Source organism: Methylocapsa sp. S129, assembly GCF_009765995.1.
Lineage (GTDB): Bacteria > Pseudomonadota > Alphaproteobacteria > Rhizobiales > Beijerinckiaceae > Roseiarcus.
In genome coordinates this window covers 1-45,008 of record NZ_LMUI01000027.1, presented here as the reverse complement: position 1 = coordinate 45,008, position 45,008 = coordinate 1, and the positions used below count along the sequence as shown (strand labels likewise).

Sequence of the window (45,008 nt, the reverse complement as noted above, 5' to 3'; positions counted from 1 at the left end):
TCTTGGTCATAAGTCGAAAATATATAGCGCTGGCCGGAGGCGCCCCGCCAGAAGCGGAAGCGGGTGCCAAGCGCATCGCCCGCAAGCGCCAGGAGCGACGCGTTGTCTCCCCCTCCGACGGCTGCCGATTGCGGGCTCCAGCCCTCGCGCCGAACCCTTGCCGCCGATTGATCGAAGCGATGGGCAGATTGTTTCCGTAGCGCCAACATCGGCCGAACTCCGCTTCGATTCGAAGGGAACAAAGGTAGAACAACAGCGACCTTGCGTCAAGCGCGATCGGAAGAGAGGCTGAAAGCGGCGGCTGCCAAATTCATCCCCGGGCGGTCGCCAAAGTCGAGGCAAGCGAAGGGTTTTTCGCTAAAGCGGCGGCGTTCAGGCGGCCGCATTCGGTTTCTATGGCCGATTGGAGCCGGCGGATAAAAACGTCCCTCTGGAGCCCCGGCGCGATTACGGGCAGGTATTCGATCACCGCCACGCCTGGGCGGCGCGAGAATCCTCGTCGGCCCCAGAACAATCCGGTATTGAGCGCGACGGGCAGGCATGGCGCGCCGGTGTCTTCATAAAGCTTGGCGACCCCTTGCTTATATTGCGCTGGCGCGCCTGGCGGGCGACGGGTTCCTTCGGGGAAGATGAAGATCTGCCGGCCGGCCCTCAGCACCGCGCCGGCGCGCTCGCTCACAATCGATACGGCGCTTCGGCCCGCTGACCGATCGATGGCGATTTGCTCGCTGCCGCTCAAATACCATCCAAAAAATGGAATGAGAGTAAGTTCGCGCTTGAGCACATAGGCGAAATCGGGCGCGTGCAGGAGAAGAGCGAAAGTCTCCAGAATGGATTGATGCTTGGCCGCGATGATGTAGCCGCCTTGCGGAATGTTTTCGAGCCCGCGGAACTCGACCCGCAGACCGCATATTTTTTCGAGCAGCCATAAGGAGGATTTGCCCCACACGCGCGCTAGCGCGAATACCCCGTGGCGTCCCGCCAGCAGCACCGGTAGGCCCAGAATCATCAGGACGATGAGATTGACGTAAAAGACGATATTGAAAAGGAGCGAGCGTAGGGTAAGCATGGCGCCATCATCGCCCAAGCGGACTTGCGAGAAAAGAGCGGGCGGGGCGAATCGCTCGTGGGCGGCGTCTGGCCGGGCCGCTCATTGCAGGCGTCGCAAGTGGCGAAAGACGATGATCCGCGACATCGCGCCGGTCAGGAAGGCGATGGCGATGGCGACGCAAAGGATCGCCGCATAACCCTTGCCGCCCAGCGAAAACGCGCCGAACAGAGCGCCGATTTCCTCGCCGCCGACGCTATTCGTCCACCAGGCTGACAAGGCTGAGGCGCCCGCGAAGAAAAGCGCCGCCAGCGCGCCGCCGAGCAGGCCGCCTCTTAGCCCGAGGCGCAGGAAATGAGTCTGGAATTGTCGGGAAATATAGCTGTCAGCGGCGCCGACGAAATGCAGCACCTCGATGATCTCGCGGTTTCCCGCCATGGCGCCGCGCGTGGCGAAGCCGACCGCCATGGTCATGGCCGAAATCATCAGAAGGAACAGCAGCGATGCGAAGATGACGATGGCGTCCGCCATTGTGTCGAGCCGCGATAGCCAGAGACGGTGATCGTCGAGGTTCGCGCCCGGCGCCTGCGCGGCGAGGGCCTCGCGCAGGGCGGCGATATCGGGCGTCTTGAGATCTTGCATGCGCACGACAATCAACCGCGGGATTGGTAGTTCGGTCAAGTCCAAGCCGTTGCCGAGCCAAGGTTCGAGTAATTGTTCGGACTCTTGCCGCGACAGGGCGCGCACGTCGCCGACGCCAGGCGCTTTACGCGCCGTTTCCACGGCCTTCGCGACTGCGGCGTCAATGTCCTGTCCGGGCGCAGGCTTGATCTGGATGGTGACCTCGCGCGAGACCTCGCCGCGCCAATCCTGCGATGCGCCTGCGACAAGGATGGCGCCGCCCGCCGTCAGGCACGCCAGAAACGTCATGATCGCGATGACAATGACGAGCGCGCGCCCCGCGATCGAGCTTGCGGGCACGAGCGGCATATCGCGCCTGAGCGCCTTGTCCGGCTGGATGTCTTGGCCTGCCTGGCGGCCGGTGAGGGACGGGACCGCGCTCATGGCGATTCTCCATCGAAGATTTGCAATCGCCCGTCGCCGACGACGAGACGTCGCGCCTCGCCGAATTGATCCATCAGGGCAAGATCATGCGTGGCGATGACGACCGCCGTGCCGGACTTATGTAACTCAACGAACAGACGCAGCAGGCGCCGCGCGAGGCCGGGGTCGACATTTCCCGTGGGTTCGTCAGCGAGCAGGAGTTCGGGCCGCGCGATCAGGGCGCGCGCGATCGCCGCGCGCTGCTTTTCGCCGCCCGAGAGCACGGCGGGCAATGCGTTCATCCGTTCGCCCAGGCCCACCCACCGGAGCAGTTCGACGACTTCGGCTCGATAATTGGCTTCGACGCGGCCCATCACTCTTAGCGGCAGCGCGACATTCTCATAGGTCGTCAAATGGTCGAGCAGGCGAAAATCCTGAAAAACGACGCCGATGCGCCGCCGCAGGCTGGTGATGGAATCCTTGTCCAGCGTCGAGGCGTCCTGGCCGAATATTTTGACGATGCCGCGGGTGGGCTTCAAGGACAGCAGCATCAGCCGCAACAGGGTCGTCTTGCCGGCCCCCGAAGGCCCCGTGAGAAACTGAAAGCTTTGAGGTTTGATGGAGAAGCTGAGATCGCGAACGATCTCGACCCCCATTCCATATCTCAAGCCGACATTTTCGAAGCGAAGCAAATGCAACCCTTGTATGGCGGTCGATCCGCTTTCCCAACCTGGAGGGCGCCGCCGCTTAACGCGCCCTTAACCATGAACGCGACCAAATGCCAAGACGCGCACGGAGACCGTCGGAGACAGTTTGATTCGCCATGCTGATCGTTTGCAAGACCTGCGCGAGTTCATACCACATTCCGCGCGAGATTCTCGGCGAAAACGGCTGCCGACTACGCTGCGTCGGCTGCGGCGAAGCATGGGAGGTGACGCCGGAAGCAATCGAAACGGGCGGCGCGCCGATCGTCGAGGGGCAGCGCGTCGCGTCCGAAGCGCCGGAAGTCACGCGGGGCGGACTTCACTTTCGTCCGCAGGACTTTTCAAGCCAGGCGCAAGTCGCCTGGCGTGGACAAGACACGCCAACGCGAAAGCTCCGAGGCGTGTTTTCTTCCATTCCGAATATAAAAGGAGCGGCTGGGGGCCTTGCCGCGCTGTTGATCCTGGGCTGCGCGATGGGCGCGCTCGCGGCGCGCGCCGCGATCGTCAAGGCGGCTCCCAATACGGCGCGCGTCTTTGCGGCGATCGGTTTGCCAGTCAATCTGCGCGGCCTGGCGCTTGACAATGTGCGCACGAATATCTTCGACTCCGGCGACAGAAAAGTTCTAATCGTCGAGGGCGCGGTTGTGAATTTGCGCGATTCCTCTATGGAGGCGCCTAATATGCGGATTGCCTTACGTGGCGTCGACAAACGAGAACTTTACGTATGGACGGCGCCTGCGCCAAAGGCTCAACTTGGCCCTAATGAACAGGTTGCGTTTCGCACGAGGCTGGCGGCGCCGCCCGACGGCGTCAGCGATGTCTTCGTCAGGTTCGCCGCCGTTGGAGACAAGCTTTCTCCGATGAAAGAGGGATTATGAGCGGCGCCAGGCAAGTCAAGGTTCTCTACGACGAACATGCGATCGCGGAGCGCAACAAGGCGCTGGCGATCGAGATCGCCGCCGCCAAACCGTTAGATCTGCTGGTTGTCGCGGTGCTGAAGGGCTCCTTCATGTTCGCCGCCGACCTGATCCGCGCCCTGCACCGTGTCGGGTTGGAGCCGCATGTCGAGTTTATTCATCTGTCGAGCTATCTGACGGGCACGGTCTCTTCGGGAGCGGTTCGCATTCTCAAGGATATTGAATCCTCGGTGCGGGACCGCGACGTTCTTCTGGTTGACGATATCCTGGAATCGGGACGCACGCTCGCCTTCGCCAAGGATTTGTTGGTTGCGCGTGGGGCAAGACGCGTCATGGTCTGCACGATGCTGGAAAAGCCGGGCAAACGCGCCGTGCAGATATCCGCCGATTTCGTCGGCTTCACGAGCCCTGACGTTTTTGTCGTGGGCTATGGGATGGATGTCGCGCATTCCTATCGGGAATTGCCGTTTATCGGCCATGTCGTGATGGATGGCGATTAGCGTGATGTTTGAAAGCCGGTTTCAATCCTTCGCCAGGATTGGCGATCCGAAGTTTGGCGGCGCGCGCGCCGCGGCGTTGCGCGAGGAGCTGAAGCGCCGCGGCGTCGACGGCTTCATCATTCCGCGCGCCGACGAGCACCAGAACGAATATGTGCCTGCCTCTGCCGAGCGGCTGCTTTGGCTTACGGGCTTTGCTGGCTCCGCTGGCATTGCTGTGGTTTTAATGGATCGCGCCGCGATTTTCGTCGACGGACGCTACACGCTGCAAGCGCCCGAACAGGTCGATGTGAAGGTTTTTACGCCGCTGCACTTGATTGAAGAACCGCCGACAGGCTGGATCGAGAAGCATCTGAGGCGCGGCGGCCGGCTAGGCTACGATCCATGGCTTCACACGCCAGATTCCGTCGAGCGCCTGGCGCACGCCTGCAAGAACGCGGGCGGCGAACTCGTGGCTATGGACAGCAACCCGGTCGACGCCGTCTGGGAGGATCGTCCGGCCTCGCCCTTGGGGGCGGTGAGCCGGCATAAGCCTCGCTTTTGCGGTGAAAATTCGCGCTCCAAGATCGCGCGCGTTCGCGCGGCGATTAAATCGGACGGGCTGGTTGTCAGCGACGCCCATGATGTGGCGTGGCTATTCAACATTCGGGGCGCCGATGTCGCTCATACACCCTTGCCGCTGGCCTTCGCCATCGTGCCGGTCAAGGGGCGCCCAACGCTGTATGTCGATGGGCGCAAGCTGTCGAACGCGGTGCGGGCCTATCTTTCTGGCCTCGCCGATGTGGAAGAGCCGGGTCGGCTGATCGGCGATCTCCAGACTTTGGGCGCGCAGGGAAAACGCCTCGCCTTTGATGCGGCCACTGCGCCCGCGCGCCTGACGCAAGCGCTGCAAGAGGCGGGCGGCAAAACGGAGGTCGGCGCAACGCCGCTGGCGCTGATGAAGGCTGCTAAGAACAGCGCCGAACTTGAGGGGGCGCGCGCGGCGCATTTGCGCGATGGCGCTGCCGTTGCGCGTTTTCTCGCCTGGTTCGATCGCGAGGCGCCCAAGGGCAAACTGTCCGAGATCGCCGCCGCACAGGCGCTTGAGACTTTTCGACGCGAGACTGGCAAGCTGAAGGAAATATCTTTCCCTTCCATCTCCGCCGCCGGGCCCAATTCCGCGATCCCGCATTATCGCGTCAGCGAGGAAAGCAGCCTGCCCATCGCGCGCGGTATTTTCCTAATCGACAGCGGCGGCCAATACGAAGACGGCACGACGGACATCACGCGCACTATTGCCGTTGGGCGTCCAAGCGCCGAAATGCGCGACCGGTTCACGCGCGTCCTCAAGGGCCATATCGCTATCGCCCGCGTAGTCTTCCCCAAGGGCGCCAGCGGCGCGCAGATCGATGCGCTGGCGCGCCAGGCCTTATGGGCGGCGGGGCTCGATTTCGATCATGGCACGGGGCACGGCGTCGGCTCCTATCTCTCGGTGCACGAAGGCCCCCAACGCATCGCCAAAACCGGCGCGACGGCGCTGGCGCCCGGCATGATCATTTCCAACGAGCCGGGTTATTACGCCGCGGGCAAGTTTGGCATTCGCATCGAAAACCTTGTCGTCGTCGAGGCGCGCAAAATCGTTGGCGCCGAGCGCGTCATGTACGGCTTCGAAACGATCACGCTCGCGCCGATCGATACGCGGCTGATCGAGAGCAAGCTGTTGACCGCCAGCGAGATCGCATGGCTCGACGCCTATCACGCGCGCGTGCGCAAGGCGCTCTCGCCGCTCGTCGACGCCGAGACGAGAGCTTGGCTCAAGAAGGCGACGCGGTCATTGGCGCAGGCCGCGAAATAACGCGGCGAAGAGACAATCGCGTATGGCCCGCTTTAGCTGCGCAGATTGCGCAAATGGCCAATCAGCCCGGCCGTCGACGCATCAAGCTTGCTGGTGTCGGCGTCCGCCTGCGCGACGATCGGCGCGAGGCGCGAGGCCAGCTCCTTACCAAGCTCCACGCCCCATTGGTCGAACGAGTTGATGTTCCAGATCGCCCCTTCGACGAACACTTTGTGCTCGTAGAGCGCGATCAATCGCCCAAGCATGCGCGGATCGAGTTTGGAATAAAGCAATGTGCTCGATGGCCGGCTTCCCGAAAAGGTCTTGTGCGGCGCCAATCGCGCCGCCTCTTCTGCGCTTTGTCCCTGCTTTTCCATGATCGCGATCGCCTCACCGGGGCTGCGTCCGCGCATCAGCGCTTCACCCTGGGCGAAGGCATTGGCGACCAGCAGGTCGTGATGGTGAGCGTCGGCGTTGGTCGGTTGCGCTGCGACGAGAAAGTCGACCGGCACCACTTCCGTTCCCTGATGCAGGAGCTGGAAGAACGCGTGCTGCCCGTTTGTCCCCGGCTCGCCCCAGATCACCGCGCCGGTTGATTCTTTGACGGGCGCCCCGTCAAGCTGAACGCTCTTGCCGTTGCTCTCCATCTGCAATTGCTGGAGATAGGCGGGAAAGCGCGACAGCCTTTGGTCATAGGGGATGACGGCCTGGCTCGCATGGCCCAGGATATTGCGGTTCCAGACACTGAGCAGGCCCATCAGCATCGGAATATTCTGCAGGATGGGCGCTTCGCGGAAATGCTGATCGATCTCGTAGCCGCCGCGCAGGAATTCCTCAAACCTTTCGGGGCCGATCGCAATGACGAGCGGCAGGCCGATGCTTGACCACAAGGAATAGCGCCCGCCCACCCAATCCCAGAAGCCGAAGACGCGGTCGGCCGCGATGCCGAATTGTGCGACTTTTTCGAGCTGCGTCGACACCGCTGCGAAATGATCGCCCACCGCGGCCTCGCCAAGCGCCGCGGCAATCCAAGCGCGCGCGCTTGCCGCATTGGTCATCGTCTCCTGGGTGGTGAAGGTTTTCGACGAGATGATGAAAAGCGTGCGTGCGGGATCGAGTCCTCTCAGCGTGTCGCCGATGTCGGCGCCGTCGACGTTGGACACGAAATGGCTGCGCAGATTGGCGGGGGCGAAGGGGCTGAGCGCCTTGGTCGCCATCGCCGGTCCGAGGTCGGAGCCGCCTATGCCGATATTGACGACGTCAGTCATCGGTTGGCCCAGGGCCCCGCGCAGGCGCCCCTCACGCACGTCATTGGCGAAAGCGGCGACCCTGGCGCGTTCCGCCTCTATTTCCGGCATCACGTCGCGGCCCTCGACCAGGACCGGCTCGCCAGAAAAATTGCGTAAAGCCGTATGCAGCACGGCGCGCTTTTCCGTCGAGTTGATCAGTTTTCCGGCGAACATCGCCGCTCGTTTGCCCTCAACGTCGGCCGCTTTGGCGAGCGCCTCCAATTGGGCGAGAGTCGCCGCGTCAATGCGCTGCTTCGAATAATCGAACAGGAGGTCGTCAAGCGCGACATGCATCGTGGCGAAGCGCTGGGGATCCGCCGCGAATTCCTCAGCGACGCTGCGCGCCGATATTTCGCCCGAATGGGCGCGAAGCGCCGATAGGGCCGCCGTAACCGCTGTCTCAGCCATGTGAGCCTTCCTTTTGACGTCTTTTATATCAATTCAAACCGCTCCAGCCGCCGTTCATTCAGATGTCGGCAAGTTAGGTAGAATTCAAGCTTTCCCTTTGTCCGACTTGCCTCTAAGCGTGTCGGCCACGTTACCGGATCGAGCCCTTTCATATGCCGCCTGTTCTACAATTGCGAGACGTTCGCCTTACGTTGGGCGGCCAGCCCCTGCTGGACGGCGCGGAACTTTCGGTTGCGCCGAGGGAGCGCATCGCGCTGGTCGGACGCAATGGATCGGGCAAATCGACGCTGCTCAAGATAGCTGCCGGCGATATCGAACCCGACGATGGCAGCCGCTTCGCCCAGCCTGGCGCCCATATGCGTTACCTCCAGCAGGAGCCCGATCTTTCCGCCTTCGCAACCGTTTCCGATTTCATTCTCAACGGCTTGAGCGAGGAGGACGATCCCTATCGCGCACGTGCGCTCATGGAGGAACTCGGGGTCCAGCCTGACGCTAAGCCCTCCTCGCTTTCGGGCGGCGAAGCGCGCCGCGCCGCGCTCGTGCGGACGCTGGCGCCCATGCCCGAAGTGCTGCTGCTCGATGAGCCGACCAATCATCTCGACCTTCTCGCTATCGAATGGCTGGAAAAAGAGCTCAGCGAGACGCGCTCCGCCTTTGTGCTCATCAGCCATGACAAGCGCCTGCTCGCCAATTTGACCCGCGCGACGGTCTGGCTCGATCGTGGCGCGACGCGCAGGCTCGAACAGGGTTTTGCGGCGTTCGAAGCTTGGCGCGATCAGCAGCTCGAAGAGGAAGAAATCGAGCGTCATAAGCTCGACCGGCGCATCGTCATGGAGGAGCATTGGCTGCGCTATGGCGTCACCGCGCGCCGTAAGCGCAATATGCGGCGCGTCGGCGAACTCGGCGAAATGCGCAAGGAGCGGCGCGAGGCCCGCCGCGTTCAGGGCGAGATCAAGATGGCGGTCTCGGAGGCGAGCGCCTCGGGCAAGCTGGTCATCGAGGCCGATCGGCTGGCGAAGTCTTATGGCGAGCGCCCGATCGTCAGGGATTTTTCGATCCGCGTCGCGCGCGGCGACCGGCTCGGCATTATTGGCGCCAACGGGGCGGGCAAGACGACGCTGGTGAATCTCATCACGGGCGTGCTTGCCCCAGATTCCGGTGCGATCCGACTCGGCGCCAGTCTGGAAATGGCGACGCTTGATCAACGCCGCGCGAGCCTTGAGCCGACGACGACGCTGGTTGACGCTCTGACCGGCGGCGGCAGCGATTTTGTCGCCGTCAACGGTCAGCGTAAGCATGTGTTTGGCTACATGAAGGACTTTCTGTTCGGGCCCGAGCAGGCGCGCACGCCGATCGGCAAATTGTCGGGGGGAGAGCGCGGTCGTCTGATGTTGGCCAGGGCCCTTGCGCAGCCTTCGAACCTGCTGGTGCTCGACGAGCCGACCAACGATCTCGATATCGAGACGCTCGATCTCTTGCAGGAATTGCTCGCCGATTACCCCGGCACGATCGTCCTCGTCAGTCACGATCGCGATTTTCTTGACCGCGTCGCGACCTCGGTCATTGTCAGCGAAGGCGACGGCCGCTGGATGGAATATGCCGGCGGCTATTCCGACATGATCGTCCAGCGCGGCTACGGCCTTGCGGGACCAGACGCGCTGGCTCCGCCGAAGGCGGCGAAGGAGCAGGGGCGCGAAGCGCCGCGGCCGGCCGCCAAGCGCCGCCTGTCGTTCAAAGAGAAACATGCGCTCGAGAAACTGCCGCAAAAAATAGCTGATTTGCGGGGCGTGCTCGCCCGGCTCGATTCACAGCTCGCCGACCCGCAACTCCATGCTCGCGACCCTAAGGCCTTCTCGCGCGCCACAAATGACTACGGCGCCAAGCAAAAGGATCTCACACGCGCCGAGGAAGAATGGTTGACGTTGGAAATGCTGCGAGAAGAGATCGAGGGTTGAGCGGTCGGCGGCAGCGCGGGCAAATTGAGAATAATTTTTAGGGCATCAGGGCGGTCAAGCCAAGAAATCGGGAGGATGCGCAATGCGGCAGGCGTGGCGTTGGTATGGGCCAAACGACAATGTGAGCCTCGACGATGTGCGCCAGGCCGGCGCGACCGACATCGTCACCGCGCTGCATCAAGCGCCTCCTGGCGCCGAATGGACCACGGCGGCGGTCGCCGAACGCAAACGGCTCATCGAAGAGACGCCGTTGGGTCGAAGCCCTTTGCGCTGGAGCGTCGTTGAAAGCATTCCTGCGCCCGATGACGTCAAGCGTCTGGGCGGGACCGCGTCGTCATCGATCGACGTTTGGATCGCCAGCATGGAGGCGGTCGCCGCCAATAATGTTAAAACGATCTGTTATAATTTCATGCCCGTGCTCGATTGGACCCGCACCGATCTCGCATGGCCCTTGCCGAATGGCGCGCGGGCGCTGCGCTTCGATCAGGCACGTCTCGCCGCTTTTGACGTGCACATCTTGAAGCGTAAAGGCGCAGAAGCCGACTATTCCGAGGATGTGCTGAAACGCGCCCGCGCGTTGTTCGAGGATCTGACCCAAGCGGGAGCCGATGAACTCACGCGGAATATCGCCGCCGGTCTGCCGGGCGCGACGTCGGATTCCCTTGATTTGCAAGGTATGCGCGACAAGCTTGCAGCCTATGCCGGCATCGGCGCCGAGATGTTGCGCCGAAATTTGATCGCATTTCTCGAACGGGTCGCGCCGGTCGCGGAGGGACTCAATGTCAAGCTGGCATTGCATCCGGACGATCCGCCCCGGCCCCTGTTCGGACTGCCGCGCATCGCCTCGACGATGCAGGACTATCAGGCTTTGTTCGACGCTGTGCCTTCTCTCGCCAACGGCATATGCTTTTGCACCGGCTCGCTCGGCGTCTCGCCGCTGAATGATTTACCTGTTATCGCCCGGCGCTTCGCGCCGCGCATTCATTTCGCCCACTTGCGCGCAACGCGGCGGGAGGCGGATAGTTCGTTTTATGAGAGCGACCATCTCGAGGGGGATGTCGACATGATCAGCGTGCTGCGCGAACTTCTGGCGGAGGATCGCAAACGTCCCGCGGGCGCGAAAATTCCCTTTCGCCCAGACCACGGTCATCAAATGCTCGACGATCTCAACAAGACGACCAATCCGGGCTATTCGGCGATCGGCCGACTCAAGGGGCTGGCGGAATTGCGCGGCGCCATCAAGGCGCTCGAGACGATCGCCTGATTTTAAGTGGCTCGCCCGCTTGTTTGTCAGACGGCGAGCGCGCTTTCCACCAGTTGCGCCCAATAGCTCATGCCATAGGGCAGGGCCGCATCGTTGAAGTCATAGCCAGGGTGATGCAGGCTGGCCGAGTCGCCATTGCCGACGAAAATGAAAGCGCCCGGCCGCGCCTCCAGCATATAAGAGAAATCTTCGGCGCCCATCTCGGGCGGCGCCTCTGTCACAACGCCGCTGTCGCCGCTGATCTTTCGCGCGATCGTCGCCGCAAAATCCGTTTCTTTGGGATGATTGATCGTCGGCGGATAGCCGCGCTTGTATTGCACGTCGACGTTCACGCCGAGGGCGGCGCCCACGCCTTTGGCGATCTCGGTAATTCTCCTTTCGGCGAAATCGCGCGTCTTGTTTAACAAGGTGCGCGTCGTGCCGCGAAGCTGGGCCGTTTGCGGGATGACATTGTCTGTGTCGCCGGCATGAAAGCAGGTGACTGAAACAACGCAGGAATCGAGAGGATCGACATTCCTGGCGACAATCGTCTGCAGCGCGCTGACGATCTGCGCGCCCGCGGCGATTGGGTCGACGCCAAAATGGGGTTGCGCGGCATGGCCGCCGCGTCCTTCGATATCGATCGTGAAACGATCGGCCGCTGCGAGAAATGGGCCCTTGCGAATTGCGAAAGTTCCAACGGGCAGCCTTGGCCAATTATGCATGCCGTAGACTTCCTGCACGCCGAAACGCTCCATCAGGCCATCGTCGAGCATCGCTTTGCCGCCGCCGCCGCCTTCTTCCGCGGGCTGGAATATCATCACGGCGGTTCCGGAAAAATTGCGGCTCTGCGCGAGATAGCGCGCGGCGCCGAGCAGCATCGCGGTGTGACCGTCGTGACCGCAGGCGTGCATCTTGCCGGGATTGGTCGATTGATAGGCTAAATTGGTTGTTTCATGGATCGGCAAGGCGTCCATATCGGCGCGCAGGCCGATGGTGCGTTGACTGGCCGGCCCGCGCCCCCGGATGATTCCAACGACGCCGCTGCGTCCGATTCCGGTCGCCACTTCGTCGCAGCCGAAAGCCTTGAGCCGCTCCGCGACGAAGGCGGCAGTGCGCGGCACGTCATAGAGGAGTTCGGGATGCTGGTGGATGTCGCGGCGCCAGGCCTGCGCGTCGGCGGCGAGATTCTGAATGGCGGGATTGATCGGCATGAGCGGGAACTCTAACGGATTCCCATGGAAGGTGCGGCCGGTTGGACGAACGAGTCAATCGATTTCCGGCGTCCTCGCGAACCGTTGAACGCCGGCGGCGCCCCAGGACGGCGCCTTGAATCGCGTCGGTCAGCGCTTGCGTCGCAATAAAAACACAGCCTGCTCTCCCAGCAGATTCCAAGCCCACCAGGGCAAGCTGACTTGCAGGGGATAGCCCTGGCTGTTGAGCGCGGCGCTGCTTTCGATGCGCGCGTCGATTTGCCGCGTCAAGGCGACGAAATCGCGAATCGTGCAAAAATGGATATTGGGCGTGTCGTACCAGGAATGACTGAGATTCTCGGTCACCGGCATGCGGCCCTTGAACGCGATTTGCGCCCTGATCCGCCAATGCCCGAAATTGGGAAACGAGACGATCGCCCGTCGCCCGATGCGCAGCATATGCTCCATGACCACGCGCGGTTGGCGAGTGGCCTGAAGCGTCTGCGACAGGATCACATAGTCGAAGGCGTCGTCAGGATAATCGGCGAGATCGGTGTCAGCGTCGCCCTGAATGACCGATAGCCCCTTGGCGACGCAGTCGTTGACGCCGCGTTGCGACAATTCCATGCCGCGCCCATCGACCTCGCGCGTCTCGGCGAGCAGGCGCAACAAGGCGCCGTCGCCGCAGCCGACGTCGAGGACCCTTGCGCGCGGCTCGACCATTTCGGCGACCCGTACAAGGTCGATGCGCGATTGCGGAGCGACGGAGGTTGTCGTCACATTCTTGCTTTCATAACCCCGAAGAGGCGGGCGCCGGCGCAATGCCGCGCGTGCGCGCCGCCGCGTCGATGAAACCCCTTGTCGTTGCGATGAGATCGGGAACATCGAGGAGGAAGGCGTCGTGGCCGCGGTCCGTCTCGATCTCGACGAAGGAGACCGAGGCGCCGCCGGCATTGAGGGCATGGACCAGGGCGCGGGAATCGCTGGTTGGAAAAAGCCAATCCGAGGTGAAGGAAACCACGCAGAATCGCGTCTTCGAGTCCTTGAATGCGCGCGCCAGCGAGCCGTCATAATCGGCGGCGAGATCGAAATAATCCATCGCCCGCGTCATGAACAAGTAGGAATTCGGATCGAACCTTTCGACGAAGATCGAGCCTTGGTGGCGAAGGTAGGATTCGATCTGAAAATCCGCGCCGAAGGAGAAGGTGCGCGCGGTGCGATCCTGTAATTTGCGCCCAAAACGCCGCTGCAGGGCGGAGTCGGAGAGGTACGTGATGTGGGCCGCCATACGTGCGACGGCGAGGCCCTTGGCGGGGTTCACGCCCTCGGCGAGATAGCGACCATTGCGCCAGTCGGGGTCGGCCATAATCGCTTGGCGGCCGACTTCGTGGAAAGCGATATTCTGCGAGGAATGTTTGGCTGACGTGGCGATCGGTAAAGCGCTATAGACGCGCTCGGGATAGGCGGCCGCCCATTGCAGCACCTGCATCCCGCCCATCGAGCCGCCGGCGACGCAGAACAGCGTATCGATGCCCAGATGATCGACTAGCATGGCCTGGGCGCGCACCATATCGGCGATGGTGACGAGCGGCAGATCAAGGCCATAGACGCCGCCGGTGGCCGGATTGGTCGAGGCGGGTCCCGTCGTTCCCATACAGCCGCCCACGACATTGGCGCAGATCACGAAGAAACGGTCGGTGTCGATGGGCTTGCCAGGGCCGACCATTGTCTCCCACCAGCCGTTTTTACCTGTCACCGGATTGCGGTTGGCGGCGTGCTGGTCGCCCGTTAGAGCGTGGCAAACGAGAATGGCATTGGTCTTGGTGTTGTTGAGGGCGCCGTAGGTTTGATAGGCGATGCTCAGGGGGGCTAGCGTAACGCCCGCGTCCATCGGCAATGGGCGATCGGCGCCGAGGCGCAGAACAAAACTATGAGGGGCGTCGGCTTCGTTCGCGCCGCTCGTCAAGTTGGGATTGTGCCCTCCCACGCGCCGGATCTCTCTCGTTTTCGTTCTATTTGCCGAACAGGTCGTTTGATATATAGAAACTAATGCAATCCCAAGTCAATGGCCGAAAGCCGAAAAGCGGAGAAGAGGGCTTCCAGCGTTCGCTGCCGCGCCGCGCGGTAACAAGCTGTTGACGCTCTTGCAATCTTTGCCGCGCCGGTAACCCGCCTCTGGCTGCGATCTGCTAATATCGAACCATCCGAAAAAGCGCCCGCCAAAGGGCCAGGGATGCGTCATGAGCTTTGATCAACAGATAAGCGACGCCTCGCCGGGCGGCGCTTTGGGCGGCTTTGTAGAAGATGGTCGCCAGGCCAGGACGAGTGCTGTCCGCCGTCGCCGATGGCGCCTTCGGAGTTCTGTCCTGCTGGCTGCCTGCCTGCTTGGCGGCGCGATTCTGGCCCGCAGCGGCGGCCAGGCCCCGCTCGCCACATCCGCGTCGCGTTCTTCTCAGGCTGGTTTCGTCGCGAACGACCGGTTGGCGCCGATGCTGTTGTTTAGCCCGCCCGAGGCCATCCGCGGGCAAGCGCATTATCAGGCGCGCGCTCGCGAGAACCCCGAAGAGCGATGGGACACGCTGACTTTCGGCGATGTCGGCGGCGACGAGATCTTGTTTCGCGTCACGCTTCACTCAGCCAAATCGGCTCGGACAAAGCCGACCCTTTTTGTCGAACTCGCCAAGCAATCGGCCGAGATCGGCGCGGCGGTCGTTCATGCGACAAATCCGCAATTCTATGTGACGCAACGCGGGCCTATCGAATGGGCCGATATCACGCTTTCTGGCCCGAAAGGAGAGCGCCCTTGCATCGGATTTCGCCTGGACCGGGCGCAGGACATTGACCTTTCCGGGCTCGCATGCGGCGCCCACGGATCCCTGCTTGACCGCGTCGCGCTTGGTCACTTAATCGACCGACTTTCCCCAACAAATTCGGGAATGGAAGCGGGACTTGGCGAAGTGTTCAAGAGCGGCGCGACGTGAGGAGCGGACTTATTCTTGCGCGGGCGACGAGGCCGCGGAGGCCGCTTCAGGCATAGGCGCGCCCCAGCGCCGCGACGATGGCGTCTCCCATCTGGGCCGTCGAGACCGGCGCGCCGCCCTCGTTGCTGATGTCGGCGGTCCGCAATCCCGCGTCGAGGACGCCAGCGATCGCAGCCTCTAGCTTGTCCGCCGCTTCGTTCAGCCCGAAGGAATAGCGCAAAGCCATACCGAACGAGCCGATCATTGCGATCGGGTTGGCGAGACCCTTGCCCGTGATGTCGGGCGCCGAACCGTGGACGGGTTCATAGAGCGCCTTGCGCTTGCGGGTCTTGGGATTGGTCTCGCCGAGCGAGGCCGAGGGCAGCATGCCCAGTGAACCCGTCAGCATCGCCGCCACGTCCGACAGCATGTCGCCAAAAAGATTATCGGTGACGATAACGTCGAATTGCTTGGGCCAGCGCACGAGCTGCATGCCGAGCGCGTCGGCGAGCTGATGTTCGAGCGTCACGTCGGGAAATTCGCGCTTGTGCAAAGCGGTGATCACTTCGTTCCACAGAACGCCCGACTTCATGACGTTGCGCTTCTCGGACGAAGTGACCTTGTTGCGGCGCTTGCGCGCAAGATCGAACGCCACACGACCGATGCGCTCGATTTCATAGGTGTCGTAGACTTGCGTGTCGATGCCGCGCTTCTGGCCGTTGCCCAGATCGATGATCTGCTTGGGCTCGCCGAAGTAAACGCCGCCCGTCAATTCCCGCACGATGACGATGTCGAGGCCTTCGACGATCTCGCGCTTGAGCGAGGAGGCGTCGGCGAGGGCGGGATAGCAGATGGCTGGGCGCAAATTGGCGAACAGAGCCAGGTCCTTGCGCAAGCGCAGCAGCCCAGCCTCGGGGCGGACATCATAGGCTACGCCGTCCCATTTGGGGCCGCCGACGGCCCCGAAAAGAACCGCGTCGGCGGCATCGGCGAGGGCCATGTCGGCGTTGCTGATCGCCTGCCCATGGGCGTCGTAGGCGCTGCCCCCGACAAGCCCTTTCTCGATTTCGAAATGGGCGAGGCCATTGGCGTTGAAGAACGCGGTGATTTTTTCGACCTCGGCCATAACTTCGGGACCGATGCCGTCGCCGGGCAGGAGAAAGAGTTTGAAGGATGCCATTGACCGCCACATGGAGTTTGGGAACGTGGCGTTTGCTAACTGATTTCACGTCAAGGGGAAAGGCCATTCCGCTCGGCGCTCGCCAGCCGTCGCCGGGGCGTTCAAGGCGTTTTGGGAGCGCGGGCGCCTATGTTATGGGTGCGGGGACGGACGGGCCGAAACGCGCTGACGACAGGAGAAACCAAGGCGTGACGATTGTAGCGAACAGCGGCGCGGATCAGTTCGTGAAGCGCCTGCCGCGCGACATGTTTTTTTTTCTGGTTCACGGCAATGACGAAGGATTGATCCGCGAACGCTCCAGAGGGATCGTTAATTCCCTGCTTGAAGGCGATTCCGACCCCTTGCGCCTGATCCGCTTCGATGGCGACGCTGTGGCGCGCGAGCCTGGAACGCTCGCCGAGGAGGCCGACGCCGTCTCGATGTTTGGCGGCTCGAGGGTGATCTGGATCGAATTGCAGGCGCGCGATATCGCGGCGGCCTTGGAACCGCTGTTCAAGGCGCCGCCGCGCGATTGCGCCATCGTCGTTGAGGCGGGCTCCCTGAAGAAGGGAACGGCGCTTCGCTCGGCGTTCGAAAAGATGGGCAATGGCGTGTCGATCGAATGCTATCCCGACGACCGTAGAAGCATAGCCGCTCTCATCGATGCGGAGGCGAGGCAGGTCGGTTTGAGCGTCCCACCCGACGTTCGCGACTATCTTGTTTCGCTTCTCGGCTCCGATCGCATGACGACGCGCGGCGAGATCGCCAAGCTGCTCCTCTATGCCGAAGGCAACGGCGCTATCACGATCGCCGACATTGAAGCGGTCGTTTCGGATGCGGCCCCTTCGGCGCTTGATGACGCCGTCGACCATGCATTTCTCGGCGACAATTCAGGGATCGAGGAGACCGCCAATCGCTATTTCGGGGATGGCGGCGATCCAGGCTCGCTACTGCGGGTGATTATTGCGCGCGCAATGCTGCTCCATCGTCTGCGGCTGGCGATGGAGGACGGACGCTCATTCGAGGCGGCGATGCAGGCGCAATATGTCAGGCTGTCGCCGCTTCGGCGCGGCGCGCTGGAAAAGCAGGCCGGTCGCTGGTCGGTCTTGAGGCTTGGCGGCTTGTTGCGGGCATTGCGGCCCGCATCAGCTAATGTGCGCCGCGACACCAATATGGCGCAAGCGATCGCGATGCGGGCGCTATGGGCGATCGCTTCAAGCGCTCGGGCCGGACTTTCTTAAGCTCGTGGCGTCCTGGCACAGGCGGCGGCAGAAATCGTCGAGCTGCTCGAAATTTTGGAACTTGATCCGTACCTCGCCACTTTCGCCACGATGGCGGATCGAGACATTGGTGCCCAACGCCACGCTGAGACTATGTTCCAGCGCATGGGTATCCGCATCGACCTCGACGGGCGCCTTGGCCGATGGACGGCTTGGGGGCGCATCTTCGGGTTCGCGGCCAAGCCTCTCAACGTCGCGAACCGTTAACCCTTCAGAAAGGATGTTTTTCGCTGTTGCGTCGGGATCGGCCACCGCCAGCAACGCGCGCCCATGTCCCGCCGAAATCTGCCCGGAAGCCAGTAGAGAGCGCGCGAAGTCCGGCAATTTCAGCAGTCGTAACGTATTGGCGATATGGCTCCGGCTCTTGCCAATGATGCGGGCGATGTCGGTATGCGAATAGCTGTAGTCCGCGCTCAATTGCGCATAGCCGTTCGCCTCTTCGAGCGCATTGAGGTCCGCGCGCTGGACATTTTCGACAATGGCGAGTTCGAGAGCCTCGCGATCTCCGGCCTCGATGACGAGGATCGGGATTTCGTGCAGGCCCGCGCGTTGCGCCGCGCGCCAGCGCCGTTCCCCGGCGACGATCTCATAAGCGTCGGCGATGCGGGGAATGGCGCGCACCAGTACTGGCTGAATGACGCCTCGCTCCTTGATCGAAGCGGCGAGTTCGTCGAGGTCGCTATCGTCGAAATTCTTACGTGGATTGCGCGGGTTCGGCCGAAGAAACTCGATTGGCGTCTTGCGCTGACCCCGCGCACGCTCGCCGCCCGGCGCCTCCTCGCCGACATCGCCGAGCAAAGCCGCTAATCCGCGGCCAAGACGCGGCCGGTTTTCGACGGGGCGGGCGGCTTCTTCTGCCATAGGGATCTCCATTTCCATATGTCGGCGCGGATTGGTCACGCGGCGCGCCAACGTGCTTCACGCTTGATGACTTCCGACGCGAGCTTCAGATAGGCTTGGCTGCCGGTGCATTTGAGGTCGTAGAGGAGCACGGGTTTACCGTAGGAAGGCGCCTCAGAGACGCGCACGTTGCGCGGAATGATCGTGTCATAGACCTTTTCGCCCATGAAGGCGCGCACATCCGCGACGACCTGGGTGGCGAGATTATTGCGCGGATCGAACATGGTCAGCACGATGCCGTGGATCGCAAGCGACGGGTTGAGCGATCGCCTGACTTGGTCGACGGTGGTTAGAAGCTGGGACAACCCTTCCAGCGCGAAGAATTCGCATTGCAGCGGTACGACCACGGCGTCGGCGGCGGCTAGACCGTTGAGCGTCAGGAGATTGAGCGACGGGGGGCAATCGATCAGCACATAGGTGATCGGCGCTTGCCCGGCTACCGCCTCTTCGTCAAAGAGCTTTCGCAACGCCTGTTTCAATTTGAACGAACGGTCGGAATGGCCCGATATTTCGAGTTCGACGCCGAGCAGATCCATCGTCGAAGGCGCAATGAACAGGCGCGGAACGGCGGTCGGCATGATCACCTGGGCCAGCGTCCGCTCGCCCACCAGAGCGTCATAGCTTGAGGATGTCGAGCGCGCTTTGCGATCGATGCCGAGGCCGGTCGATGCGTTGCCTTGCGGATCGAGGTCGATCAGCAGCACCTGTTCGCCGATAGCGGCAAGGGCGGTGCCCAGATTAATCGCTGTCGTGGTTTTGCCGACCCCGCCCTTCTGGTTGGCCATGACAAGAACGCGCGGATTGGGTCGGTTTTCCAAAAAATCCTCCGCAATGCCGGCCGCGGCGAAATTACTGCCGGTTGAAGTGCTGCGCCGATTCGGCGCCGCGCACAATCAAAATGGCGGCGCGCGCGTCGATTCTGCTGGAGACGGTCTCGAAGCGGAAACCCGTCGAATTGGGGGCGTCGCGGAGCTGCGCCTCGGTCGTTTTCCCGCGCGGAAAGACCCCGACGGCTCCTCCCGCCAGCCAGACCTTGGCGAAGTCGAGCAGAATGGGCAAGGGCGCGAAGGCGCGCGCCGTCACGGCGTCCACAGGCATCAGCGCTTCGGGAGCGATGGATTCGATTCGAGCGGCGTGGATTTGCGCGGTCGCGCCGGTCGCGCGCGCGACTTCGCGCAGGAAGGCGCATTTGCGCTGATCGCTTTCGATGAGATGAACCTGCGCGCCCGGTGTGTCTGCGAGCTGGATCGCGAGGACCATGCCGGGAAAGCCAGCGCCGGAACCCAGATCGACCCAACGTTTGGCCTGCGGCGCGAGAGCGAGGAGTTGGGCGCTGTCGGCGATATGACGCAGCCAGACTTCGGCAAAAGTCGCTTCGGAGATCAAATTGGTGACTTTTCGCCATCTGGCAAGGAGATCGACGAAAATGGCGAGGCGGTCGCCTGTTTCACGTGAAACAGGGACGAGCTTGAGTGCGGCTGCCCGGTCCGACTCCTGCTTCACCACATTGATTCCGTGTGGAGGCACGAAAGCCTCTTGAAGCTAACGAGAAATCGCGACGTCGCCGCGGTCGGACAAGGAAGCAATTGCAGGACTGCTTGATGGGATGGTGCGGCGCGTTGATCAAACGGCGAGAATCTCTCGAAAGCTGCGCGCCGCCCCTCATCCGACCTTCGCTGAGGCGAAGGCCACCTTCTCCCGCTTCGCGAGAGAAGGGGCGCGTATTTCCTTCTCTCGCGCAGCGGGAGAAGGTGGTCGGTGGAGCCGGCCGGATGAGGGCTGGCGCAATCCCGTCGGAGTCCGTCGCCACTTAGAAGCAACCGCTCGCTAATAGAATGCGTTATATTCGTGATTCCAAGAACAGACCAAGTAGCGCGTCGGCGTAATTCTAACATATTCTGTAATTTAATCATAATTATAACTTTCGTGTGTCTTCAGGAGTTCCCCATCCCATTCGGATCGGCTAATCTATGCAGCCGATCCGCGGCCGCTTGGGCGAAACGTAGCAAAACGGCGCGTCTGGTCGCCGGCGCGATGCGCTGCGGTTCGGGATCACGAAGGATCTCGGCGCCATAGGGGTCGGCGATAATGAGACCGGCGTCGATAGGCATGATTTCGGCTGGCATCTCAGCGGATATGGCGAAATACAGGCGGTCGCAATGGGCGGCATAGTCGCGCCATTTGCGATCAGCGCGAAAATCGGCGATCGAGGATTTGATTTCGACGATCAGCAACGAGCCATCGCCATGCAACGCGACCACATCGGCGCGGCGTCCGTCGAGCAGGGGCAATTCCGTCACCGTCGAAAAACCCCGCGCCCGAAGCATGCGCCGCACGCCGCGCGCGATCATCAGCGCCGTTTCGGACTGGCGGCCGTCAATGGGCGCTTGCGACGGTTCGAAGATCGTCATGCTCGCCTTCCCATTTTACTTACGATTGGCTCATTCCATTCATCATCGCGTTTAAGCCTTCGCGTCGGCCAAAATCATCGCCGCCGCTTTCTCGGCGATCATCAAGGTTGGCGAATTGGTGTTGCCCGAGGTGATGCGCGGCATCACGGAAGCATCGGCGATGCGCAGGTTTCGCAGGCCACGCACGCGCAGGCGCGCGTCAACGACGGCGCTTTTATCGTCGGCCGCACCCATTTTCGCGGTGCCGACGGGATGGAAAATGGTGGTGCCGATATCGCCCGCCGCTCTGGAGAGCTCCTCCTCGCTTTGGGCGGCGATTCCGGGTCGAAATTCATCGGGCGCGTAAGGCGCAAGCGCCGGGGCGGCGCAAATCCGCCGGGCAAGACGGATCGAATCAGCCGCGACGCGCCGATCCTCCTCTTTGGAGAGATAATTGGGCCGGATCGCCGGCGCCTGGAGCGGATCGGCGCTTTGGGCATGAACGCTGCCCCGGCTCGCCGGACGCAGATTTGAAGCGCTCAGAGTGATCGCCGGGAAAACATGCAAGGCCTCGCCGAAACGTTCGAGCGAGAGGGGTTGCACGTGAAACTCCAGATTGGCGGTCGCATAATCGGGCGAGGATTTCGCGAACAAGCCGAGCTGCGAGGGGGCCATGGTCATCGGTCCGCGCCGCGCCAGCGCATATTGGGCGCCCATCCAGGCGCGTTTCGCATAGGATTGGAAATCCACGTTCAACGTGCGCGCCTTGCTCACTTTGAAGATCGTGCGCAATTGTAGATGATCCTGCAGGTTTTCGCCCACGCCTGGTAATTCTGCGACCACCGGCTGGCCGATTGCCCCCAGAACCTCAGGATGGCCAACCCCCGACAGTTCGAGCAATTGCGGCGTGCCGATCGCGCCTGCCGAGAGGATGATTTCGCCATCCGCCCGCGCCTCGACGCTCGCTCCGCCGCTGATATAGCGCAAAGCAACGGCGCGCCCGTCCTCGACGACAAGGCGCTCGACATGAGCACCGGTGACAAGTTCAAGATTTTTCCGCGAAAGTATGGGCTTAAGGAACCCACGCGCCGCGCTCCAGCGCATGCCGCGCTTCTGGTTGACCTCGAAATAATCCGACCCCTCATTATCGCCATTATTGAAATCAGCGACCTTGGGGATGCCGACCTCGGCCGCCGCCTCGCGAACGGCGTCGAGAATGGGCCAGGAAATGCGCGGACGCTCGACCCGCCATTCGCCGCCCGCCCCATGCAGCGCATTGGCGCCGCCGTGGTGATCCTCGTGTTTCTTGAAATATGGCAGCACGTCGTCCCAGGCCCAGCCTTCGAGCCCAAGCTGGCGCCAGCCGTCATAATCGGCCGCTTGTCCGCGCATATAGATCATGCCGTTGATCGCCGAACTGCCGCCAATGACACGCCCGCGGGGATAGCCGATCGCACGGTCGTTGAGGCCGCTCTCGTTTTCGGTCTTGAACATCCAGTCGGCGCGTGGATTGCCAATCGCATAGAGATAGCCGACGGGAATATGCAGCCAGATCCAATTATCCCTGCCGCCCGCCTCGATCAGCAGCACCTTATTGCGCGGATCGGCGGAAAGCCGGTTAGCGAGAAGACATCCCGCCGAACCCGCGCCGACGATAATGTAATCGAAACACCGGGGCTCGCTCACGAGGCCACCGCCCAGCACGCGACCTGACGGTCTTGTTTCAGTTCCACCGGCGGGCGCTCTGTGCGGCAGCGATCGAAAACGAGCGGACAGCGGGGATTGAAGGGGCAGCCGGCCGGCGGATCGAAGGGCGAAGGCAATTCGCCCTTCAGGATGATCCGCTCCCGTTTGGCGCCGGGGTCCGCGATCGGCGTCGCGGACAGCAGCGCGCGGGTATAAGGATGTTGCGGGGCCGAGAAGATGGCCTCTCGCGCGCCCATTTCGACGACATGTCCGAGATAGATGACCATGACCTCATCCGCGATGTGCCGCACGACGGAAAGATCATGCGAAATGAAGACATAAGCCAGAGCGAATTCCTCCTGCAATCGGGCGAGAAGATTGAGGACTTGTGCGCGGATGGAGACATCCAGCGCCGACACTGGTTCGTCTAGGACCAAAATTTTCGGGCGCAACATTAGGGCCCTGGCGATCGCGATGCGCTGGCGCTGGCCGCCTGAAAACATATGGGGGTAGCGGTCATAATATTCGGGCCTTAGGCCGACCTTGGCCATCATATCGCGCGCGGCGGCCTCGCGTTCGGGCGCCTTCATGTCCGTATTGACCAGCAGCGGCTCTTCAAGCGCCTTGCCGACCTTCTGGCGCGGATTGAGCGAGCCATAGGGGTTTTGGAAGACGATCTGAATTTCGCGGCGCCGGCGCCGGCGGGTCGCCTCGTCGGCATCGGCAATGTCTTTGCCCTCGATCATCAAGGCGCCGCCGGTCGGCTTCTCGATTGATGTCAGAAGGCGGGCGAGCGTCGACTTGCCGCATCCCGATTCGCCCACCACCGCCAGCGTGCGGCCGGCCCGCAAGGTGAACGATATGTCGGCGAGCGCTTTCACCGTTGCTGGCGCGGCGAATAACCCGCGCGCCATGGTGTAATCGCGGGCCAATCCGCGCGCTTCGAGAAGAGGGATCATACGCGTGCCGCCTCTAATGACGAGGCGGCGACAGGAATTCCATGCGCCAACGGCGTATGACATAGCGCGCGACCGAGCGCTGCGGAGGCCCGCGCCGGCGCCGTGCGCCGGCACGCGTCGAACACGAAGGCGCAGCGCGGCGAAAATAGACAGCCGGACGGCCTGTTGTTCTGGCCCGGCACCATGCCGGGAATGGCGGGCAGGCGCCGCTCCGTCGCGCGCTCCGGCAGCGCGGCGAGCAAAGCGGCGGTGTAGGGATGATGAGGGTCGGCGAACAACGGGCCCGTGGCGTTCGTCTCGACCGGCTGTCCCGCATATTGCACGATGACGCGGTCCGCGGTCTCGGCGACAACGCCCATGTCATGGGTGATGAGCACTAGGCCCATGCCGTTCTGGCGGCGCAGGCTCACCAGCAAGTCCAGGATCTGCGCCTGGATTGTCACATCGAGCGCGGTGGTCGGCTCATCTGCGATCAGCAATTTGGGCCGGCACGCCAGCGCCATCGCGATCATGACGCGCTGGCTCATGCCGCCCGACAATTGGTGCGGGAAGGCGGCGGCGCGCCTGGCCGGATCGGGAATGCCGACTTCCTCCAGCAGTTCGACGACACGTTTCTTGCGTGCAGCGCGCGCCATGCCAAGATGCGTCTTCAGCGCTTCGCCGATCTGAAAGCCCACGGTGAAACAGGGGTTGAGCGAAGACATCGGCTCTTGAAAGATCATCGCGATATCTTTGCCGGCTATCTGTCTTCGCGCGGCCGCGCTCATGGTGAGCAGATCATGGCTGTCGAAGGCCATGCGATCAGCGCTCACGCTCGCGGTGAACGGCAACAAGCCCATAACCGCCAGCATGGCGACGGATTTGCCGGACCCCGATTCGCCGACGATGGCCAGCACTTCGTTGGGTTCGATCGTCAGATCGACGCCGTCGACAGCCCGGAATGCCCCGGAACGCGTGGCGAAAGACACCGAAAGATTGCGGATTTCGAGAAGAGGCATGGCGGTCAACTCCGCCGCATCTTCGGATCGAGCGCGTCGCGCAATCCGTCGCCGGTGAGATTGATCGCGACGACGGTGATGAGAATGGCGAGGCCCGGAAAAGTGACGATCCAGGGGTTTGAGCGAATGAATTCCCTGGAATCGGCGAGCATCGAGCCCCATTCGGGGGTCGGGGGCTGCGCGCCAAGGCCGAGGAAGCCGAGCGCGGCCGCCTCAAGGATCGCGTCGGAGACGCCGAGCGCGGCTTGGACGATCAGCGGCGCCAGGCAATTGGGCAGGATGGTGATCATCATCAGCCTAAGCCATCCGACGCCGACGACCCGCGCCGCCGTCACATAATCCTTGTTCAGCTCGCCGAGCGCGGAGGCGCGCATCAGGCGGACGTAGCGGGGAAGATAGGCGATCGTCACCGCGACGATCGTATTGGTAAGACTCGGGCCCAGAATGGCGACGACAAGAATGGCGAGAACGAGGCTCGGTACCGCCATGATGAGGTCCATCACGCGCGTGATCGCGACGTCCGCCACCGCGCCCGACATGGCGCTGATCAAGCCGAGCGCGCCGCCAATCACGAAGGAGACGCTCATCACTGAAAGACCGATGAACAGCGAGACGCGCGCGCCATAGATGATGCGCGAAAGCATGTCGCGGCCCGCGCCGTCAGTGCCTAGAATATAGCGCCAGGACCCGCCCGCCTCCCAAACGGGAGGGGCCTTGACGGCGTCCCGAAACTGCTCGATCGGGGAATGCGGGGCGATGAAGCCCGCCAATAGCGCCATCGCGACCACAAGCGCGAGAAGCCAAAGGCCGAACACCGCGCCTTTGTTCTCACGAAACGCCGCCCAGAACGCCAGGGATGGCGAAGGCGGGGAAAGGATGATGGCGGCTGCGTCGTCTGGCGCCAGTGCGACTGTCGTGAGGTCAGCGCCCATGAAGAATCCTTGGATTGATGGCGCCGTAAAGCAGATCAACCATCACATTGACGAGGATCACCACAGTGGACACCAGCATCACCCCGCCTTGCAGGGCGGGATAGTCGCGTCGACTGATCGAATCGATGAGCCACTTGCCGACGCCTGGCCATGAAAAAATCGTCTCGGTCAAAACGGCGCCGGCAAGCAAAGCGGATGTCTGCAGTCCAATCACCGTAACCACAGGCAGAAGCGCGTTGCGCAAAGCATGCAGGCCGATGACGCGCAGCGGCGACAGGCCCTTCGCGCGCGCGGTGCGCACATAATCTTCGCTCAGCACTTCGAGCATCGACGAACGCGTCATGCGCGCGATCACCGCCAGCGGCACGGTGCCGAGCACGACCGCCGGCAGAACGAGATGATGAAGCGCGTCAAGAAACGCGCCGGGCTGATCGGACAAGAGCGCGTCGATCGTCATGAAACCGGTCACCGGTTCGAAGTAATATTGGATGAGATCGATGCGGCCGGAGACCGGCGTCAGGCCGAGATTGACGGCTACAAACATGATGAGCAGCAGACCCCACCAGAAGATCGGCATGGAATAGCCGATCGTCGCCAGACTCATCAGCGCCTGATCGAAATAGCTGCCGCGCCTCACCGCGGCGATCACGCCGGTCGGCAGGCCAATCAACAAGGCGAACATCAGGGCGAAGAACGACAATTCGAGCGTGGCGGGAAACAGCGTGAGAAATTCCGTCAACACCTTCTGTTGGGTGGAGAGCGAAGTTCCAAAATCGCCATGCAGCAATTGCCAGACATAGGAGAGGAACTGTTTCCAGACCGGCAGGTCGAGCCCTAGCTCATGCCGGAACATAGCCAAACGCTCAGGCGACATGCCGTGCTCGCCGACCCGCACCTCGACGGGATCGCCAGGCACCAGACGGATCGCGACGAAGGTCGCGAACATCAGCGCGACGAAGGTCGGGATCGTCAGAAGGATGCGGCGAAAGAAATACGCGAGCATGGGCGATTTCGAGAGCGCCGGTCTGTTCTCCTGTTCGGAGAACAGACCGGCGCAACGCCTTTACTGGATGTCGACGCCCTCGAAAGTATGTGTGCCGAGCGGGCTCTGCTTATAGCCCGTGACATTGGCGCGCATGGTCTCGAACACGGTCGAATGCGCGATCAGGAATTCGGGCGCTTCGTCATGCTCGATTTCCTGCATCCGCTCATAAAGCTTGGCGCGCCCAGCCTGGTCCGGAATCACGCGCGCCTTAACGAGGAGGTCATTGAACTCGGCATTGCACCATTTGGGGATGTTGTTGGAGGCTGGCTTGCCATCGGTGCAGCCGTCGAGGAAGAAGAAATTGTCGGGATCGCCGTTGTCGCCAGTCCAGCCGAGTTGCGCAGTAATATCTTCGCCGTTCTGCGCGCGCTTGCGATATTCGCCCCATTCATAAGTGACGAGCTTGGCGTTGACGCCGATCTTGGCCAGATCCGCCTGCATCATCTCACCGATGCGCTTGCCGTTAGGATTATAGGGGCGCTGCACCGGCATATACCAGAGATCGATGTCGAGCGGCGTCGTCACGCCCGCCGCCTTCAGCGCCGCCTTGGCCTTTTCGGGATCGTAGGGATAGTCGACGATCTTGTCGTTATAGGACCACATGGTGGAGGGGATCAGCGTCTTCGCTGGCTGGCCCGCGCCGAGATAGACGTCTTTGATAATCGCGTCTTTGTCGATCGCCATGGTCAGCGCCTGCCGGACTTCCTTCTTGTCGAAGGGCGGCTTGGTCGTATTGAAGGCCCAGAAGGCGATGTTGAGGCCCGAAGCGCTGATCACTTTCAGCGACGAATCCTTCTGCATTTCCGGAAGGTCGGCAGGTCGCGGATAGGCGTTAATGTGGCATTCGCCGGCCTTCAGCTTGGCGTAGCGCGCCGTGGCGTCGGGCGTGATCGCATAGACCAGATCGTCAACCAGCGGTTTCTCGCCCCAATAATCCTTGTTGGCTTTGAAGCGGATGACCGCGTCCTTCTGATAGGCGACGAAAGAGAAGGGGCCGGTGCCGACGGGCACCTGATCGAATTGTTCGGGCGTGCCTTTCTTCAGCAGGAAATCGGCATATTCCGCCGAGGCGATCGAGGCGAAATCCATCGCGAGATTGGCGAGGATCGCGACATTCGCCGTCTTCAGTTTCATGACGATCGTGTAATCGTCTTTCTTCTCGATCGTGTCGAGGAGCGAGGGCATATCCATGTCGTTAAAATAGTCATATTTGCCGCCCGAAATTTTGAAATAGGGGCTGTCCGGCTTCCACTGGCGGTTGAAGGAGAACAGCACGTCATCGGCGTTGAAGTCGCGCGTCGGTTTGAAATCCTTCACCGAATGAAATTTGACGCCTTTGCGTAGGTGAAAAACGATGGTCTTGCCGCCATCGCTGATATCCCAGCTTTCTGCGAGGCCGGGGCCGACGATCGTGGTGCCGCGTTTGAACTCGGTCAATCGGTTGTAAACCGGGCGGGCTGCGTCGAAGCTGGTGCCGGTGGTGTTGATCGCCGGCGTGAAATTCTCAGGACTTCCTTCCGAGCAATAGACCAAGGTCTTGGCCTCCACGGCCGTGGAGCCGAACAACAATGCGGCAAGGCCAAGGCCCGCGAACGTGATGGCTTTCATGCAACTCCCCTTTGATCGCGTAGCGCCGGAGCAAAGCCAAAGCCGCCGCCAAGGCGTTTGGCGATCAGGCGACAAGGGCTCGGTTGGCTTTCGCCATCGAAGCGCGTTTTTCTGATCTGCGCAATGCCTTTGAGAAGCGCGCGCGTTTGCCGAAGGGTCAGAGGCGGGTGATGAAGCCGCGCGCCTCAAGTTCGCCGATGACCTGGCTGGCGAGCGCATCCGGCGTCTCAAGCGCCGATTTGAGAACGATATCGGCGTTTTCAGGGGATTCGTAGGGCTGGTCGACGCCGGTAAAGTTTTTGATCTCTCCCGCCAGGGCGCGCTTGTAGAGCCCTTTAGGGTCGCGGGCGATCACGGTCGCCAGCGGCGCGTCGACGAATATTTCCAGGAATTCGCTTGGCGCCGCCAGGTCGCGCACCAAAGCGCGCTCCGCCCGAAACGGCGAGATAAACGAGCAGAGGACGATGAGGCCCGCGTCGGTCATGAGGCGCGCCACCTCTCCAACGCGGCGAATGTTCTCGACGCGGTCGACCGCTGTAAATCCCAGATCCTTGTTAAGCCCGTGGCGCACATTATCGCCATCGAGCATCAGCGTATGCGCGCCACGCGCGTGCAATTGCGCTTCGACCAGATTGGCGATGACGGACTTGCCCGCGCCGGAAAGCCCCGTGAACCAAAGAACCGCAGGGCGCTGATGTTTGAGCCGCGCGCGCGCCTCCCGGCTGACGCTCAAATCCTGGCGGTGGACATTGGTCGCGCGGCGTAGGCCATGGGCGATCATGCCCGCCGCCGCCGTTTCATTGGTGGAGCGGTCGATGAGAATGAACGCTCCGGTTTCGCGATTGTCCGCATAGGGATCGAAAGCGATCGGCATCGTCGTCGCCAGATTGCAAAAGCCCACTTCATTGAGCGACAGCGTTTTGCCCGCCAGTTTGTCGAGCGTGTTGACGTCGATCCTATGCCGCAGTTCGGTGACTGCCGCCGGCGTCGTCTTGGCGCCGATCTTCATGAGATAGGAGCGGCCCGGCAGCAGCGGCTCCTCGCTCATCCAGATGACATGGGCGGCGAATTGATCGGCGACTTCGGGTCTGTTGTCAGGGTGCGTCAGGACATCGCCGCGCGCGATATCGATCTCATCGGCGATCGCCAGCGTCACGGCTTCGCCCGCGCCCGCTTCTTCAGCGTCGCCATCGGCGGAAATGACGCGCGTGACTTTGCTGAGACGGCCGGAGGAAGCGACGACAATGTCATCGCCCGCTTTAACCTGACCGCTGGCGATCGTGCCGGCAAAGCCGCGAAAGTCTAGATGCGGCCGATTGACCCATTGCACGGGAAAACGGAACGGCGCGAGACGGCGGTCCTCGTCGACCTGGATCCGCTCGAGATGATGGAGCAAATGGGGGCCCTCGAACCAGGGCGTCCTTTCGCTGCGCGCCGAGACATTGTCGCCGAACCGCGCCGAGATCGGAATCGGCGCGATCGAACGGAATCCGAGGGGCTTGGCGAATTCCATAAAGCTCGCGGCGATAGCGCGAAACGTCGATTCATCGAAATCGACGAGGTCGATCTTGTTGATCGCCAGCACGACATGGCGAATGCCGAGCAGGGACACGATATAGGAATGGCGGAAGGTCTGCGTCAGCAGGCCCTTGCGCGCATCGACCAGGATGACGGCGAGATCGGCGTTGGACGCGCCCGTCGCCATATTGCGCGTGTATTGTTCGTGGCCGGGCGTGTCGGCGACAACGAAGGACCGCGCCGGGGTCGCGAAATAACGATAAGCGACATCGATGGTGATTCCCTGCTCGCGCTCGGCCTCGAGACCGTCGACGAGCAAGGCGAAATCGATGTCCTCGCCGGTCGTGCCATGCTTCTTCGAATCGCGTTTCAAGGCGGAAAGCTGATCGTCGAAGATCAATTGCTGCTCGAAGAGCAGGCGGCCAATCAGCGTCGATTTGCCGTCGTCGACCGAACCGCAGGTGAGCAGACGAAGGGTCGGTAACGCCGCCGGGCGCAAATCTTCGGCCATCAGAAATATCCCTCGCGCTTTTTCTTCTCCATCGAGCCCGTTTCGTCCTGGTCGATGAGGCGCCCCTGGCGCTCGGAGGTCGTCGAAGCGCGCATTTCATCAATCACTTCGTCGAGGGTCTCGGCATCCGACTCTATAGCGCCGGTCAGGGGATAGCAGCCGAGCGTGCGGAAGCGGACGCGGCGCATTTGTGGCTTTTCGCCCGGTAAGAGAGGAAAGCGGTCGTCATCGACCATGATCAGCGTCCCGTCGCGCTCGACGACGGGGCGCTCCTTGGCGAAATAGAGCGGCACCACGGGAATCTGCTCCGCCCGCACATATTCCCAAACGTCGAGCTCGGTCCAGTTGGAGAGCGGAAAGACGCGCATCGATTCTCCAGCGCGGATGCGCGTATTGAACAGGCGCCAAAGCTCGGGCCGCTGGTTGCGCGGGTCCCAGGCGTGAGCGGCCGAACGGTGCGAGAAAATCCGCTCCTTGGCGCGGCTCTTTTCCTCGTCGCGCCTGGCGCCGCCGAACGCCGCGTCGAATTTCCCCGTATCGAGCGCCTGGCGCAGTCCTTCGGTCTTCATGACCTGGGTATGCAGGGCGGACCCCGACGCGACAGGCGAAATGCCCCGCGCGACGCCGTCCTGATTGACGTGAACGATCAGGTTCAAGCCAAGGCGTTTGGCTGTCGCGTCGCGAAACCCGATCATTTCGCGAAACTTCCAGGTCGTGTCGACATGCAGGAACGGGAACGGTGGCGGGGCGGGATGGAAGGCTTTGAGCGCGACATGCAGCATCGCGCTGGAATCCTTGCCGATCGAATATAGCATAACTGGAGCGCTAAATTCGGCAACTACCTCACGCATGATGTGAATTGCCTCCGATTCGAGGCGACGCAGGTGAGGCGGCAAACTTGCGGACATGAGGGATGAGCTCGATGATGGAGAGCGCGCTACATATAGTCGACAGGAAGACTATGCAACAACGCGTAAACTCCAGCGCGGCGGCGCCCGCCGATTGCATGGCGCCCTAAGCCCGTCCTAGAACTCGGCCGACCATCTTTTCGTCAGCAGCGCCGGGGACATTTTGGCAGCGCGATCCGCGATACCGGGTTTTCGGGACACCATCTTTGCGCCTGCCAGCGGCGTTGGGCGCGCGGCGATCAGCGTCATTCGTCTCTCTGGATCGGCCTGCGATAATGCCCTCCGGGCGCTGATCCGGGGGCCATTGCCCGCCGAACGTGTCGTCTCTTTGAAAACCTTGCGCCATCCCGTGACCGACGAAGAACTGGACCGCGCCCTTGTCATCCGCTTTGCAGCGCCGCGCTCCTATACTGGCGAGGACATGGCCGAACTCCATGTCACGGGCGGCCGCGCTGTTCTGGCCGGGGTGATCGAAGCCCTCGCGCTTCTTGCGGACATGCGCCCCGCCGATCCCGGCGAATTCGCGCTGCGCGCCTTTGAAAACGGCAAGCTTGACCTCTCCCAGGTCGAAGGACTGGCCGATCTCGTCGACGCCCAGACGCAAGCGCAACGGCGTCAAGCGTTGCGGATCGCCGGGGGCGCCTTGACCCGCGAATCGGAGGCGATACGTGCGCTGATCGTCGAGGCGACGGCGCAAATCGAAGCGCAGATCGACTTTTCCGACCAGGAAGATGTCGACGTCTTGGGGATCCATCATGTCCGCGATCTTGTCGACGAGGCTGCCGCAAGGATCGGGCGGACGCTCGCCTCGGCGCAATCGGGCGAACGTCTGCGCGACGGGTTCAATGTCGTTATCGCCGGACCGCCCAATGTAGGGAAATCGACGCTGATGAACGCGATCGCGCGTCGCGATGTGTCGATTGTATCGGCAACGCCCGGGACGACACGCGACCCGATCGAGATCCAGCTCGATTTGCGCGGATTTCCGGTCAATCTGGTCGATACTGCAGGGATCAGGGACACTGAGGATCCGATCGAGAAAGAGGGCGTTTTACGGGCGCGCCGTCGCGCCGATGAGGCCGACCTGACGCTCTGGTTGACCGAAGGCGGGCGCGCTGAGGCCCCCTTTCCCAAGGAGGATGGACGTCCGGTTCTGCAGGTTCGAACAAAAATCGACCTCGGCGAGGCCGAATCTCCATCCGGTTCGATCGCTGTTTCCGCTAAAACGGGGCAGGGGATCGATCGGCTGCTTGACGCGGTCGCCGATGTCGCGGAAGAGCTTCTGTCGGGACAAGGCCCGGCGCTGATCGCTTTGACTCGGCATCGGCTGGCGTTCGAAGAGGCGCTGGCCCATCTTGAGCGCTTACGCGCTCCGCAAAACGCGGCGCTCGAATTCATCGCCGAAGACCTGCGCCTGGCCGCGCGCGCGCTAGAGCGGATCGCCGGGCGCATTGATGTCGAAGAAGTGCTAGGCGCTATTTTTTCGCGGCTTTGTATTGGCAAGTGACGACGACGGGCCTATTTGGCGCGTTCGCGACAGTTGATGCGCGACCTGCCCGCGGGTAATGCGGGCCGGAAGAGGAACATGACCGGTTTCGATGTGATTGTCATTGGCGGAGGGCACGCGGGCTGCGAAGCAGCGGCGGCCGCCGCACGCATGGGCGCCGCGACCGCGCTCGTGACGCAGCGTTTCGAGACGGTCGGCGCGATGTCGTGCAATCCAGCCATCGGCGGCCTTGGCAAGGGCCATCTTGTGCGCGAGATCGACGCGCTCGACGGTCTGATGGGCGTGGCGGCCGACTCGGCAGGCATACAGTTTCGCGTGCTCAATCGGCGGAAGGGTCCCGCCGTACAGGGGCCGCGCGCCCAGATCGATCGCAAGCTTTATCGGCAGGCGATGCAGGGGCTGATCCAGAAAACGCCGAGCCTGACGGTGATCGAAGCCGAAGCCAAGCGCTTTTTCGCACCGGGCGGTAGGATTTCTTCGCTTGAACTGGCCGACGGACGCGTCCTCGAATGCCGCGCGCTCGTGATAACGACCGGCACCTTTCTGCGCGGGATCATCCATCTCGGCGACCAGAGGACGCCGGCCGGGCGCGTCGGCGATGCGCCTTCCGTCGATCTGGCCCTCTGCATGGATCAGGCGGGCTTCACGCTGGGCCGCCTCAAGACCGGGACGCCGCCGCGCCTCGACGGGACGAGCATCGACTGGTCGGCGCTCGAAGTGCAGCCGGGCGACGATCCGCCCGAGCCCTTTTCCATGCTGACCGCCGCGATTGCGACCCCGCAAGTCCCCTGCCATATCACGCGAACGACGGAATCCGGGCACGCCATCGTGCGCGACAATGCGCATCGGACCGCCGTCTATTCCGGCGCCATTTCCGGGCGCGGCCCACGCTATTGTCCCTCGATCGAAGATAAGGTCATCCGCTTTCCCGACCGCGACAGCCATCAGATTTTTCTGGAGCCGGAGGGGCTCGACGATCCCACCATTTACCCCAACGGCATTTCGACCTCCCTGCCCGCCGACGTCCAATTGGCGTTCCTGCAGACGATTCCAGGCCTCGAAAAGGCGCGCATCCTGCGGCCGGGCTACGCCATCGAATATGACTACGTCGATCCCCGAGAGCTCGAATTGACGCTGGAGACGCGGCGCGTCCGGGGGCTATTCCTGGCGGGGCAGATCAACGGCACAACCGGCTACGAAGAAGCCGGCGCGCAAGGCCTTGTCGCCGGGCTGAACGCGGCAAAATCGGCCGGGGGCGGGGAGGCCTGCGTATTCGACCGCGCTGAATCCTATCTCGGCGTGATGATCGACGATCTGACGACCAAGGGCGTCACCGAGCCTTATCGCATCTTCACCTCGCGCGCCGAATACCGCTTGTCGCTGCGCGCCGATAATGCGGATGAGCGGCTGACGAACAAGGGCGTCGATCTTGGTTGCGTCGGCGCCGATCGCGCCGCCCGTTATCAGGCCAAGGCCAAGAGCTTGCGCGAGGCGCGCGCGCGCATGACCGCTTGCGTCGCGACGCCATCCAAGCTGCGCGAATATGGATTGATTGTGAATCAGGACGGCGCGCGCCGCAGCGCCTTCGAGCTTGCGGCGCAGCCGGAATTCACGCTTGTCGAACTGGCCAAGGTTTGGCCGGAACTTGGGTTGTTCGAGCCTCATATCGCCGCCCGGCTGGAGGCCGACGCCAAATATTCCGTCTATCTCGACCGGCAGGACGAAGACGTCGCGCGCTTCCGCCGCAGCGAGTCGGTCGCGATCCCCGCCGATCTCGATTATGCCGGCATATCAGGCCTTTCCAACGAGTTGCGGCAGAAATTCCTGACGGTAAAGCCGAGCAATATCGGCCAGGCCGGGCGCATCGAGGGCATGACGCCGGCCGCGCTCGCCTTGGTGACGGCGCATGCGCGCCGAACCCGTCCGTTTAAGGCAGGTGGGGCGCGAAACTAAACCGGCCCGCAAATCTCTGATAACGTTCGATTCGCGGGAGTAAACTGGACGCTGGCGGGGCAATCCATCTCCTACCGGATCAGTCCCAGCACATCCTTCACCGCGTCCATATTCGGCCGTGCGATCGCCCGCGCCTTCTCTGCGCCCTCGGCCAGCACGCTGTCTACATAGGCATCGTCGCCGTTCAGCCGAATGATTTCAGCGCGGATCGGTCCGAGCTTGGCGACGGTCAGGTCGGCGAGCGCGTTCTTGAAACCTGAGAACTGGCTTCCCGCGAAACGGCTCAGAACATCGGCTTTGGTCTCGTCGCCAAGCGCGGCGAATATGCCCACGAGATTGTCCGCTTCGGGGCGTCCGGCAAGACCGCCGACCTCGCCCGGCAGTGGCTCGGCGTCGGTCTTGGCCTTGCGGATTTTCTGGACGATCGTGTCGGCATCGTCGGTCAAGGCGATATGGGCGTATTCCGACGGGTCCGACTTCGACATTTTCTTTGTGCCGTCGCGCAGACTCATAACGCGCGTCGCCGGGCCCTGGATCAACGGTTCGGGCAGTGGAAAGAAAGCGTCGCCATGGCCATGGGCGGCAATCGAAGCGTCGAAATCGTTGTTGAATTTTTGCGCGATGTCGCGGGCGAGCTCCAGATGCTGCTTCTGGTCGTCGCCAACAGGCACATGGGTCGCGCGATAGACGAGAATGTCGGCCGCCATCAGGACGGGGTAATTGTAGAGCCCGACCGAAGCGTTCTCGCGATCCTTGCCCGCCTTTTCCTTGAACTGGGTCATGCGGTTGAGCCAGCCGAGGCGCGCGACGCAATCCAGCGCCCAAGCGAGTTCCGCATGTTCGGAAACCCGGCTCTGATTGAAGACGATGTTCTTTTTGGCGTCGATGCCGCAGGCCAGAAAGGCCGCAGTCACGGCGCGGGTGTTTTGGCGCAATTGCTCAGGATCATGCGGCATCGTCATCGCGTGCAGATCGACGACGCAATAGAGACAAGAATGAGTCGCCTGCATCTCGACGAAACGCTTGAGCGCGCCGAGATAATTGCCAAGGTGCAGGTTGCCGGTCGGCTGCACGCCAGAAAAAACCAGCTCCGGGAATTGCGCCATATCGCCTCTGAATCCTCTATAAAGCGGAGCCGCCTTATCGCAACGCGCGCTTTATGACGCAAGCTTGGCGTTCGCGCCCGGTCTTTGAAATCTCCACCCGTTAAAGAATGAACCGGCTAAGATCGGCGTTCTTGGCGAGGTCGCCGACATTTTTCTCGATGAACGCGGCGTCGATCGCGATCGTTTCGCCCGCCCGGTCGGGTGCCGAAAAACTCACTTCGTCGAGCACGCGCTCCATCACGGTTTGCAGGCGCCGCGCGCCGATATTTTCGACCGTCCCATTCACCAACGCCGCGACGCGCGCCAGAGCGCTGATCGCATCGTCGGTGAAGGCGAGTTCGACGCCCTCGGTGCGCATCAACGCGACATATTGCTTGATCAGGCTCGCTTCCGTCTCCGTCAGAATGCGCTTGAAATCGTCCTCGGTAAGCGACGCCAATTCGACCCTGATCGGCAGTCGCCCTTGCAATTCCGGCAGCAGGTCGGACGGCCTTGAGACGTGGAAAGCGCCAGAGGCGATGAACAAAATATGATCCGTCTTGACCGAGCCGTGCTTGGTCGAGACGGTCGTCCCCTCGATCAGCGGCAAGAGGTCGCGCTGAACGCCCTCGCGCGACACATCGGCGCCGCCGCGTCCCTCGCGCGAGCAGATCTTGTCGATCTCGTCGAGAAACACGATGCCGTTATTTTCGACCTCCAGGATCGCCTCGCGGACGATCTGATCCTGGTCGAGTAATTTATCGGCCTCGGCGAGGAGCAATGGTTCATGCGCGTCCCGCACGCTGGTGCGGCGAAGCTTGGGTTTTTGCCCGAAACCCTTGCCGAAAATGTCACCGATCGATATCGCGCCGACTGAGGCGCCAGGCATGTTGGGCAGTTCGAACATCGGCATGTTCGGGCTGGCCTGCGTGAGCTCGATTTCGATCTCCTTGTCGTCGAGCTCCCCGGCGCGCAGCTTTTTGCGAAAGGCGTCGCGCGTCGTGGCGGACGCATTGACGCCGACCAAAGCGTCGACGACGCGTTCCTCGGCCGCAAGCTGCGCCTTCGCCTCAATGTCCTTGCGTTTCTTATCCTTGACCAGCGCGATGCCGATCTCGAGGAGATCGCGAATGATCTGTTCGACATCACGTCCGACATAGCCGACTTCGGTGAATTTGGTCGCCTCGACCTTCAGAAACGGCGCGCCGGCGAGTTTGGCGAGGCGGCGCGATATTTCGGTCTTGCCGCAGCCGGTCGGGCCGATCATCAGAATATTTTTCGGCATGACTTCTTCGCGCATCGGCGGTTGCAATTTGAGACGTCGCCAGCGGTTCCGCAGGGCTATCGCGACGGCGCGCTTGGCGTCGTGCTGCCCGACGATAAAACGGTCAAGTTCGGAAACGATCTCGCGCGGCGAGAATTCAGTCATGGGACGCTTAACTTTCGGATCAAAGGCTTTCGATGACGAGATTGGTGTTGGTGTAGACGCAGATTTCGGCGGCGATCTTCATCGACCGGCGCACGATCGTTTCGGCGTCGAGGTCGGTCGCCAAAAGCGCCCGCGCCGCCGCCAGCGCGTAATTGCCGCCAGAACCGATGCCCATCACCGACCCGTTCTCGTCGCCCTCGGGCTCGAGCACATCGCCGGTCCCCGTCAGGATGAAGCCGGCCGATTTGTCGGCGACCAGCATCATCGCCTCCAGGCGCCGGAGATAGCGGTCGGTCCGCCAATCCTTGGCGAGCTCGACGCAGGCTCTGGCCAATTGCCCCTGATATTGCTCAAGCTTGGCCTCCAACCGCTCGAAAAGGGTGAAAGCGTCGGCCGTGGCCCCCGCGAATCCGGCGATGACGTCGCCCTTGGCGAGCCGGCGCACCTTGCGGGCGTTGCCCTTGACGATCGTTTGGCCGAGGCTGACCTGACCGTCGCCGCCGATAACAGTTTTGCCGCCTTTACGGACCATCAGAATGGTCGTCGCGTGCCAGCCGGGGCCGCGCTCGGCCGCTTGATCGTTCATATCGCTTCCTGAACCATAGGCTTCTCGCGCGCGCTGCCCTCTTGGCGCGGCGACCCGATCTATGGGGCGCGGCGCGACAAAGCAAGGGCGGCGCGCGCCTCGTCCGGTTAACCCCATTGCCCGCTTTGGCCGGCGCGGGTGGTCAATTGGCGCGCATATTGCTATCAACCGGCGCGATCCGGGCCGGACCGACCCTTTTTAAGAGACAAAACGATGCGCAGCGCCACGATCACGCGCAAGACCAAAGAGACCGAAATTTCGGTGAGCGTGCGCCTCGACGGCGCCGGAATCGCTGATGTCGAGACGGGCGTCGGCTTTTTCGACCATATGCTCGACCAGATCGCGCGTCATTCTCTCATTGATCTGACCGTCCGCGCCAAGGGCGATTTGCACATCGACGACCACCATACGGTCGAAGATGTCGGCATCGCTTTGGGTCAGGCGCTGGCCAAGGCGCTCGGCGACAAGCGCGGCATCGTTCGCTACGCCGATTGTTTGCTGCCGATGGACGAGGCGCTGACGCGCGTCGCGCTGGACATATCGGCGCGCCCTTTTCTGGTGTTCAATGTTGGTTTCCCAACCGAGAAGATTGGCGCCTTCGATACGCAACTCGTTCGCGAATTCTTTCAGGCGGTCGCGATCCATGCGGGCCTGACCCTCCATATCGAGACGCTTTATGGCGCCAACAGCCATCACATCGCCGAATCCTGCTTCAAGGGCGTCGCCAGGGCGCTCGGCGCCGCGGTCGCGATCGATGCGCGCCAGGCCGAGCGCGTGCCCTCGACCAAGGGCGCGCTCTGACATTGCTCAATTTGCGTCTCTCTGACGCTGGCTTTTGGTGACAAATGGCGATCTACAGCGTGCATATTCCCGTCGGCGGCGCCGATCCGGCTGCCGTGGCCGAGCGCGCCGCATTCCTGCGCGAAGGCTTTTCGCGGCCGGCCTTTTTGTTCGGGCCTTTCTGGCTGCTTGCGCGCGGGCTATGGCGCCCGCTTGGCGTCTGGTGCCTTGCCGCCGTTCTTGTCGGTTTTGCGATTTCCTATGGCTTGCTGCGGGATTCGGCGGCAACCTGGCTATATCTTGTGAGCTGCGTCTTTCTTGGACTTGAGGGAAAAAGCTTCGTCGGCGCCGCGATGGAGCGCCGCGGCCTCGGGCTCGTCGATATTGTCGCTGGCCCCGATCTGATCGCCGCGGAGCGCGCGTTTTTCTCCCGCTGGCTCGCGATCGACGGCGCGCCGGTTGCGACGCCCGCGGCCGCCCGGGCGCACGCCCCTGTCGCCGACGCGGCGCATGTCATCGGACTCTTCCCGGAAGCGGGAGGCTGAGGTGAGGGTCGCCATTGTCGATTACGGGTCGGGCAATCTGCACTCGGCTCACAAGGCCTTTGAGCGCGCCGCGCGCGAAGCAGGGCTGGAGCGCGACGTCGCGGTCACCTCGCGTCCCGAGATCGTGGCCGCTGCCGATCACATCGTGCTGCCGGGCGTCGGCGCCTTCGCCGATTGCCGGCGCGGCCTCGACGGGGTCGCCGGCATGGTCGAGGCGCTTGAGGAATCGGTGCGCGGCCGCGGCCGGCCGTTCCTTGGCATCTGCGTCGGCATGCAATTGATGGCCGCGCGCGGTCTGGAATATGAGGTCACGAAAGGCTTGGGATGGATCCCGGGCGATGTCGCGGCGATCCAGAGCAATGATCCCGCGCTGAAAATACCCCATATGGGCTGGAATAATTTGCTGCAGCGCCGTCCGCACCCTGTGCTGGCGGGCATAGAGACCGGCGAGAGCGGCCTGCATGCCTATTTCGTGCATTCGTTCCAGCTTTTTCCCGCCGTCGCTGACGATGTCGTGGCGACCGCCGACTATGGTGGCCCGATAAGTGCAATCATCGGCCGCGACAACATGGTTGGCGTGCAATTCCACCCCGAGAAGAGCCAGAAACTGGGCCTGGCGCTGATCTCGAATTTTTTGAAATGGCGTCCGTGATTATTTTTCCGGCAATCGACCTCAAGAACGGCGAATGCGTGCGCCTGGTGCGCGGCGACATGGCGCAGGCGACCGTCTTCAATGACGATCCGGCCGCGCAGGCGCGTCTGTTCGAGAATCATGGCTTCGACCATCTGCATGTCGTCGATCTTGACGGCGCTTTCGCCGGCAAACCGATGAACGCGCAGGCGGTGGAGAAAATTCTCGGCGCCGTGAAAATGTCCGTTCAGCTCGGCGGCGGCATCCGCGATATGAAAACGGTGAGCGGCTGGCTCGACAAAGGCGTCGCGCGCGCCATCATTGGCACCGCCGCGGTGCGCGATCCCGAATTTGTGCGCGAGGCCGCGCGCCTCTACCCCGGGCGCATCGCGGTCGGCATTGACGCTCGCGATGGCCGCGTCGCCGTCGACGGCTGGGCCAAGACCTCGGATGTCTCGGCCTTGGAGTTGGGTCGCCGCTTTGAGGACGCCGGCGTCGCCGCGATCATTTATACCGATATCGCGCGCGACGGCGTTCTGAAGGGGCTCAATATCGAAGCGACATTGGCTCTGGCGGAGGCCGTTTCGATCCCCGTCATCGCCTCGGGCGGCCTTGCTTCGATCGACGATGTCCGGCGTCTGCTCGCTCCCGATTGTGCGCGCCTCGCCGGCGCCATCGCCGGCCGCGCGCTCTACGACGGAAGGCTCAACCCCGCAGAGGCCTTCGCGATGATCGAAGCGGCGAGAAGCGCCCATGCTTAAGGCGCGCGTCATTCCCTGCCTCGACGTCAAAGACGGGCGCGTCGTCAAGGGCGTCAATTTCGTCGATCTGCGCGACGCCGGCGATCCCGTGCAATGCGCGATCGCCTATGATGCGGCCGGGGCGGACGAACTCTGCTTTCTCGACATTACCGCTAGTCATGAAAACCGCTCGACCCTGCTCGATGTCGTGCAGCGCACGGCGGAAGCCTGTTTCATGCCGCTGACGGTCGGCGGCGGCGTGCGCGCGACGGAAGACATCCGCAAGCTGCTGCTGGCCGGCGCCGATAAGGTGGCGATCAATACGGCGGCGGTGAATGACCGGGCCTTCGTTAAAGCCGCTGCCGAAAAATTCGGCAGCCAGTGCATCGTCGTCGCGATCGACGCCAAGAAGGTCGGCGAGGCGCGCTGGGAAATCTTCACCCATGGCGGGCGCCGTGCGACCGGCATCGACGCCATCGCCTTCGCGCGCGAGGTCGTCGCTCTGGGCGCGGGCGAAATCCTGCTAACCTCGATGGACCGCGACGGCGCCAAGACCGGATTTGACCTCGCGCTCACCAGCGCCGTCGCCGGCGCCGTGAGCGTCCCCGTCATCGCTTCGGGCGGGGTCGGTAATCTCGACGATCTCGTCGATGGCGTGCGCATCGGCCACGCCAACGCCGTGCTGGCGGCCTCAATCTTCCATTTCGGCGAATATACGGTCCGGCAGGCCAAACAGCATATGGCGGCGGCGGGCCTGCCGATGCGCATGGATTGAGGCGGCGCCAATCCCGTAAGCTTTTGACTCCGGCAGGTTAATCGCGATGATGGCCGCGACTGTTAAATCTTTCGCGAGTTCTTAAACTATCCGTCTCAATCTGCTTGTAGTCCGCACGTTCGAACGATGAAAAGACCTTCGTGAATAAGCCCCTTTTGCAGCCCTTGTCTCCCTCGGCGCCCGATCCCGCCGCGCTCTTGCATGCGAAATTTGGCGCGATCAATGCGTGGGTGTTCGACCTCGACAATACACTTTATCCCTCCGACAGCGATCTGTGGCCCAAGATCGACGAGCGCATCACTCTCTTTCTGATGAACCGTTTCGGTCTCGACGGCTTGTCGGCGCGCGCGTTGCAGAAATATTATTACCAGCGCCACGGCACCACGCTGCGCGGCTTAATCGACGAAGACTTCGCCGATCCCACGGAGTTTCTCGCCTTCGTTCACGACATCGACCGTTCGAGCCTTGCCGCCAACCCCGCGCTGGCCAGGGAAATCGCCGCCTTGCCCGGCCGCAAGTTCATCTTCACCAATGGGTCGCGCGATCATGCCTTGCGGACGGCGGCGCGGCTCGGCCTTGAAGGCGCGTTCGAAGATGTGTTCGACATTGTCGCGGGCCATATGGTCCCCAAACCCGCCGCTGCCGCCTATCGCGCCTTTTTCGACCGATATGGGCTTGATTCCAGGCGCGCGGCGATGTTCGAGGACATCGCCAAGAACCTCGCCGTGCCGCGCGCGCTGGGCATGACGACGACCCTTGTCGTCGCCAGGGCTGGTCAGGCCGATTTTCGCGAAGCGCATGACCGCGCGATTGAAGACGCGCGCGCCATCGATTTTACGGCGAGCGATCTGGCGGGGTTTCTGGCCGAGGTGAATGCGGGGTTGCGCGCGGGGTGAAGGGCGGCTGCCCTTCGGGGACCACGCCGCCGAGACGCCGTCAAGCGCTGCGCGCTCCTCCGCTTACGCTTCGGTCCTTCGGGATGACTGCGTCTCGTCGACGCGGCGTTTTGCCTCCATGTCTCTTTGGTGACCAACGAGGCCATCGGCCGCTCTTGGTCACCAAAGAGACATGTTGGGCAACGAGCCAGCGCTGCGGTCGCCAAACAGGACGCCCTTCTACCGCGCTCCCTCGCGCTTATCCGCCAGCGCGACCGCCAGCGTGATCGCCAGACAAAATGTCGCCGCCAGCGAGCGGAACGAGCCAAAATCACTCTCGGCGATCTCGAAGCGCACATCGGCCAGTCCCGCCAGCGGGCTAAGCGGGCTGTCGGTGATCACGACGATCGGCGTCGCGCGCGCCCGCGCTTTCTGGGTGAGATCGATGGTGAAGGGCGTATAGGGTGCAAAGCTGATCGCGATCAGCGCGTCTTTCGGCGTCGCATTGGCCATCTGCTCGGCGCCGAGGCTGCCGACATTGTCGACGAGCACCGCGCGCACGCTGAGCTGAGCGAGCGCGTAGGACAGATAATGCGACACCGAAAACGCGCGCCGCTGGCCGACGAGATAAATCGTCTCGGCTCCGCTGAGCAGTTCGGTCGCCCGGTCGAGATCGGCCCGCGCGATGGTCTCGCGCAGGCGCGTCAGCGACGCCGAGGCCGAATCGGCAAAGCCGGCGAGCAAATGGGTCGGATCGCCGCTATCTCTGGCGCTCGCGTGCAGCGCCTTCATGCGTTCGGGGTAGTCGGGCCAGCGATCGCGCAGGTGTGAACGGAAAATCGCCTGCAGCTCCGAAAAACCGCCAAAGCCGATGGCCTGGGCGAAGCGCACCAGCGTCGAAGCTTGCACTTCCGCGCGCGCCGCGATGCTGGACGCCGTGCCCAGCGCCATCTCCTGCGGATTGTCGAGCGCGAATGCGGCGACCTGCTGCAGGCGCTTGGGCAGATCGGGCTTGATCTGAATGAGCCGGTTTTTCAGCGCGTCGAAATCGCTTGGGGCGTTCATCGGCGGCCTCTCGGTTCTTTCGAGCCGATATCGTCGACGTCATGGCCGGGCTTGTCCCGGCCATCTACGCGGCGCCCGAGCAAATAACTTTCGAGATTCGCGCGGGTGGCTCGGCGTGGATGGCCGGGACAAGCCCGGCCATGACGGGAGGACGCCTCTCTTTGTCTGCAGCATCCGCACATGATTGTCCCGCTTCCTTCCCGATGCCGCACTTGACTCCCGCCGCCATAAACAGAATGAAAGTTCCAAATCTGCGTGTCCAGAGAATATTTCGTTCAGAGAGGGTCTCATGGCTTCGATCGGCGTCGGCCTCATCGGCACCGGCTATATGGGCAAATGCCATGCTTTGGCCTGGACCGGCGTCAAGCCGGTGTTCGGCGACACGCCCGACGTCCGTCTCGCCTCGCTCTGCGAGGTGACGGACGGCCTCGCGCAAAAACGCGCCGGCGAATTCGGCTTCGCCAAAGCGACGAGCGATTGGCGCGCCTTGATCGCCGATCCCGCCGTCGATGTCGTCTCGATCACCACGCCAAACCAGTTTCACGCCGAAATGGCGATCGCCGCGCTGCAAGCCGGCAAACATGTCTGGTGCGAAAAGCCGATGGCGCCCAAACTCGCCGACGCCCAGCGCATGGCCGAGGCGGCGCGCCGCTCGGGCAAAGTCGCGATCCTTGGCTATAATTACGTCCAGAGCCCCGCCGTCCGTTATATCCGCAGCCTGCTCGACGAGGATGCGATCGGCGCGGTCAATCACATCCGCGTCGAAATGGACGAGGATTATCTCGCCGATTCCGACGCGCCCCATTCCTGGCGCAGCGAGGCTTCAGCCGGCTATGGCGCGCTCGATGATTTCGCCGTCCATCCGCTGAGCCTGATCGCGACCCTGCTCGGGCGCCCGACCAGCGTGTTCGGCGAAATGTCCAAGCCCTATGCCGACCGGCCGCATCAGGGCGGCCGCCGCGCGGTGGAAACCTCCGATATCGCGACCGCTTTGCTGCGCCTGCCCGGCGGAATCGCCGGCGCCATTCATGTCAACCGCTGCGCCTGGGGCCGCAAGGGGCGCCTGCTGATTCAGATTTTCGGCTCGCGCGGCATGATCGTGTTCGACCAGGAGCGCTTCAACGAAGTCCAGGTCTATGTCGCCGAAGGGCGCCCCGCCGACCAGGGTTTTCGCACCATCCTGATGGGGCCGGCGCATCAGCCTTATGGACGATTCATCGTCGCTCCCGGCCACCAGATGGGCTTCAACGACCTCAAGATCATCGAATGCCGCGCGCTGCTGGCCCGGATCGCGGGCGAGGCGGCGGTAGCGGTGGATTTCGACGAGGGGCTCGCGATCGAGCGGGCGGTGCATGCGATCGCGGAGGCGAGCCGCAAGGGGGCGTGGGTGGAGGTATAGCCCCGATTCTTCACTAACCGACCACGCCGCTGGTTAGGCTTGTCATCGCATGCGGATATACAATGTGTATTCGTTCCCGCAGGAGGGAAGGGAGTCGCGCGCAGTCAGACGAAAACGGCCAAAATGCGCCGACGCGCACCGTTCGGGCAACCCCTTGACTCAACCCGAAGAATGGCTCGAATTTGGCAGTGGTCAACCTGGGGGTGCACCATGATCCGTATCTTTTCGACACTCGCATTTCTCGTCTTCGCAACGGCGGCCACCGCCGATTCCCTGACGCTCGCCTCGAAATACAAGGCCGTGGGGACGAATCCTGACGGCTCGGAATATAGCGGCACGGCAACCGTTCAGATCATTTCCGACACGACATTCGCCATCCAATGGCAGATCGCCGGCGTCGCCTATAAAGGCTTCGGCATGCGCCGCGACGACGCGCTCGCGGCCACCTATACGATCGATGGCGAGCCGGGGCTTGTGATCTACAAGGTCGATGGCAATGGGCTGAACGGGCTCTGGGCGATCCGGGGACGCAGCGGCAACGGCACGGAGCGCCTGACGCCGAACGACTGAGGCCGCCGAGCGCAACGCCCCCTTCTCCCGATTCTCGCTACGGCATTCACACGAGTGATTCCCATTAGGGTCGATGTGTGATTCAAGCGCCTTTTGTTGCGGG

At 62.5% G+C, this 45,008-nt stretch carries 43 protein-coding genes; 17 read left to right on the top strand and 26 right to left on the bottom strand.

Going from position 1 to position 45,008, the window contains the following annotated elements; all coding sequences use genetic code 11:
* The 4 genes from GSQ90_RS32135 to ftsE all read right to left on the bottom strand — a co-directional run.
* Positions 1-209 (bottom strand): hypothetical protein (locus GSQ90_RS32135; RefSeq protein ID WP_210254913.1); only part of this gene is annotated, 209 nt, incomplete at its 3' end.
* A gap of 101 nt (positions 210-310) precedes the next feature.
* Positions 311-1,069: a 1-acyl-sn-glycerol-3-phosphate acyltransferase gene (locus tag GSQ90_RS16530; protein ID WP_158815959.1), complete on the bottom strand. Its 759-nt coding sequence runs from the start codon at positions 1,067-1,069 to the stop codon at positions 311-313.
* Between the two features lie 81 nt (positions 1,070-1,150).
* Positions 1,151-2,113, bottom strand: coding sequence for an ABC transporter permease (locus GSQ90_RS16525; RefSeq protein ID WP_158815958.1), 963 nt, complete (start codon positions 2,111-2,113; stop codon positions 1,151-1,153).
* Entirely contained in the window at positions 2,110-2,784 is a 675-nt protein-coding gene (ftsE, locus tag GSQ90_RS16520; RefSeq protein ID WP_158815957.1) for a cell division ATP-binding protein FtsE, read from the bottom strand. The genes GSQ90_RS16525 and ftsE overlap by 4 nt, the downstream gene beginning before the upstream one ends.
* A gap of 131 nt (positions 2,785-2,915) precedes the next feature.
* Between ftsE and GSQ90_RS16515 the strand changes: the two genes are divergently transcribed.
* The 3 genes from GSQ90_RS16515 to GSQ90_RS16505 are packed head-to-tail and all read left to right on the top strand — an operon-like array spanning position 2,916 to position 6,044.
* The gene (locus GSQ90_RS16515) at positions 2,916-3,674 is read left to right on the top strand and encodes an MJ0042-type zinc finger domain-containing protein (protein ID WP_158815956.1); all 759 of its coding nucleotides are present in this window, start codon (positions 2,916-2,918) and stop codon (positions 3,672-3,674) included.
* A complete protein-coding gene (gene hpt, locus GSQ90_RS16510) occupies positions 3,671-4,213 on the top strand; it encodes a hypoxanthine phosphoribosyltransferase (protein ID WP_158815955.1) in 543 nt (180 codons plus the stop codon). The genes GSQ90_RS16515 and hpt overlap by 4 nt, the downstream gene beginning before the upstream one ends.
* Before the next feature lie 4 nt (positions 4,214-4,217).
* Positions 4,218-6,044 carry an aminopeptidase P family protein gene (locus GSQ90_RS16505; RefSeq protein ID WP_158816016.1) on the top strand — a complete coding sequence of 609 codons (1,827 nt, stop codon included), beginning with the start codon at positions 4,218-4,220 and terminating at the stop codon, positions 6,042-6,044.
* 32 nt (positions 6,045-6,076) lie between these two features.
* Here GSQ90_RS16505 and pgi read toward each other — a convergent pair whose 3' ends face one another.
* Positions 6,077-7,720: a glucose-6-phosphate isomerase gene (gene pgi / locus GSQ90_RS16500; protein ID WP_158815954.1), complete on the bottom strand. Its 1,644-nt coding sequence runs from the start codon at positions 7,718-7,720 to the stop codon at positions 6,077-6,079.
* A 152-nt stretch (positions 7,721-7,872) separates the two neighbouring features.
* Between pgi and GSQ90_RS16495 the strand changes: the two genes are divergently transcribed.
* Both GSQ90_RS16495 and uxuA read left to right on the top strand, forming a co-directional pair.
* Positions 7,873-9,675, top strand: coding sequence for an ABC-F family ATP-binding cassette domain-containing protein (locus GSQ90_RS16495; protein ID WP_158815953.1), 1,803 nt, complete (start codon positions 7,873-7,875; stop codon positions 9,673-9,675).
* A gap of 82 nt (positions 9,676-9,757) precedes the next feature.
* Positions 9,758-10,939 (top strand): mannonate dehydratase, encoded by a 1,182-nt coding sequence (uxuA, locus tag GSQ90_RS16490; protein ID WP_158815952.1) that lies wholly within the window; start codon positions 9,758-9,760, stop codon positions 10,937-10,939.
* A gap of 26 nt (positions 10,940-10,965) precedes the next feature.
* Here uxuA and GSQ90_RS16485 read toward each other — a convergent pair whose 3' ends face one another.
* The 3 genes from GSQ90_RS16485 to GSQ90_RS16475 form a co-directional block, all read right to left on the bottom strand.
* Positions 10,966-12,132 carry a M20 aminoacylase family protein gene (locus GSQ90_RS16485; protein ID WP_158815951.1) on the bottom strand — a complete coding sequence of 389 codons (1,167 nt, stop codon included), beginning with the start codon at positions 12,130-12,132 and terminating at the stop codon, positions 10,966-10,968.
* 129 nt (positions 12,133-12,261) lie between these two features.
* Entirely contained in the window at positions 12,262-12,834 is a 573-nt protein-coding gene (gene metW, locus GSQ90_RS16480; RefSeq protein ID WP_246731644.1) for a methionine biosynthesis protein MetW, read from the bottom strand.
* A gap of 67 nt (positions 12,835-12,901) precedes the next feature.
* A complete protein-coding gene (locus GSQ90_RS16475; RefSeq protein WP_246731643.1) occupies positions 12,902-14,002 on the bottom strand; it encodes a homoserine O-acetyltransferase in 1,101 nt (366 codons plus the stop codon).
* Positions 14,003-14,351: 349 nt separating this feature from the next.
* Between GSQ90_RS16475 and GSQ90_RS16470 the strand changes: the two genes are divergently transcribed.
* Positions 14,352-15,092, top strand: coding sequence for a hypothetical protein (locus tag GSQ90_RS16470; RefSeq protein WP_158815948.1), 741 nt, complete (start codon positions 14,352-14,354; stop codon positions 15,090-15,092).
* A gap of 46 nt (positions 15,093-15,138) precedes the next feature.
* Here the strand turns inward: GSQ90_RS16470 and leuB are convergent, their stop codons facing one another.
* Positions 15,139-16,251: a 3-isopropylmalate dehydrogenase gene (leuB, locus tag GSQ90_RS16465; RefSeq protein ID WP_158815947.1), complete on the bottom strand. Its 1,113-nt coding sequence runs from the start codon at positions 16,249-16,251 to the stop codon at positions 15,139-15,141.
* A gap of 188 nt (positions 16,252-16,439) precedes the next feature.
* Here leuB and holA point away from each other — a divergent pair, with 188 nt between their 5' ends.
* Positions 16,440-17,471, top strand: a complete 1,032-nt coding sequence (gene holA, locus GSQ90_RS16460) for a DNA polymerase III subunit delta (RefSeq protein ID WP_158815946.1) — start codon at positions 16,440-16,442, stop codon at positions 17,469-17,471.
* Here holA and GSQ90_RS16455 read toward each other — a convergent pair.
* The 13 genes from GSQ90_RS16455 to GSQ90_RS32705 form a co-directional block, all read right to left on the bottom strand.
* Complete coding sequence (locus GSQ90_RS16455; protein ID WP_158815945.1) at positions 17,445-18,371, bottom strand: ParB/RepB/Spo0J family partition protein; 927 nt, start codon at positions 18,369-18,371, stop codon at positions 17,445-17,447. The two genes, holA and GSQ90_RS16455, sit on opposite strands and share 27 nt — an antisense overlap.
* 35 nt (positions 18,372-18,406) lie before the next feature.
* Positions 18,407-19,195, bottom strand: a complete 789-nt coding sequence (locus tag GSQ90_RS16450) for a ParA family protein (RefSeq protein ID WP_158816015.1) — start codon at positions 19,193-19,195, stop codon at positions 18,407-18,409.
* Positions 19,196-19,259: 64 nt separating this feature from the next.
* Positions 19,260-19,937 (bottom strand): 16S rRNA (guanine(527)-N(7))-methyltransferase RsmG, encoded by a 678-nt coding sequence (gene rsmG, locus GSQ90_RS16445; RefSeq protein WP_158815944.1) that lies wholly within the window; start codon positions 19,935-19,937, stop codon positions 19,260-19,262.
* Between the two features lie 407 nt (positions 19,938-20,344).
* A complete protein-coding gene (locus tag GSQ90_RS16440; RefSeq protein ID WP_158815943.1) occupies positions 20,345-20,821 on the bottom strand; it encodes an MmcB family DNA repair protein in 477 nt (158 codons plus the stop codon).
* A 51-nt stretch (positions 20,822-20,872) separates the two neighbouring features.
* Positions 20,873-22,486, bottom strand: coding sequence for a GMC family oxidoreductase (locus GSQ90_RS16435; protein ID WP_246731631.1), 1,614 nt, complete (start codon positions 22,484-22,486; stop codon positions 20,873-20,875).
* Positions 22,483-23,445, bottom strand: coding sequence for a dipeptide ABC transporter ATP-binding protein (locus tag GSQ90_RS16430; RefSeq protein ID WP_158815941.1), 963 nt, complete (start codon positions 23,443-23,445; stop codon positions 22,483-22,485). The genes GSQ90_RS16435 and GSQ90_RS16430 overlap by 4 nt, the downstream gene beginning before the upstream one ends.
* Positions 23,442-24,443 (bottom strand): ABC transporter ATP-binding protein, encoded by a 1,002-nt coding sequence (locus tag GSQ90_RS16425; protein ID WP_158815940.1) that lies wholly within the window; start codon positions 24,441-24,443, stop codon positions 23,442-23,444. The genes GSQ90_RS16430 and GSQ90_RS16425 overlap by 4 nt, the downstream gene beginning before the upstream one ends.
* A 5-nt stretch (positions 24,444-24,448) precedes the next feature.
* Positions 24,449-25,375 (bottom strand): ABC transporter permease subunit, encoded by a 927-nt coding sequence (locus GSQ90_RS16420; RefSeq protein ID WP_158815939.1) that lies wholly within the window; start codon positions 25,373-25,375, stop codon positions 24,449-24,451.
* On the bottom strand, positions 25,365-26,378 hold the full coding sequence (locus GSQ90_RS16415) for an ABC transporter permease subunit (protein ID WP_158815938.1): 1,014 nt from the start codon (positions 26,376-26,378) through the stop codon (positions 25,365-25,367). The genes GSQ90_RS16420 and GSQ90_RS16415 overlap by 11 nt, the downstream gene beginning before the upstream one ends.
* Before the next feature lie 60 nt (positions 26,379-26,438).
* Positions 26,439-28,028: an ABC transporter substrate-binding protein gene (locus tag GSQ90_RS16410; RefSeq protein WP_158815937.1), complete on the bottom strand. Its 1,590-nt coding sequence runs from the start codon at positions 28,026-28,028 to the stop codon at positions 26,439-26,441.
* 157 nt (positions 28,029-28,185) lie between these two features.
* Positions 28,186-30,057: a sulfate adenylyltransferase subunit CysN gene (gene cysN / locus GSQ90_RS16405; protein ID WP_158815936.1), complete on the bottom strand. Its 1,872-nt coding sequence runs from the start codon at positions 30,055-30,057 to the stop codon at positions 28,186-28,188.
* The gene (gene cysD, locus GSQ90_RS16400) at positions 30,057-30,965 is read right to left on the bottom strand and encodes a sulfate adenylyltransferase subunit CysD (RefSeq protein WP_158815935.1); all 909 of its coding nucleotides are present in this window, start codon (positions 30,963-30,965) and stop codon (positions 30,057-30,059) included. The genes cysN and cysD overlap by 1 nt, the downstream gene beginning before the upstream one ends.
* 117 nt (positions 30,966-31,082) lie before the next feature.
* A complete protein-coding gene (locus GSQ90_RS32705; protein WP_256366614.1) occupies positions 31,083-31,214 on the bottom strand; it encodes a hypothetical protein in 132 nt (43 codons plus the stop codon).
* Between GSQ90_RS32705 and mnmE the strand changes: the two genes are divergently transcribed.
* A complete protein-coding gene (gene mnmE, locus GSQ90_RS16395; RefSeq protein ID WP_246731642.1) occupies positions 31,168-32,472 on the top strand; it encodes a tRNA uridine-5-carboxymethylaminomethyl(34) synthesis GTPase MnmE in 1,305 nt (434 codons plus the stop codon). The two genes, GSQ90_RS32705 and mnmE, sit on opposite strands and share 47 nt — an antisense overlap.
* A 78-nt stretch (positions 32,473-32,550) precedes the next feature.
* On the top strand, positions 32,551-34,425 hold the full coding sequence (gene mnmG / locus GSQ90_RS16390) for a tRNA uridine-5-carboxymethylaminomethyl(34) synthesis enzyme MnmG (RefSeq protein ID WP_158815934.1): 1,875 nt from the start codon (positions 32,551-32,553) through the stop codon (positions 34,423-34,425).
* A 71-nt stretch (positions 34,426-34,496) separates the two neighbouring features.
* Here the strand turns inward: mnmG and trpS are convergent, their stop codons facing one another.
* From trpS to hslV, 3 genes are all read right to left on the bottom strand, one after another.
* Positions 34,497-35,531, bottom strand: a complete 1,035-nt coding sequence (trpS, locus tag GSQ90_RS16385) for a tryptophan--tRNA ligase (protein WP_158815933.1) — start codon at positions 35,529-35,531, stop codon at positions 34,497-34,499.
* 100 nt (positions 35,532-35,631) lie between these two features.
* Positions 35,632-36,939 carry an ATP-dependent protease ATPase subunit HslU gene (gene hslU, locus GSQ90_RS16380; RefSeq protein WP_158815932.1) on the bottom strand — a complete coding sequence of 436 codons (1,308 nt, stop codon included), beginning with the start codon at positions 36,937-36,939 and terminating at the stop codon, positions 35,632-35,634.
* A 19-nt stretch (positions 36,940-36,958) separates the two neighbouring features.
* Positions 36,959-37,525 carry an ATP-dependent protease subunit HslV gene (gene hslV, locus GSQ90_RS16375; protein WP_158815931.1) on the bottom strand — a complete coding sequence of 189 codons (567 nt, stop codon included), beginning with the start codon at positions 37,523-37,525 and terminating at the stop codon, positions 36,959-36,961.
* Between the two features lie 213 nt (positions 37,526-37,738).
* Between hslV and hisB the strand changes: the two genes are divergently transcribed.
* From hisB to GSQ90_RS16345, 6 genes are all read left to right on the top strand, one after another.
* Complete coding sequence (hisB, locus tag GSQ90_RS16370) at positions 37,739-38,326, top strand: imidazoleglycerol-phosphate dehydratase HisB (RefSeq protein WP_158815930.1); 588 nt, start codon at positions 37,739-37,741, stop codon at positions 38,324-38,326.
* Between the two features lie 44 nt (positions 38,327-38,370).
* On the top strand, positions 38,371-38,850 hold the full coding sequence (locus tag GSQ90_RS16365) for a DUF2628 domain-containing protein (RefSeq protein ID WP_158815929.1): 480 nt from the start codon (positions 38,371-38,373) through the stop codon (positions 38,848-38,850).
* Complete coding sequence (gene hisH / locus GSQ90_RS16360; RefSeq protein ID WP_158815928.1) at positions 38,816-39,502, top strand: imidazole glycerol phosphate synthase subunit HisH; 687 nt, start codon at positions 38,816-38,818, stop codon at positions 39,500-39,502. The genes GSQ90_RS16365 and hisH overlap by 35 nt, the downstream gene beginning before the upstream one ends.
* On the top strand, positions 39,490-40,242 hold the full coding sequence (gene hisA / locus GSQ90_RS16355; RefSeq protein WP_158815927.1) for a 1-(5-phosphoribosyl)-5-[(5-phosphoribosylamino)methylideneamino]imidazole-4-carboxamide isomerase: 753 nt from the start codon (positions 39,490-39,492) through the stop codon (positions 40,240-40,242). Before hisH ends, hisA begins: the two co-directional genes overlap by 13 nt.
* Entirely contained in the window at positions 40,235-40,996 is a 762-nt protein-coding gene (hisF, locus tag GSQ90_RS16350; protein ID WP_158815926.1) for an imidazole glycerol phosphate synthase subunit HisF, read from the top strand. Before hisA ends, hisF begins: the two co-directional genes overlap by 8 nt.
* A gap of 140 nt (positions 40,997-41,136) precedes the next feature.
* Positions 41,137-41,892, top strand: coding sequence for a pyrimidine 5'-nucleotidase (locus GSQ90_RS16345; RefSeq protein ID WP_371418389.1), 756 nt, complete (start codon positions 41,137-41,139; stop codon positions 41,890-41,892).
* Positions 41,893-42,111: 219 nt separating this feature from the next.
* On the opposite strand, the gene GSQ90_RS16340 is transcribed toward GSQ90_RS16345, so the two are convergent.
* Complete coding sequence (locus tag GSQ90_RS16340) at positions 42,112-42,936, bottom strand: MurR/RpiR family transcriptional regulator (RefSeq protein ID WP_158815925.1); 825 nt, start codon at positions 42,934-42,936, stop codon at positions 42,112-42,114.
* Between the two features lie 289 nt (positions 42,937-43,225).
* On the opposite strand from GSQ90_RS16340, the gene GSQ90_RS16335 reads away from it, so the two are divergent.
* Both GSQ90_RS16335 and GSQ90_RS16330 read left to right on the top strand, forming a co-directional pair.
* Positions 43,226-44,335, top strand: coding sequence for a Gfo/Idh/MocA family protein (locus GSQ90_RS16335; RefSeq protein WP_158815924.1), 1,110 nt, complete (start codon positions 43,226-43,228; stop codon positions 44,333-44,335).
* A gap of 210 nt (positions 44,336-44,545) precedes the next feature.
* Positions 44,546-44,905 carry a hypothetical protein gene (locus GSQ90_RS16330; protein ID WP_158815923.1) on the top strand — a complete coding sequence of 120 codons (360 nt, stop codon included), beginning with the start codon at positions 44,546-44,548 and terminating at the stop codon, positions 44,903-44,905.
* Positions 44,906-45,008: the final 103 nt, after the last annotated feature.

Coding starts and splice junctions, on each gene's coding strand:
- cysN (WP_158815936.1), bottom strand. CDS start 30,057: ATGGCCGAAGATTTGCGCCCGGCGGCGTTACCGACCCTTCGTCTGCTC.
- hisH (WP_158815928.1), top strand. CDS start 38,816: ATGTCATCGGACTCTTCCCGGAAGCGGGAGGCTGAGGTGAGGGTCGCC.
- GSQ90_RS16410 (WP_158815937.1), bottom strand. CDS start 28,028: ATGAAAGCCATCACGTTCGCGGGCCTTGGCCTTGCCGCATTGTTGTTC.
- leuB (WP_158815947.1), bottom strand. CDS start 16,251: ATGGCATCCTTCAAACTCTTTCTCCTGCCCGGCGACGGCATCGGTCCC.
- GSQ90_RS16365 (WP_158815929.1), top strand. CDS start 38,371: ATGGCGATCTACAGCGTGCATATTCCCGTCGGCGGCGCCGATCCGGCT.
- hpt (WP_158815955.1), top strand. CDS start 3,671: ATGAGCGGCGCCAGGCAAGTCAAGGTTCTCTACGACGAACATGCGATC.
- GSQ90_RS16475 (WP_246731643.1), bottom strand. CDS start 14,002: ATGGACGCGGGCGTTACGCTAGCCCCCCTGAGCATCGCCTATCAAACC.
- GSQ90_RS32705 (WP_256366614.1), bottom strand. CDS start 31,214: ATGACGCTGATCGCCGCGCGCCCAACGCCGCTGGCAGGCGCAAAGATG.
- GSQ90_RS16340 (WP_158815925.1), bottom strand. CDS start 42,936: ATGAACGCCCCAAGCGATTTCGACGCGCTGAAAAACCGGCTCATTCAG.
- cysD (WP_158815935.1), bottom strand. CDS start 30,965: ATGTCCGCAAGTTTGCCGCCTCACCTGCGTCGCCTCGAATCGGAGGCA.
- uxuA (WP_158815952.1), top strand. CDS start 9,758: ATGCGGCAGGCGTGGCGTTGGTATGGGCCAAACGACAATGTGAGCCTC.
- GSQ90_RS16530 (WP_158815959.1), bottom strand. CDS start 1,069: ATGCTTACCCTACGCTCGCTCCTTTTCAATATCGTCTTTTACGTCAAT.
- GSQ90_RS16495 (WP_158815953.1), top strand. CDS start 7,873: ATGCCGCCTGTTCTACAATTGCGAGACGTTCGCCTTACGTTGGGCGGC.
- GSQ90_RS16420 (WP_158815939.1), bottom strand. CDS start 25,375: ATGGGCGCTGACCTCACGACAGTCGCACTGGCGCCAGACGACGCAGCC.
- GSQ90_RS16470 (WP_158815948.1), top strand. CDS start 14,352: ATGAGCTTTGATCAACAGATAAGCGACGCCTCGCCGGGCGGCGCTTTG.
- GSQ90_RS16440 (WP_158815943.1), bottom strand. CDS start 20,821: ATGACGATCTTCGAACCGTCGCAAGCGCCCATTGACGGCCGCCAGTCC.
- GSQ90_RS16425 (WP_158815940.1), bottom strand. CDS start 24,443: ATGCCTCTTCTCGAAATCCGCAATCTTTCGGTGTCTTTCGCCACGCGT.
- GSQ90_RS16330 (WP_158815923.1), top strand. CDS start 44,546: ATGATCCGTATCTTTTCGACACTCGCATTTCTCGTCTTCGCAACGGCG.
- hslV (WP_158815931.1), bottom strand. CDS start 37,525: ATGAACGATCAAGCGGCCGAGCGCGGCCCCGGCTGGCACGCGACGACC.
- GSQ90_RS16430 (WP_158815941.1), bottom strand. CDS start 23,445: ATGATCCCTCTTCTCGAAGCGCGCGGATTGGCCCGCGATTACACCATG.
- GSQ90_RS16485 (WP_158815951.1), bottom strand. CDS start 12,132: ATGCCGATCAATCCCGCCATTCAGAATCTCGCCGCCGACGCGCAGGCC.
- hisF (WP_158815926.1), top strand. CDS start 40,235: ATGCTTAAGGCGCGCGTCATTCCCTGCCTCGACGTCAAAGACGGGCGC.
- trpS (WP_158815933.1), bottom strand. CDS start 35,531: ATGGCGCAATTCCCGGAGCTGGTTTTTTCTGGCGTGCAGCCGACCGGC.
- mnmG (WP_158815934.1), top strand. CDS start 32,551: ATGACCGGTTTCGATGTGATTGTCATTGGCGGAGGGCACGCGGGCTGC.
- GSQ90_RS16515 (WP_158815956.1), top strand. CDS start 2,916: ATGCTGATCGTTTGCAAGACCTGCGCGAGTTCATACCACATTCCGCGC.
- hisA (WP_158815927.1), top strand. CDS start 39,490: ATGGCGTCCGTGATTATTTTTCCGGCAATCGACCTCAAGAACGGCGAA.
- GSQ90_RS16455 (WP_158815945.1), bottom strand. CDS start 18,371: ATGGCAGAAGAAGCCGCCCGCCCCGTCGAAAACCGGCCGCGTCTTGGC.
- hslU (WP_158815932.1), bottom strand. CDS start 36,939: ATGACTGAATTCTCGCCGCGCGAGATCGTTTCCGAACTTGACCGTTTT.
- GSQ90_RS16505 (WP_158816016.1), top strand. CDS start 4,218: ATGTTTGAAAGCCGGTTTCAATCCTTCGCCAGGATTGGCGATCCGAAG.
- GSQ90_RS16335 (WP_158815924.1), top strand. CDS start 43,226: ATGGCTTCGATCGGCGTCGGCCTCATCGGCACCGGCTATATGGGCAAA.
- GSQ90_RS16450 (WP_158816015.1), bottom strand. CDS start 19,195: ATGGCCAACCAGAAGGGCGGGGTCGGCAAAACCACGACAGCGATTAAT.
- metW (WP_246731644.1), bottom strand. CDS start 12,834: ATGGTCGAGCCGCGCGCAAGGGTCCTCGACGTCGGCTGCGGCGACGGC.
- GSQ90_RS16415 (WP_158815938.1), bottom strand. CDS start 26,378: ATGCTCGCGTATTTCTTTCGCCGCATCCTTCTGACGATCCCGACCTTC.
- hisB (WP_158815930.1), top strand. CDS start 37,739: ATGCGCAGCGCCACGATCACGCGCAAGACCAAAGAGACCGAAATTTCG.
- pgi (WP_158815954.1), bottom strand. CDS start 7,720: ATGGCTGAGACAGCGGTTACGGCGGCCCTATCGGCGCTTCGCGCCCAT.
- GSQ90_RS16525 (WP_158815958.1), bottom strand. CDS start 2,113: ATGAGCGCGGTCCCGTCCCTCACCGGCCGCCAGGCAGGCCAAGACATC.